Genomic DNA, 57,220 nt, shown 5'->3' with positions numbered 1-57,220 from the left:
CGTAGGCCTGCAGGCCGCTGTAGGCCACGCGCAGCAGCGGCGCGTCGACACCGAGGCGCGCGCCGGTGGCGATCATGTCGCCGACGATGGCGTCGGCCTCGATGCGGCGCGCCTGGGTGGCGATATCGCGCATCATCGAGGCCGCCCAGCCCGAGCCCGGTGCCAGCAACTGCGCGCGCATGGCGGCCAGCGCCTCGGGACGCGGCACATGACCGGCGGCGGTGGCGATGGCCACGCATTCGTCGAGCAGGCGGCCTGCCGCCTCGGCGCCATGGTCGGTGCCCATGATCTCGCCGATGGTGGCGCGCAGCAGGGTGGTCACCGCCGCGCCGGCGCAGATCATCACCCATTTCTCCCAGATATCCTGGTCGATCTGCGCGGACAGCAGGCGTGTGCCGGGCGCTTGCGCGGCCAGTGCGTGGAAGCTGGCCGCGGCGGCAGCCTGGGCGTCCGCGCGGGCCCCGACCAGCAGCCGGTCGCCGGGGCTCAGGTGGCGGATGGTGCCGTCGGCGGCGAGCGTGGTGGCGATGTAGGCGACGCCGCCCAGCACGCGCGCCTTGCCGAAGGCCGCGTCGAGGCGCGGGTAGACGGCGCCGCCGTTCAGCAGCGGCAGTACCACCGTGGCCGGGCCGAGTGCCGGGGCGATGGTGGCGATGGCATCGTCGAGATCGAAAGCCTTGCAGGTCAGCAGGACCAGGTCGAAGGCATGCCCGGATTGCGCTACCTGCCCGGCCGGCACGGTCTGCACCGGGCGCGCGATGTTGCCGAGCGGGCTGTGCACGGCCAGGCCGTCGCGGGCGAGCTGGGCGGCGCGGCCGGGACGCACGGCGAAGCGCACGTCGGCGCCGGCCTCCAGCAGGCGCGCGCCGTAGTAGCCGCCCAGTGCGCCGGCGCCGAGGACGAGGATTCTCATGGTGGATGTCTCCGTAGAGGCTGCGGTCGGGATCGGATCAGGCCAGGGCCCGGCGCCGCGTGGCCCGGGCCGGGGCGCGCGGCCTGTCCCAGCCGCCGCCGGCGATCGACCACAGGATGCAGCTGCCGTAGACCGTCATGGCGAGCGCGCCGAGGGCGAAGTAGACGGGCAGGCCGGCACCCCAGGCCAGGGCCAGCGAACCGGCGCCGGCGAACAGCAGGAAGCGCAGCACGCCGGCCGCCAGCGGCCATTCGAGGCGGCCCGCGCCCTGGCTGGCGAAGTACAGCGAGAAGCCCATGGCGAAGAAGCCGTAGAACGGCCCGACGATATGCAGGTAGGTCGAGCCGGTCGCCAGCAGCTGTGCATCGGCACCGAACAGGCGCAGCCAGGCCTGCGGCCATAACGATGCGGCCAGCCCGACCAGTTCGGCCAGCACGAAGGCCATGGCGCCGCCGGTGATGGCGATGCGCCGCGCGCGCGCCACCTGGCCGGCGCCGATATTGGCGCCGACCAGGGCGACCATGGGCGCGCCCAGGCCGAAGGCGATCGGGATCAGCAGGTACTCCAGCCGTGCCGCGGTGGCATAGCCGGCGAGGGCGGCGGTGCCGCCGTGGCGCCCGACCTGGGCCGTGGTGACGGCGATCAGCGCGTTGGTGAGGATGGGATTGAGGCAGGCCAGCGCGCCGATCGTCAGGATGCTGCGCATCGGCCGCCAGTGGAGCCGGCCGGCGGCGAGGCGCGCGGCGCAGCGCCCCGACAGGCAATACCAGCCGAGCACCGCCGTGCCCGCCGCATAGTAGGCCACCAGGGCCCAGGCGCCGCCCGCGACGCCGAGCCGCGGCAGCGGGCCGAGGCCGAAGATCAGGCACGGCGAGAGCGGGATCAGCAGCGCGGCGCCGCAGCAGATCACCAGGCCCGGCACCGTCATGTTGCCGGTGCCGCGCACCACGCTGGCCAGCGCGTTCATGGCCCACATCAGCGGCAGCCCGGCGAACAGCACGCGGCCATAGGCGCTGGCGGCGTCGAGCGCGGCGCCATGCGCGCCGAGCAGGGCGAACAGCGGACGCGCGCCCAGCCACAGCAGCAGCGAGAACAGCACGCCGATCAGCAGATTGATGGCCAGCGCATGGCGCGCCAGCTGCGCGACCAGGCCGCTGTCGCCGGCGCCGAGCGCGCGCGCCACCGCCGAGGAGATGCCGCCGCCCATGGCGCCCTGCGACATGTTCTGCATCAGCATCAGCACCGGCACCACCACCGCCACGCCGGCCAGCACGTCGGTGCCGAGCCTGGCCAGGAACCAGGTCTCGATCAGCCCGGTCGACGACTGGGCCAGCATCATCAGCATATTGGGCCAGCTCATGCGGGCCAGGGTCGGGGCGATCGGGGCTTCCAGCATGGCGCGCACGCGCGCGTCCGGCGCGCGCGGCGTGGCCGTGCCGCCAGTGCCGTTGGAATGGCTGCTCATGTTCTGTTCTCCCGCGGCGAGGGCGGCCGCGTCGTTGTCATCCGGGGCATGAAGATATTTGCATATGCACGTATGTGCCGATCCAATTTACTTGCATATGCCCGTATTGGTCAAGGTGGATTAGAATGCAGACCATGCCGCCGCGCGATCCGCGCGGCCCATCCGCCACCGGAGCGCCGCATGCGGCGCGCGGGAGGCGGGTCTGGCGCAGGGCGCCATCAGGCATCGACCCCATGCCACCAGTGCCACCAGCACATGCCATCCGCAGGGAAGAAGGAAACCGACCATGCCGTCATCGACCATCAAGGACCCGCTGGTCTGCAACGGCGCCGCGCTGCGCAAGGCGACGCGGCGCATCAGCCAGCTCTACGACGCCGCGCTGGCGCCATGTGGCCTGAGCGTGTCGCAGCGCTCCGTGCTGCTGCACATCGCACGCGGCGGCAGTCCCACCATGACCGAACTGGCGCACGCCATGGTGCTGGACCGCTCGGCGCTGGCGCGCAATATCCAGCCGCTGGAGCGCGACGGCTACCTGGTGCAGCGGCGTGACGAAGAAGACGGGCGCAGCCGGCGCGTGGAACTGACCGCGGCCGGCCGCGCCAAGCTGGCCGAGTCGAACCGGTTGTGGCGGGGCGCCCAGGACCGTTTCGAGACTGTCTACGGCAGCGAGCGGGCGGCGGCGCTGCGCGTGGCGCTGGCCGAGATCTACTCGGACGAGTTTGCGCAGGCGTTCGAGCAGGGCACGCCGTTGCCGGCGGGGCGTGGCGCGGAGGCCGCCTAGGCGGCCGCTTCGGTCAGGGGCCGCCGCGGCGGCCCCGGTCGACACCTTGGCGAGGCAAGACCCTGGTTGCGCTTCGCTCGTCGTGTCCTAATCACAAATTCGTGGACTCCGTCAGCCCTGAGTCCGTCCATAAGCCGCGCGATGCGTCGTCACCAATGCGCGCAAGGCTCCAGCCTTGCTGCGCTTTGCTCCTGGCCTCGCACGTCTTCGTTTTCCCGACAGACTGAGTTCTTCCCCGAATTCAAGGCGCCGGACCCTGGCCGGGCACCCACCAGCGCTGCAGCCGCCGCGCGGCGCCGTCGAGCGCGAAGCCGAGCGCGCCGATGACCAGGACCGTGGCGAGCAGCTCCGAGTAGGCGAGGCGGTCGCGGGTATCGAGGATGAAGTAGCCCAGGCCGGCATCGATGCCCAGCATCTCCGCCGGTACGAGGACGATCCACACCACGCCGATGGAGAGGCGCAGCCCTGTCAGCACATGGCTGAGCACGCCCGGCAAGATCACGCGGCACAGCAGTTCGGCGCGCGTGGCGGCCAGGCTGCGTGCCAGCAGCAGCCAGCGCGGATCGAGCTGGCGCACGCCGGCGGCGGTATTGAGCAGGATCGGCCAGACGCCGGCGAAGGCCAGCAGGAACAACACCGAGCGGTCGCCCACGCCGAGCACCATGACCACGATCGGCATCCACGACAGCGGCGAGACCATGCGCAGGAACTGGAAGGCCGGTGACAGCGCCGCATCGACCCGCTGCAACCCGCCTACCAGCAGACCGGCCGGCACGCCGGCCAGAAGGGCGATGGCCAGCGCGGCGAGTACGCGGCGCAGGCTGGCCCAGGCGTGCTGAAAGAAGTCGGGCTGTTGCAGCAGCCCGGCCAGGCTGGACAGGGTGGCGCCGGGGCTGAAGCGTGCCGCCAGCACGCTCGTGCCGTGCGCGCCGGCGGTCGCCCACCACCAGGCCAGGGCCAGGGTGCCCAGCCCGCCCAGGCCCAGGCGCAGCCCGGCGCTGCGTCGCCACAGCGCGGCGGCCGTCATACCGCGATTTCCTCCCGGCGCGCAAAGTCCTCGGCCATGCCGAAGGCACTGGGGCCGCCAGCGGCTGCGAGCGCCTGGCGCACGAAGCGGTCATCGACCAGTTCGCGCGCGGCCTGGCGCGGGTCCAGGCCCGCCAGGAAGGCGCTGTTGCCCTCGATCAGGGTTCCTTGCAGCCGCCGCACCAGTTCCTCGGTGTAGCTCGGGTAGGGATAGGGCTGGAAGTCGATGCGCTTGTCGTTCCAGCCGGCGTGCCGGATTGCTCCGCTGGCCAGGTAGCGGCCGCGCTCGGCAGGGTCGGGGTCCAGCACCTTGCGCAGCACCGGGAGCGCGTGCGGCGTGTAGCGGTTCGGGCCGTCCTTGGACAGCAGGGCAGCCGCCTCCGCGCGATGGTCCCGCGTCCAGCGCTGTGCCTTGACGATGGCGTTGACCACCTTCTGCGACCAGGCCGGGCGGCCATCGAGGTCGTGCTGGTGCATCAATACGACGCAGCAGGCGTGGTTGCGCCAGACGTCGCCGGTAAAACGCAGGATCTTGCCGATACCCAGGGTCTCCGCGGCGGCATTGAACGGCTCGGCCACGATATAGCCTTCGATCTGCCGCGCGGCCAGTGCCGGCGGCATGTCCGAAGGGGGCATCACCACCAGCTTGACCTCGCCGGGGCCGGCCGCGCCGCCCTTGCGTGCCACCGGTGTCAAGCCTTCCTGCCTGAGCAGCGCCTGCAGTACCACGTTGTGGATGGAGTACCAGAACGGGATGGCGACGGTCTTGCCGCCCAGGTCGCGCAGCGAGGAGACCTGCGGCGCCACCGTCAGGCCGGAGCCGCCCACATGGTTCCAGGCCACCACCTTGGCGGGCACCCCGCTGCCGAAGCGCGCCCATACCGTCATCGGCGAGAGCAGGTGCACCACGTTGACCTGGCCGGCGATGAAGGCTTCCACCAGTTGCGCCCAACTGCGCAGCAGCACCGGCTTCTCGGCGCGGATGCCCTGCTGGTCGAAGTAGCCATTGTGATGGGCGACCAGCAGCGGCGTGGCGTCGGTGATCGGCAGGTAGCCGATGCGCACCGGCGCATCGGGCTCCGTGGCCGCGCGCGCCTGCAGGGATCGCAGCAGCGGCAGGGCGCCGCCGGCAGTGAACAGGGCGGAGAGCTTCAGCCACTCACGCCGCGAGATCGGTACCTGGCACATAGTGTTCCTCAAGCGGTTCGGTAAGGGGGGATGCGCTTGGCGCCCGGCGCGGCGGCATGGCTTGCCGCAGTGCCTTGACCAGCCCCACGCGCAGCTCGCCCAGGGCTTCGACGCTCGCTTCGCGCGGATGGGGCAGGGTCACCGTCCACTCCTGCACGATGCGCGCCGGCGTGCCGCCGAGCAGCACGATGCGGTCGGACAGCAATAGCGCTTCGTCCAGATCGTGCGTGATCAGCAGCACGGCCGGCCGCTGCGGCCCGGCGCCGGCGCCGACGAGTTGTCGTAGCAAGGCCTGCATGTGCGCACGCGTGACCTCGTCGAGCGCACCGAAGGGCTCGTCGAGCAGCAGGACGCGCGGCTGCCGCGCCAGGCAGCGCGCCAAGGCCACGCGTTGCGCCATGCCGCCCGAAAGCTGGGCCGGGAACAGGTGCAGCGCATGGCCAAGGCCCACGGCATCCAGCATCTGCGCGACACGCGCCTGCCGCTCGTGGCGGCTGCTGGGCGGCTGGTGGCGGAAATCGAGGCCGAAGCCGGCGTTCTGCCCGACCGTCAGCCACGGCAGCAGGCAGGGATCCTGGAAGGCCACGGCGACGCCCGGATGCGGTCCGCCGAGGAGCTCGCCATCGAGGCGAACGCTGCCGCGGGTAGCCGGCTGCAAGCCGGCCAGTACCCGCAGCAGGGTGGACTTGCCGGCGCCGCTCGGGCCGATCAGCGAGACGATCTCGCCGGGGCGCAGGGTCAGTCCGACCCCCGCGAACAGCGCCGGCGCGCGGTCCGTGCCGTAGTGCAGGGCCAGGCCCTCGGCCTGCAGCCGCACGGTGCTCATGCGGCCTGGCGCGCGCTGCCGCGCGCGAGTTCCGTCCGCAGCTGGACCAGGCTGGGCGTGACGATGGGCAGGAAGGCGGCCTCGCGCCAACGCCGCGCGAAGCCGCCGTGACGGCCGTGCAGGTAGCCGGCGCCGCCGCGCGCCTGCAGTTCGAGCTGGGCCGCCTGCTGGGCCAGCTCCGCCAGCTGGATGCGCAGCAAGAACAATGCGTGCGGGGCGTCGACGAAGGCGCCGGCATCGACGCCGGCGCTCAAGCGGGCCGCGGCCGCGTCGAGGTCGGCCGCGATCGCCCCGGCCGGCTCGGCCAGCAGCGCTCGGCCGCTATCCTCGCTGCCGCGTACCGACGCCAGGCAGCGCCGCGCCAGGCCGATCGACAGGCCGCATTGCATGCCGAGGAAGGCCGGCCGCACGCGCGGCAAGTAACTGCGCGCGTCTTCGTGCAGCAGGTGTTCCGGGCCGAGCGAGACCTGGCTCAATGCCAGGGCCGCGGTGGCGGTGCCGCGTAGCCCGACCAGGTCGAGGTCGGCGCTGCGCTGCACACCGGCCTGCGTGGCTGGCACGGCGAACACGGCCGGCGCGCCGCCGGCCACGTCGCTTGCCGCCACCGCCACGACGAAACGCTGGGCGAGCAGGTTGGTGGCCCAGGGCAGGCGGCCGTCGAGCTGCCAGCCGTCCGTTCGGCGCCTGGCCTCCACCTGCAGCGCTTCGATGCCGCCAAGGAATTTCATCGCGTTCGACAGGCCGCTGGCACCGGCCGTGGTGCCGGCGAGCAAGCCGGGCAGGTATGCCTCGGCCAGGGCGCGATTGGGGGACTGCAGCAGATATTCGATGAAGACCCGCTGTGCCCACAGCACGAATGCGGCCGCCTGGGAATGCCGGGCCAGTGCGGCCACGGCGCCGATCGCCGAGCTGCAGCTACCGCCGCTGCCTCCGGCGGCGATGGGCACGCCGGCACCGATCAGGCCGGCGGTGGCGAGGCGCGGCAGCAGTGCCGCGGCATCGGTGCTGCCGCAGTCGAGGCCGTCGGCGTGCGCGTCGAGCCAGGCGGCAAGTTCGGGGTCCAGCGTCATCGCTACCTCCATTGGGGGCTCAGGCAGTGGCCGGCGCCCAGCGGTAGGGCTCCAGTTCGGCGTTCAGCGGTGATTGGGCGAGGTTGTTGGCAAAGTTGCACAGCGTGGCCAGGCTCACGCCGAGCACCACGTCGAGTGCCTGGCCGGCCTCGAAGCCAGCGTGGAGGAAGTCCTGGAGAGCGGCGTCGGGCACGGCGCCGCGCGTGGCGATGATGGCCCGCGTGAAGGCCGCCAGGGCCTCGTGGCGCGCTTCGCGCAGCGGTGCCTGTGTGCGCAGCGCCTCGACCTGGTCCGTTTCCAGCCTGGCCTTCTTCAAGGCCACGGCGGTATGTCCGGCCACGCAGAAGGCGCAGCCGTGCACGGCCGCGGCGGTGATCTGCACCACCTCGCGCTCGGCCAGCGTCAGTCCGCTGCGGCCGTTGATCTCGCCCACTGTCAGGTAGGCCTCCAGGGCAGCGGGTGAGTGGGCCAGCGCGGCGATCAGGTTGGGCAGGAAGCCATTGTTGGCGATGGCACGCTCGACGAAGGGGCGGCTGGCCGTTGGCGCGTTGTCGGCGCTCAGCAGAGGGAGTCGGCTCATGGCAGTTGCGGCGGGGGGGTGAACGAGCGCCCAGTGTCGCGTGCGCAGGCCAGCGGCACCATGCGCGCGCGTCGCCAATTCCTGCGCGTTCGTCTACATCTGCGTGGCGGCGAGCGAGGCCGTGGCGGAGGCCTGTGCCCTTCGCCGCCAGGCTCCCGGTTGCAGCCCGGTGGCCCGGAGAAACGCCTTGGCGAAGGCGGATTCCGAGCGGTAGCCGACCCGTTCCGCCACCTGGGCGATGGCAGCCCCATCGTCCAGCAAGCGCGTGGCGATTTTCATGCGCAGCAACTGCAGGAAGGTCGCCGGCGGCTCGCCGCAGGCGGCGGCGAAGCGTTTGCAGAAGGTGGCGCGCGACATGTGCACGCGTGCCGCCATGGCCTCGATCGACCAGTCGCGTTCGGGATGGCGGATCAACTCCAGCACCAGCGCCGAAAACTCGGCGCTGCGCAGCATCGGCCACAGGCCGCGGGCCACTTCCTCGCGCGCGGACAGCGCGCGGATCACGTAGAAGAACAGCAGCTCGACCAGGCGCGCTACCAGCGGCGAGGCTTCCGCGCCGCTGTGGCGGGCTTCCTGCTCGATCAACTCGAACAGCGCGCGGATGCCGGGGGCGGCCGGAGCGTCCGCCGGCAGGACCAGATAGTCGGGGAAGGGGGCGAGCAGGGCCTCGGCCATGCCGGCGCGAAAGTCGAAGAACCCGCATGCCAGCCCGGTTCCACCCGCGAGCGGGACGCCCAGCGGCTGCATGACCGCCACCGGCAGGCAGGCCGCCGCGTCGTCGGAAGGGCCCAGGTGGTGGGGGATGTCACGCAGGAAGAAGACGGCGTCGCCGGCACTCAGCCGCAGCGGTGCCTGGCGGCCCGGCACGTGCAACCAGCATTGCCCGTGCAACACCAGGTGGTAGCCGGCACGAGCGCGGCCGGCCAGCGAAGCACGCCATTGCCCGCAGTACTGGCCGAGATGGAAGACCGAAGTTTCGAGAGCCAGGCTGCTCAGGACCCAGTGGATGATTCTGTCGACATGCTGCATGACATTGCTTGCGGGAGCACCGCGCCCGGGACGAGGGGCGCTACAGGCTAGCGGATGCCGGCGGTGCCGCGAAGGAAGGAGTTGTCATGTCGATATGCGGCGGGCCCCGGGGCGTATGCCGTGGATGCCGGCAGCGACGCGGCGGTACGGGTGCCTTTGCAGCCGTCAGGAAGCGTTCTGCATGCGTTGTGTGCCGCCGATGGGGGCGCCGCCGTCATCCAGCCAGCCGGGAGGTCGCTCGCATGCCTGTCGTCTGGTGATCGCGAGGGCGGAGCAAAAAGGGCGGGAAAATAATCTCCCGGATTTTCCGTGGACTGAGAAACGAGCGGCTGGAATTGTTGGTGGGACATTAATACAATGATGTTCAGTTGCGAAGGTATTAATGTATTGCATTGTTTATGGTTTTATGCGGCTGGGGCGCGCTGATCGGCATGTTTTCGGCTGAATAGTGTGGGTATTGATGAATTTTGACAGATATTTGCATGGGCGCTGGCTGCTGGTGCAGACATGGAGGCATGCTTTCCCATGAGACATTGGTTCTCTGTAATGTCATCTTTTTGGGTTTGAAACTGAAATACTAAAGAAGTCACGGAAACGTCATTTCTCAAAACTAGACTTCGCCGCCGAACTCAACGCCGTTTGCCGATTTTGGCAAATCTGGCATTTTCAGAAGCGATGTCCTCAAGGAGTGGGAAATGGAGTGGAGCCAAGCACGACAGTCGGCGGTATTGCTGACGTCGATCGCGAGCGCCTGCCTGCTGGCTGCATGCGGCGGCAATGGTGACGGCAGTTCCAGCAGCACCGGCGGTACCACCAGCGCCGCGACGACCTATGGCGGCGTGGTCCTGGCCACCGCCTACGTTCCCGGCAGCACCACGGGCAATCCGACCATCCAGCCCGGCTACTATGCCGGCGCCACCGTTTGCGTGGACGCCAACAGCAACGGCAAGTGCGACAGCGGCGAAGCCTCGGCCAAGACCGACGCCAACGGCCGCTTCAGCCTGCAGAGCAGCGCTTCCGGCCAACTGGTGGCGGATATCCCGACTTCGGCCACCAATACCGCCGCCGGCAAGGCGGTCTCCAGCCACCTGATCCTGCGCGCCTCGGCGGCGCAGGTGGCGGACCAGGGTGCCACCGGCGTCGTCATCAGCCCGATGTCGAGCGAGGTGCAGCGCCTGGTCGAGGCGAACAACACCAGCTATGCCACCGAGAAGGCCAACCTCGCCGCCCGCCTGAGCGGTCCGGCGCTGGGCACGGCATCGGTGACGGTCAGCGGCGCCGATGCGCTGGCCGACGCCAACAAGCTGTCGGGCGCGGCGCAGCAGGCGCTGCTGTTCGAGGACAACCAGCTCGTACAACGCTACACCTACGCGACGACCAAGTTCGACCGCGGCGACATGTACCCCGACAACCTCGCGGTGGCCGGTGGCGACCCCTCGCTGCCCGCCCTGGCCTCGGCCGGCAAGGTGAGCACGGCGACCGCGGTGACGCCGTCGACGGCACAGCAGACCATCACCTTCGCGCAGGCGCAGCAGGCTGCCTTCAACGTCGAGGGCGTGCCGCGCTACGACAATATCTTCATCATCATGATGGAGAACAAGAGCACGAACACCATCCTCGGCTCCGCTTCCGCGCCCAACATCAACAACCTCCTGAGCAGCGGCAACCAGTTCAGCACCTACTACGCCACCGGCAACCCGAGCGAGCCGAACTACACGGCGCTGGGCGGTGGCGATGACTGGGGCATCACCGACGACGCCTGGTGGGGCTGCGGCGCGGGCGCGCCGGGCAGCGCTACCAGCAACGCGCCGACCGATGCGGCGTTCGCCGGTGGTACCGCATCCGACGGCCAGCCGCTGCCTGCGCTGGCCGCCACGCCGCCGCTCGACTCGAACCACCTGTCGAACTATGGCTCGGTCGGCTGCAGCGTCGGTTCCACGGCGAACCACAACGTCTCGGCCCCGAGCCTGTTCACGCTGCTGTCGCAGGCCGGCATGACCTGGCGCACCTACAGCGAGTCGATGAACCCGGGCCAGGATCCGCGCGCCGACAGCATCGCGGACGCCGCGGTGACGGATACCTACACCGGCGCGGGCGGCCCCGGCACCGTCAACTACGCGGTGCCTAAAGGCCTCTACAAGACCAAGCACCACCCGGGCATGGCCTACCAGAGCACGCGCAACCTGCCGGAGTTCATGGCCAACAACCGCACCGTGGGCGGCTCGCAGTACTCCGCCACGGACTGGGCCAAGTCGACCGCCTACACCATCCCGACCGGCTACAACTACGACCAGCTCGGCACCGACCTGGCCAAGGGCGACGTGGGCAACCTGAACTTCGTCATGCCCGACCAGTGCGATGACATGCACGGCGTGGGCTCGGATGCGTCCTGCTCGGGTACCAACCTGATCCTGCGCGGCGATGCCTACGTGCAGCAGCTGGTCACCAAGATCCAGTCCTCGCCGCTGTGGAAGAACCCGCTGCGCCGCGTGGCGATCGTGGTGATGTTCGACGAAGGCGCCGGCAGCAGCACCTCCTGCTGCGGTTGGAATGCCACCGGCAGCAGCGGCGCCCCCCAGCCGATCCAGCAGGATTCGAGCGGCAAGTGGGCGGCGGTGGCCACCCCGGTGACCAACTACAACAAGGGCAATATCGGCCACGGCAACTCGATCTTCGGCGTGCTGACCAATCAGCCGAACGCGCCCAAGGGTATCGTCGACAGCGACGCGTACAGCCACTTCTCCTTCGTGCGCACGCTGCAGGACATGTTCCAGATCGCCGACCCGCAGACGCCGTCGACCTACCTGGCCCGCGCCAAGTACACCGAGTCGTTCATCGCGCAGAACATCCTGGTCCTGCCTGAGTTCGCCGGTAGCGCGGATACGCACTTCGACTCGGTCCGTCCGATGAACCACGCCTACGTGATTCCCAAGACGTACTCGCAGCGCCTGAACCCCGGCGATGTCACCGGCACCTCGCTGGCGACCGCCCAGGTCGGTCCGGACGCCACTCAGGCCAACGCCTGGGCGCTGTCGAGGTAAGCTGCGGCGACAAGATGCGCTAAGAAGCAAAAAGAAGCGCCAAGAAGCAAGAAGAAGTACGAAGAATGGCCTTGCCTCAGCGGGACTGCCCCCCGGGTAGTCCCGCGCCGGAGGCAGGTGCCATGCCGTTACGGCGGGCCGCATTGACCGGCGGCCCGTTATCACGATCGGTCTCGCATTGCATTTCTTCCGGCGTGCCGGCTCCGCGGCATGGAGCGCGTGCGCGGAAGTGCCATCAAGCAGAGGGAAATCCCCATGGAAATGCCACGTGCCGTCAGGCTGGGAGCGCTGGTCCTGCCGCTGTTGCTTGCTGCCTGCGGCGGCGACGGTGGAGATGGCGCCGCCTCCGGCAGCGCTTCCGCCTCCCCGGGGGGCGGATCTTCGTCCTCGCCGGGCGGTGGAACCTCGTCGACGGGCACCCCCTTGAGCCTGGCGGCCCAGGTCGGGCAGAAGGTGTTCTTCGACAAGACCCTGTCGGGCGGCCAGAACATGTCGTGCGCCAGCTGCCACGATCCGGCCTACGCCTACGGCCCGCCCAACAGCCTGGCCGTGCAGCTCGGCTCGGATCCCACCCGGTCCGGCCTGCGCGCCGTGCCGTCGCTGCGCTACAAGGAGGCCACGCCGGCCTATAGCGACAGCGCTTCCAACCCGGACGGCGTCACGCTGAGTGCGCCCGGCGGCGGTTTCATGTGGGACGGCCGCGCCGACTCCCTCGCCAGCCAGGCGGCGCTGCCGCTGCTGAACCCGGTCGAGATGAACAACACTTCCCAGGCCGCCGTGGTCGCCGCGGTACAGAAGGGCAGCTATGCCGCGCTGTTCACGCAGGCCTTCGGTGCGTCCGCCTTCAGCGACACCGCGGCCGCCTTCGCCAGCATCGGCCAGGCCCTGCAGGCCTTCCAGATGGAAGAGCCGAGTTTCCACCCGTACAGCAGCAAATTCGACCTCTACCTCGGCAACAAGATCGGCGGCACGCTGACCGCCGCGGAGCTGCGCGGGCTGGCGGTGTTCAACGACACCGGCAACTGCTTCGCCTGCCATTACTCCGGTGCCAATTTCAACGGCACGCGCGGCCTGATGACGGACTTCACCTACCAGGCGCTCGGCGTGCCGCGCAACGACAACTCGATCCCGGGCAATCCGTCGCCGATCCCGAAGAACAGCGACAGCAGCTACTTCGACCTGGGTTTGTGCGGTCCTGAGCGGACTGACCACACGCCCAGCCCGGCGGGCAGCGCGAGCGCCTTCTGCGGCTTGTTCAAGGTGCCCACGCTGCGCAACATCGCCTCGCGCACGGCGTTTTTCCACAATGGCGTGTTGCACTCGCTGCAACAGGTCGTGCATTTCTACAACACGCGCGACACGCATCCGGAGTACTGGTATCCGAGCACGGGCGGCAGCGGCTCGCCGACCGCCAATCCCGGCTATGCCTTGTTCACGCAGACGTTGCCGGGCGCCACGCCGCAGAAGTTCAACGACCTGCCCGCCACCTACCAGGGCAATGTCGACGAGGAGGTGCCGATGGGCACCGGCAAGGGCGGCAGCAATACGCTAGGCAGCGGCACGCAGCCGCGCCTGCCCGGCGATACCCCGGCCATGACCGAACAGGACATCTCGGACCTGATCTGCTTCCTCAACACCCTGAGCGACGGCTACCAGGCGCCCGCGACGCCGCCGACCAGCGGCACCTGCGTCAATTGAGATTGAGCGCGCGCCGCCGACCCATGCCGCTACCGACGATTTCACCCGATTCCGCAATCACGCCTACCATGACCCGACGCTTCCATGCCGCCCGCTACGCCTGCGGCGCCCTGTCCCTGATCGCCGCGGCCCTGCTGGCCGCCTGCCATGACAAGGCGGCAGTCAGCCAGGAGAATTTCACCAAGACCATCAATGACTACCTGGCCAGGCGCGGCAATCTCTGCGTCGGCAAGTTCGACTGGCCGATCTATGTCACGACCGATGACGAGGCCGCGCGTACCCGCGACGCGCAACAGATGCCGGTGCTGGAAAAGCTGGGCCTGGTGGCAGGCAAGAGCGTCACGGTCGAGCGCAAGGGCGAGGACGGTGAAAGGATCACGGCGCAGGCGCGCCAATATGACCTGACCGCCGAAGGGCAGAAATACTATCTGCACGTGCCGGTGGTGATCGCCACGGCCGCCAGGCAGGTCACCCATCCGGCGGACTTCTGCGTGGCCAAGCTGACGCTCGACAAGGTGGTCGGCTGGGAGCCGCCCCAGCAACGCGATGGCGAAACCAAGACCTCGGTGCTGTATACGTACAAGGTCGAGCCCGCGGCATGGACCCAGGACGCCGACGTGCGGCGGGTGTTTCCGATGGTCCAGCGCGTGATCGAAGGCGCTGGCACGATGCAGTTGCGCGCCGGCGTGAGGCTGACCCAGGATGGCTGGGTGGCCGAGGAGTTCTTCCAGCGCTGAGCAGCTGGGAACGGGCCGGCCCTTGCCGCTGGCAGGCCCGGATCCCGGACCGCACGACAAGGGTTGGCGGGCGGCCCGCCGCGCCTGTCAGTCCTGGGCGGCACCGCGCGGCACGAAGCGGCGCGAGCGGATCCACTTGGTGGCCACCCATTTCTCGCCGGCCGTGACCGGCGCAGCGGCGTGCAGCGACAGCGGGTCGCTTTGCCCGAATCGGTTGCCGTATTCGAAATAGAAGGACTGGCCTTGCTGCGGCACGACCGCATAGCCGATCTGGGGGAAGACCGTCTCCCCGCCGCCGGGCACGTCGTTCAGGTACATCAGCAAGGTGCCCACGCGCTGGCCGCTGCGCGCGATCGATTCCCGGTTCGCCTCGTTGCCGGGCTGCAGGTAATCGACATGCGGGGTGGACTCGGCGCCCGCACTGTAGTGCAGCATCTGCAAGCCCTCACCGTTTTCCGCCGGGATGCCGGTCAGCTTGGCGATGCGGTCTTCGAGGGCAGCGATCAGCGGGGTCTCGCGTGGCAGGAAGAACATGCCGTCGCTGCTGCGATGACCGGCCACGATATCGCGGCCGGTCACCGGGTCGACCACGGTCGAGCGGCGCAGGCGCGGGCGGGCCAGGGCAATCAGCGCCTCGCATTCGGCGGTGCTCAACAGGTCCGACATCAGTACGCCCGCTGGGCGCTGCAGCCGTGCCAATACGCGGACCTCGCGCTCGCCCAGGCGAAAGCGGGCGCCTTCCGGCACGCGCAGGGGCTCGAGGCGGTAGGGCGCGTCGTCTGCGTCGATCTCCAGCGTGTCGCCCGGCATCGGGCCGCCATGCGCCAGCGCGGACGCGACGGCGCCGACCATCGCCTGTGCCAGTTCGGGCTTGGCGTTGCGGTTGACCAGTTCCTGGATAAGAGCCTGCGGTTCGACGCCGCGCCTGAGGTTGTGGGCGATCCAGTCCCTGACCTCGGGCGCGAAATTGACGGTGATGGACATCGCGGGCAGCCGGCGAGCGTAGCGGCAGGCCGGGCAAAATACCGATTGTGGCGCTGTCCCGGGTCAGATGTATGACAGGGCGAAGGTGACGCGCCCCGCCATGGGGACGGCTGCGGTCGCGGTGGCTCGGAACGTGGGCAGGGCTCTATCGGCTCTATCTAATAGTAATAGGCAGGGATCGGGCGTCAGCAATAAGTGATTAATCGGACGCTTCTGATCAGTTTAGGAAAGACCTTGCAAGTTTCGCTGCGAGGTATTAGTATTCGCCCCCTCGCAATACGAAGCGCAGCGGCAAAGCCAGCAGCGACGCAGGTTGCGGGGTTGGCAGGGTGGTGGGTGGTGCTGCGAAGCGCGACTGACCGGAGCGAAAAAGATGCTTCGAACCTGTTGACGAAACGCAGAAAGTTGTTCATAATTTCGTTTCTCTGCTGCTGACAACGCAGCGACGCGGTAAGCAAAGCAAAGCGAATCGCGTGAGTTCTTTAACAAACAAACAGCCGATAAGTGTGGGCGCTTGATGCGGGAAGCGGAAGACCTCGGTCTTCTAGCTTACAAGTTATCAGTGCTCGCACAGTAAACATGTTTGGTTTCGTCTTCGGACGGAGTCAGTCAGTTTTCTGAGAGTGAGCGACCGCTCGAAAGAGCGAGGTTTTCGCAGGCAACTGCGCGGAACCACACAGAGATTGAACTGAAGAGTTTGATCCTGGCTCAGATTGAACGCTGGCGGCATGCCTTACACATGCAAGTCGAACGGCAGCGCGGACTTCGGTCTGGCGGCGAGTGGCGAACGGGTGAGTAATACATCGGAACGTGCCCTGTTGTGGGGGATAACTAGTCGAAAGATTAGCTAATACCGCATACGACCTGAGGGTGAAAGCGGGGGACCGTAAGGCCTCGCGCAATAGGAGCGGCCGATGTCTGATTAGCTAGTTGGTGAGGTAAAGGCTCACCAAGGCGACGATCAGTAGCTGGTCTGAGAGGACGATCAGCCACACTGGGACTGAGACACGGCCCAGACTCCTACGGGAGGCAGCAGTGGGGAATTTTGGACAATGGGGGCAACCCTGATCCAGCAATGCCGCGTGTGTGAAGAAGGCCTTCGGGTTGTAAAGCACTTTTGTCCGGAAAGAAATCCTTTGGGCTAATACCCCGGAGGGATGACGGTACCGGAAGAATAAGCACCGGCTAACTACGTGCCAGCAGCCGCGGTAATACGTAGGGTGCGAGCGTTAATCGGAATTACTGGGCGTAAAGCGTGCGCAGGCGGTTTTGTAAGACAGGCGTGAAATCCCCGGGCTCAACCTGGGAATGGCGCTTGTGACTGCAAGGCTAGAGTGCGTCAGAGGGGGGTAGAATTCCACGTGTAGCAGTGAAATGCGTAGAGATGTGGAGGAATACCGATGGCGAAGGCAGCCCCCTGGGACGTGACTGACGCTCATGCACGAAAGCGTGGGGAGCAAACAGGATTAGATACCCTGGTAGTCCACGCCCTAAACGATGTCAACTAGTTGTTGGGGATTCATTTCTTCAGTAACGAAGCTAACGCGTGAAGTTGACCGCCTGGGGAGTACGGTCGCAAGATTAAAACTCAAAGGAATTGACGGGGACCCGCACAAGCGGTGGATGATGTGGATTAATTCGATGCAACGCGAAAAACCTTACCTACCCTTGACATGCCACTAACGAAGCAGAGATGCATTAGGTGCCCGAAAGGGAAAGTGGACACAGGTGCTGCATGGCTGTCGTCAGCTCGTGTCGTGAGATGTTGGGTTAAGTCCCGCAACGAGCGCAACCCTTGTCTCTAGTTGCTACGAAAGGGCACTCTAGAGAGACTGCCGGTGACAAACCGGAGGAAGGTGGGGATGACGTCAAGTCCTCATGGCCCTTATGGGTAGGGCTTCACACGTCATACAATGGTGCGTACAGAGGGTTGCCAACCCGCGAGGGGGAGCTAATCCCAGAAAACGCATCGTAGTCCGGATCGTAGTCTGCAACTCGACTACGTGAAGCTGGAATCGCTAGTAATCGCGGATCAGCATGCCGCGGTGAATACGTTCCCGGGTCTTGTACACACCGCCCGTCACACCATGGGAGTGGGTTTTGCCAGAAGTAGTTAGCCTAACCGCAAGGAGGGCGATTACCACGGCAGGGTTCATGACTGGGGTGAAGTCGTAACAAGGTAGCCGTACCGGAAGGTGCGGCTGGATCACCTCCTTTCCAGAGCGTGCTTCCCATGTGAAGCGTTCACACTTATCGGTCTGTTTGCTGTTACAGCCAAGGGTCTGTAGCTCAGGTGGTTAGAGCACCGTCTTGATAAGGCGGGGGTCGTAGGTTCAAGTCCTACCAGACCCACCAAGTTATCCGAGGGGGATTAGCTCAGCTGGGAGAGCACCTGCTTTGCAAGCAGGGGGTCGTCGGTTCGATCCCGTCATCCTCCACCATCGACCTTGGGTTGGACAAGCCAAATGCAAGCGCTTAGCGTTGAGCGCTTGCATTTGGCGTTGGCCAAGCGATGCGAAAGCATCGGCTGTTCTTTAACAATATGGGATGTAGTAAAGGTGTCGTGAAGCCTTGATGAGAGGCTGAAGTAACCAACACGATACCGGGTTGTGATTGTATCAACCAAAGTATTTAAGTGATCGAAAGATGACTTGGAATACGGCACAAATGCGAGAACTCAACCTGTAATGAGCGTTTCAAGCGCGAGCTTGAGACACACTCGTTATAGGGTCAAGCGAACAAGTGCATGTGGTGGATGCCTTGGCGATCACAGGCGATGAAGGACGCGGTAGCCTGCGAAAAGCTTCGGGGAGCTGGCAAACGAGCTTTGATCCGGAGATGTCCGAATGGGGAAACCCGGCCCGTATGGGTCATCCCTTGCTGAATACATAGGCAAGGGAAGCGAACGCGGCGAACTGAAACATCTAAGTAGCTGCAGGAACAGAAATCAACCGAGATTCCCAGAGTAGTGGCGAACGAAATGGGAACAGCCTTGTACTCTTTAGCAGCATTGTTAGCAGAACGGGATGGAAAGCCCGGCCATAGCAGGTGATAGCCCTGTATGCGAAAACAGCGTTGTGGAACTAGGTGTACGACAAGTAGGGCGGGACACGTGAAATCCTGTCTGAAGATGGGGGGACCATCCTCCAAGGCTAAATACTCGTGATCGACCGATAGTGAACCAGTACCGTGAGGGAAAGGCGAAAAGAACCCCGGGAGGGGAGTGAAATAGATCCTGAAACCGCATGCATACAAACAGTCGGAGCCTGGAAACGGGTGACGGCGTACCTTTTGTATAATGGGTCAGCGACTTACATTCAGTGGCAAGCTTAACCGATTAGGGCAGGCGTAGCGAAAGCGAGTCCGAACAGGGCGTTCAGTCGCTGGGTGTAGACCCGAAACCAGATGATCTATCCATGGCCAGGTTGAAGGTGCGGTAACACGTACTGGAGGACCGAACCCACTAGTGTTGAAAAACTAGGGGATGAGCTGTGGATAGGGGTGAAAGGCTAAACAAATCTGGAAATAGCTGGTTCTCTCCGAAAACTATTTAGGTAGTGCCTCGTGTCTCACCTTCGGGGGTAGAGCACTGTCATGGTTGGGGGGTCTATTGCTGATTACCCCGCCATAGCAAACTCCGAATACCGAAGAGTGCAATCACGGGAGACAGACATCGGGTGCTAACGTCCGGTGTCAAGAGGGAAACAACCCAGACCGCCAGCTAAGGTCCCAAAGATTGGCTAAGTGGGAAACGAAGTGGGAAGGCTAAAACAGTCAGGAGGTTGGCTTAGAAGCAGCCACCCTTTAAAGAAAGCGTAATAGCTCACTGATCGAGTCGTCCTGCGCGGAAGATGTAACGGGGCTAAGCCAGTCACCGAAGCTGCGGACGCGCGTAAGCGCGTGGTAGGAGAGCGTTCTGTAAGCCTGTGAAGGTGTCTTGTAAAGGATGCTGGAGGTATCAGAAGTGCGAATGCTGACATGAGTAGCGATAAAGGGGGTGAAAGGCCCCCTCGCCGTAAGCCCAAGGTTTCCTACGCAACGTTCATCGGCGTAGGGTGAGTCGGCCCCTAAGGCGAGGCAGAGATGCGTAGCTGATGGGAAGCAGGTTAATATTCCTGCACCGTCGTATGATGCGATGGGGGGACGGATCGCGGAAGGTTGTCCGGGTGTTGGAAGTCCCGGTCCCTGCAGTGGAGAAGGCGCTTAGGCAAATCCGGGCGCGGGATTCAAGGCTGTGGGGCGAGCGACCATGTGTCGCGAAGCAATCGGAAGTGGTTCCAAGAAAAGCCTCTAAGCTTCAGTCATACGAGACCGTACCGCAAACCGACACAGGTGGGCGAGATGAGTATTCTAAGGCGCTTGAGAGAACTCGGGAGAAGGAACTCGGCAAATTGGTACCGTAACTTCGGGATAAGGTACGCCCTGGTAGCTTGACTGGCCTGCGCCAGAAGGGTGAAGGGGTTGCAATAAACTGGTGGCTGCGACTGTTTAATAAAAACACAGCACTCTGCAAACACGAAAGTGGACGTATAGGGTGTGACGCCTGCCCGGTGCCGGAAGATTAAATGATGGGGTGCAAGCTCTTGATTGAAGTCCCGGTAAACGGCGGCCGTAACTATAACGGTCCTAAGGTAGCGAAATTCCTTGTCGGGTAAGTTCCGACCTGCACGAATGGCGTAACGATGGCCACACTGTCTCCTCCCGAGACTCAGCGAAGTTGAAGTGTTTGTGATGATGCAATCTCCCCGCGGCTAGACGGAAAGACCCCATGAACCTTTACTGTAGCTTTGCATTGGACTTTGAACCGATCTGTGTAGGATAGGTGGGAGGCTTTGAAACCGGGACGCTAGTTCCGGTGGAGCCGTCCTTGAAATACCACCCTGGTTTGTTTGAGGTTCTAACCTTGGCCCGTGAATCCGGGTCGGGGACAGTGCATGGTAGGCAGTTTGACTGGGGCGGTCTCCTCCCAAAGTGTAACGGAGGAGTTCGAAGGTACGCTTGGTACGGTCGGACATCGTACCTAAAGTGCAATGGCAAAAGCGTGCTTAACTGCGAGACCGACAAGTCGAGCAGGTGCGAAAGCAGGACATAGTGATCCGGTGGTTCTGTATGGAAGGGCCATCGCTCAACGGATAAAAGGTACTCTGGGGATAACAGGCTGATACCGCCCAAGAGTTCATATCGACGGCGGTGTTTGGCACCTCGATGTCGGCTCATCTCATCCTGGGGCTGTAGCCGGTCCCAAGGGTATGGCTGTTCGCCATTTAAAGAGGTACGTGAGCTGGGTTTAAAACGTCGTGAGACAGTTTGGTCCCTATCTGCCGTGGGCGTTGGAATCTTGACGGGGGCTGCTCCTAGTACGAGAGGACCGGAGTGGACGTACCGCTGGTGTACCTGTTGTCTCGCCAGAGGCATCGCAGGGTAGCTATGTACGGAAGAGATAACCGCTGAAAGCATCTAAGCGGGAAACTCGCCTGAAGATGAGGATTCCCTGGAGGCTTGACCTCCTTGAAGGGTCGTTCGAGACCAGGACGTTGATAGGCTGGGTGTGGAAGCGCAGTAATGCGTTAAGCTAACCAGTACTAATTGCCCGTAAGGCTTGATCCTATAACCAGTGTGTTTCACTGGCTGACGTATCGCGTGTGCCCAGGACGGTGCCGATACCTCACAACCAAGACTACATCCCTATTCGCTGCGACGGCTCAACCCCGGCGCAGCAACCCCTTATGCCTGGTGACCATAGCGAGTCGGAACCACCCCTTCCCATCCCGAACAGGACCGTGAAACGACTTTGCGCCGATGATAGTGCGGACTACCCGTGTGAAAGTAGGTCATCGCCAGGCTCTCCCTCCCGCAAAACCCCTCGACAGCAAACGCTGCGAGGGGTTTTGTCTTTGCTGCGGCCGGAATGCCAGCGTGCGGCGCGCCGGAGTGATCGCTCCCGGTGGAGCGTTCGAGCAGGTCATGGAAAAGTCCTGCGGACTGAAACCCGCCGAGCGGAAACCTGCCGCGGATTCGCCGCGGAAACGAGGAAGAGCGGGATGAGACCTGGAGAAGAACCTGGCAACCAGGTGCAAGCAAGGGCTGATCAGGGTGCATCAAGGGGGGAAGCAGGGACAGCAACGCCTGGCCGGCGGGCGTTGCGCACAGGACCCCCTGCGCAACGCCCGGGGTTCAGCGGGCGATCAGCTTCAGTCCGGCGGGCAGGGCCTCGCCGAATACCCGCCCTTCGTCCGCGACGTCGAGATCCACTGCCTCGTGGACCATGGCAATCCAGCTTTGCGGCGCACTGGCGGCCGCCAGCCTTTGCACCACGGTAGCGCGGATCTCTTCGGGCAGGTCGCGGCTGCGGTCGCCGCTCATGCGTGCGATCTGCGCGGCGGCGAAGGCGGCGGGTTCCACCTTCTTCCAGTCGAGTGCCAGGATGGCTTCGACCCAGGTGACGGCAATCTCGGCCGGTACCACGTGGTGCGCGCTGCCATAGAACGGCCGGCGGGCGCCGAGACGACCCACCGCCCACCAGCTCTGGATGTTCTCCGACGGCTTGCGCAGCCGCGCCAGCAGCCATCCAGCCACTTCGATCTTGCGTTCGGCGGGGACCTGCTCGAGCGAGCCGGCCAGCCGCACCATGTCGGCATAGCCCATTCTCGCCGGACCGGCGGGCCGCTTGTACAGGCCGCTACCCGACGGTTGCAGGTAGAAGGCCAGCTCGTCCAGCACGCGCAGCTGGGCGTTCTCGTCCAGGCCACCGGCCGCGCGGCGCCATAGCGTCCACCATTCCGACCAGTTCTGGCTTTCGTTGACGTACTGGATGCCCTGTTCGTAGAGCGTCCACAGCTGTTCCACACGCCATTCGTCGAGCGGGTAGCCGAATCCCGGGCGCACGCAGTAGCCGATCAGGTTCAGCCACAGTCGCTCGTGGTCGGCACTGCGCCGCCGTCGCTTGGCGCGCTCCCAGAAGGCGCCGAACAGTTCGCGCAGCAAGGCGCTGTCCCATTGCACGCGCGTGCCGAGCAGGTGCTCGAGCTGGCCGCGCAGGCCCTTGACCTCCTTGGGGCCGACGTCCTGGGCGCGCGCGCCGAAAGTGCGGTCGATGGCCTCGATCGCCTGCGGCAAGGCGGGGTGTGCCGCCTCCGCGACCGACGTGGGCGAAGGGGTTTCGTTGCCACGCAGCTGGAATTCGAGACGCCAGCGTCGCGTGGCATCCGCCACCTCGCTGCAATGGACTTCCAGCGTGCCGACTTCGGTGAGCGAGGTGCTGAGCTGCACCTGGGTTTCCCGCGCGCTGCTCGCGCCACGGGCTTGCACCACGGTGGCGATCGGCGGCAGGCGCACGAAGTCGCCGCTGGCGAGGTCGGTCAGTTCTCCCGGCTGGTAGACCGTGTCGGCGACCGAGGAGGCCAGGTGGAATTGCACCGGATGGCCGAGCCGCAAGGCGAAGATCCGTTCCGACAGATGGACTTCCTGGCCTTCTTCGGTCCCCTTCGGCAGCAGGCAGATCCCCTGCTGGCCGCTGCCCGGGTCATCGAGCACGAGAAAATAGCTGCGCGGAGAACCGCCGCCGATACGTGGTGCCTGGCCGCTGCGCGCGCGCGCATAGGCCACCGCGCCACGCGCGACGGCGAGATCGGTGCTGTCGTTGTGCAGGACATTGAGCGCCGCGCCGCGCCAATTGCCCAGGACCTCGGCGAGGCGTCCCGCCAGCGCCTCGGAGCGGAATACGCCGCCGTTGAGGAGCAAGGTATCGGGCATCGGCAGGCCGGTGCCCTGCGCGGGCATGTCCAGCGCCGCGCGCGACTGCGCTGCGTGCTGGCCCAGGAAGGCCGCGACGTGCCGCGTAACGGCGGGGTCGGCTGCATAGGGCAGGCCGAATTCGACGATGGCCCCCCGAGCGCGTGCCGGACGTTCCTCCGGCCCGGAGCGGGGAAAGAAGCCGTCGACGACGAGCTGCTCGATCTCCTGCCGCGATACTTCGACGGAGCGTGCGCCGCCGATCAGCCGCGATCCCGCACCCAGCAGCGTCACCGCCACCGAGGCGGGCGGCTGCGCGCCGAGCAATTCTTCCTTGGCGACGCGGCAGCGCGCGACGAGTTGGGACAGGCCGCTGGCTGACAGCCGCGCCGGCGCGGGCCCGAGCCGCTGCTCGACCAGGTGCGCCAGGGCGAGGTCCATATTGTCCCCGCCGAGCATCAGGTGGTTGCCCACGCCGATGCGGGTCAGTTGCGGCTGGCCATCGGCCATCTCGACGCGGATCAGCGTGAGGTCAGTGGTACCGCCGCCGACGTCACAGATCAGCACCAGGCGCGTTTGCGCCAGGTCCTTGTCGAGCGTCAGGCGGTGCCGGAACAGCCAGTCGTAAAGCGCGGCCTGCGGCTCTTCGAGCAGGCGCACGGAGGGCAGGCCGGCCAGGCGCGCTGCCTCCAGCGTCAGGGCGCGGGCGCCTTCGTCGAAGGACGCGGGCACCGTCAGCACCACGTCCTGGTCTTCGAGCCTGGCTTCGGGAAAACGATGGTTCCAGGCCGCGCACACATGGCCGAGGTAGCTGGCGCTGGCCGCCACCGGCGAGATCTTGCCGACTTCCTCGTCGGCGCCCCAGGGCAGGATGGGCGCGGTACGGTCGACCGAGGCGTGCGACAGCCAGCTCTTGGCGCTGGCCACCAGCCGGCCGGGTACCTGTGCCCCCAGCGAAGCCGCGAGGCGGCCGACCACGGTGCGCCGTGCGGCCGCGCTGGCGGCGCTCTGCCAGGGCAGTTGCAGGTCGTCGCCGCTCAGTTCGCCGGGTGCGGCGTGGTAGCGCACGGATGGCAGCAGCGGTGGGGCCGCCACTTCGCCGAGGCCGACCAGCTGGTCGATGCCCAGCACGTGGATCTCGTCGGAGTCCGCGCTGGCATAGGCGACCACCGTGTTGCTGGTGCCGAGGTCGATGCCGACGATGTACTGCGCCATCGCTAGCGGGCCCGGTGCCGGGTCAGGCTTCGGCATGCGCGTTGCCGCGCACGTCGAACTCGACCTTCCAGCGTTCACCGCCGCCGCGGGGTACGGCTTCCAGTTCGAGCGTGCCGGTTTCGGTCACGCGCGCATGCAGCCTGACCGGAACCACGTCGCCGGGCGTGCGCCCGTCGGCAGGCAGCGTCGCCTGGATCTCCTCGAGTTCCTGCAGTTCCTCCGGTCCCCAGAAATCGAACAGGGTACCGACCTGGTCCTGGCGGCGCACCGAGGAACCGAAGAAGCGGAAGTGCACGGGCTCGCCTACCACCAGGCCGAACTCCTGCGCCGGCAAGGCCGCTTCGCTGCCTTCCTCCATGCCGAACGGGGCCACGCAGAGTGCCTGCAGCGGCGGCTCGAAGCCGGGTACGGCGGGCATCGACGATTCGATGGCGATGTAATAGGAGCGGGCGGTGCCGCCACGGATGCGCACGCCCTTGCCGCCGCGCACGTAACCGTAGTAAGCCGCGCCGCGCGCGACGGCGAGATCCAGTTCCGCGCCGTCGAGCAGGCGGGCCGGGGCCGCGCCTTCCGCGGCCAGCCAGCCGTTGAGCGTCTGCATGACGCGTTCGGCCAGCAGGCCGGACTTGAACACGCCGCCGTTGAACAGCACGGCGGTCGGGTGCAGGAAGGTCGCGCCGGCAGGCTGCGCGGCCGCCACGCCGTCGAGCTCGCCGAGCGCCGCCACCTGGCGGCCGAGGAAGGCGGCCAGGTGGCGCGTGACGGCGGCATCCTGCGCGTAGGGCAGGCCGAGCTGGGTGAGGCCGGCGCGCGCGCGGTTGAGCGGGCGCGCCGAGGCATCCACCTGTGGGAAGAAGCCTTCCAGGATGATCTGCGTCAGCTCGGTGCGGGTCAGTTCAGTGCGGATCGAGCCGCCGATCAGCTTGGCGCCCCGGCTGGGCACGACCAGCGGCACGGCGTCGACGTCCGGCTGCGTGAGCAGCGTTTCCTTGGCAGCGCGGCAGGCATAGGTGAGCGCGCGCAACTGCCACGGATCGGCCTGGGTGCCCTGCGCCGCCAGTTTGCGCGCGACCACGTGGGCGAGCGCCAGGTCCATGTTGTCGCCGCCGAGCAGGATGTGCTCGCCCACGGCCACACGGTGCAGTTCGAGGTTGCCGTCGCGCTCGACCACGGCGATCAGGGACAGGTCTGTGGTGCCGCCGCCGACGTCCACCACCAGGATGATGTCGCCGACCTTGACCTGCTTGCGCCAGTGTCCGCCGCTCTTCTGGATCCAGCTGTAGAGCGCCGCCTGGGGCTCCTCGAGCAGGGTCAGGCGGGCGAAGCCTGCTGCCGCGGCCGCCGCCGCGGTCAACTCGCGCGCGGCCGGGTCGAAGGAGGCGGGGATGGTCACGGTGACGTCCTGCTCGGCGAGCGGCGCCTCGGGGTGGGCGTGGTCCCAGGCTTCGCGCAGGTGCGTGAGATAGCGCACCGAGGCTTCGAGCGGCGAGACGCGCTGCACCTCGGGCGGGGCATCGCTGGGCAGGATCGGCGCGCGGCGGTCCACGCCCGGGTGGCACAGCCAGCTCTTCGCGCTCGACACCAGCCGGATCGGCGTGGCCGCGCCGCGGCTGCGTGCCATCTCGCCCACGGCGAAGTCGCGCCCGGTGTTCCACGGCAGCGCCAGGTCACCCGGCGCGAGTTCGCTGGCATGCGGCAGGTAGAGGAAGGAGGGCAGCAGGTCACGCTCTTCGATGGCGCCCGGCGCGGTCAGCTGCGTGACCGGCAGCACGCCGAGGCGGGTCGTCTCGCCATCGCTGGCGCTGCGGTCGACGTAGGAAACGGCGCTGTGGGTCGTCCCCAGGTCGATACCGATGGCATAGCGCGGCTCGCTCATAGCTCGACCTCGGCGGGGGCGATCACGCTGGCGTCATGGCGCTCGGCCAGGCGCGGCAGGCGCACCTCTTCGACCATCCAGCCGCGGTGGCTGAGGCTGCCGTGGAAGGGCGCGCTGCCCACCACGTTGCCGGTCAGGCGTACGGCGGTGGCGTCGAAGCCTTCGGGCAATGTCACGCGGCTGCCTTCGGCCTCCGCGCGTACCGGCCGGATGGTGAAATGCTCGCGCAGCACCGCGCGGCATCCTTCGTGCACGACGCGGGCGGCGGCGCCGATCTCGGCATCGGAGTAGCCGGCGATGTCCTCTTCGACGAAGTCGACCAGGCGCGCGTCGCGTTGCAGCAGGCCCAGCAGTTGCAGGGCGGCGGCGGGACTCGCTTCCTTCAGCACAGGAGTCGGGGCCGGGGCAGGCGCCGGAGCGGGGGCCGGAGCCGGAGTTGCTGCCGCGGCTGCGGGCGCCGCCGGCACGCCGTCACGGATTCGCACCACGCCGCGCGCGAACTCGCGGTCGCCGAGGATGCGGAAGAAGGTCCCTACGGCCAGCGAGATCCTGCCGAGGAAGGATGGGTTCGAATCAGTCATCGAATACTCCTGTGTGCTCTGTCATGGGGCCCGCCGCCAGGGCGGCACGAACCAGGCGCGAGGGCCTGGCGGTCCCGCGGGCCGCGGCGCCATGCCGGCGCGCCCGCCTTCGGTCGATGCAATTCCGCTCGGGATTGTGCCTGAACGCAGGCGGGCAAGGAGCCCGGCTCCGGTTCCGCTTGCCGGGAGCGCTTGCCGGAGGGCGGGCCTGGCGGCCGCGGCCGGTCCGCTCACACCGGAGCCCGGTCCTGGTGCCGGGCGGGTGGCGGCCTGGAGGGCTGGCCGGCACGGTGGCCGGCGCTTGGCGGGTGCCTGTGGCGCCTCAATTTTCCCGCAGATAGGTGATCAGCTGGTCTGCGCGGCTGGGGTGGCGCAGCTTCTTCATCGCCTTGCTTTCGATCTGCCGGATGCGCTCGCGGGTGACGTCGAACTGCTTGCCGACTTCTTCCAGCGTGTAGTCGGTCGCCATGTCGATGCCGAAGCGCATGCGCAGCACCTTGGCCTCGCGCGGCGAGAGCTCATCGAGCAGTTCCCGCACCACTTCGCGCAGGCTGGCCTGCATGGCGGCATCAGCCGGCGTGGCCGTGTCCGAGTCGGCGATCATGTCGCCGAGGTTGGTGTCGCCATCCTCGCCGACCGGCGTCTCCATCGAGATCGGTTCCTTGGCGATGCGCAGGATCGAGCGGACCTTCTCCTCGGTCATTTCCATGCGCTCGGCCAGTTCCGCCGGATCGGCTTCCTTGCCGGTGCGCTGCATGATCTCCCGCGCGAAGCGGTTGAGCTTGTTGATCTGCTCGATCATGTGCACCGGCACGCGGATCGAGCGGGCCTGGTCGGCGATGGCGCGCGTGACGGCCTGCCGCACCCACCAGGTCGCGTAGGTGGAGAATTTCCAGCCGCGGCGGTACTCGAACTTGTCCACCGCCTTCATCAGGCCGATATTGCCTTCCTGGATCAGGTCGAGGAACTGCAGGCCGCGGTTGGTGTACTTCTTGGCGATCGAGATCACCAGGCGCAGGTTGGCCTGGGTCATCTCGTGCTTGGCCTGGCGCATCTGCCGCTCGGCGGCCAGCATCCTGCGGTTGACGGCCTTCAGCTCGGGCAGCGGCAGGGCGGCGCGGGACTGGATGTCGATCAGCTTCTGCTGGTACGACTCCAGGTCAGGCAGCGCGCGCGCCACGGCGTTGCTGTACGGGCGCGCGTCGGCGACCAGCGACTTGCCCCAGGCAAGATTGGTCTCATTGCCGGGGAAGCGGGCGATGACATCTTCGCGCGGCATGCCGCAGCGCTCGACCAGCAACTGGAGCACCTGGCGCTCGACCACGCGCACGTCGTCGACCATGCCCTGGATGTCGGCGCACAGCCGCTCGATGGTGCGTGCGGTGAAGCGGATCGCCCGCAGTTCTTCGCGCACGGCATCGCGGGCCGAGGCGGCTGCGCTGGCGCCGGCGTCCTCGCGCATGCGCGCGAAGTGCTCGGCAACACGGCCGAAGCGCGTCAGGCACTCGTCGCGCAGCTGGCGCAGGTCGGACTCCGCGCTCTGGCCGGAGCTGTCGTCGTCGTCGCTGTCGTCGGCGTCCCCGTCCTCATCGTCGGCGCGTTCCTCGCTGTCGGCCGTGTCGGCGCTGTCGACGGCGGCACCCACGGCGGCCTCGGCCACGCTTTCGTCGCTCAGGCCATCCACCAGGTCATCGATGCCCATTTCCTCGGCGGACACCTTGGCCGACAGGTCGAGGATGGTAGCGATGGTCGAGGGACACGCCGAGATCGCATGGATCATGTCGGCCAGGCCGTCTTCGATGCGCTTGGCGATCTCGACTTCCTGCTTGCGCGTCAGCAGCGTCGCCGAGCTCATCTCGCGCATGTACATGCGCACCGGGTCGGTCGTACGGCCGAACTCGGAGTCCACCGTCGAGAGCGCGACCTCGGCTTCTTCGTCGGCCTGGTCATCGGCCACGACCACCGCGTTGTCGCTGAGCAGGAGCGTCTCGGCGTCGGGGGTCTGCTCGTAGATCTTGACGCCCATTTCGGCGAAGGTGGCTACGATGCCCTCCATCGCCGCGGTGTCGGCGAAGTTTTCCTGGAGGTGGTCGCTGATATCGGCGTGGGTGAGGTAGCCTCGCTGCTTGCCCAACTGGATCAGCGCGCGCAACTGCAGGCTGCGTTCAGCGGCATCCAGCGTGGGATCGGGCCGTGCCGTGCCCCCCGCGCCGGTTCCATCGAGGCCCTTGCTGGCCCCAGCCTGTCCTGTTCTGGCCGCCGTTCGTTGTGCGCCGCTCGTCATTTACCGTCTTTTTCCTTGCTCAGTCGCTTGTCCTGGCGGCAGCGCGCACTGACAGGTGCGCGGTCTGGGCTGCCGCCGGGATTCGTTGTAATGGGGATCCGCGTAGGGAATCGCTGTGCCCGCGCCCCGCACTCGGGGCGAGTGGGATTTTCGGCCGGGGCCCGTATTCTACAGCCCCCGCTGCGTCGCAGCACGTCCCGTCGCAGGAAGTACACACGACAAGGATCGCCCTGAGCCTTCATCTGGGGGCAGCAGGGCGCACTTTCAATGCCAGTTGCGCATTGCCCGGTCCTTGGCGCAACGCCGGGCCGCCGCGCGAATGCCGGTACTACCGACACTATATAGCGAGCACGGGCGGGTATCCCTATATAGTAGTGGCAGGCCAGCCCCGGGGGGGAAGTCAGCCATGAAGACGAAGGAAGCGAACGACCATCCGTCTGCATCCGAGCAGATCGACGCGAGGATACAGCAATTGGGCGACTGGCGGGGCGAGATGCTCGCCCACCTGCGCCGCCTGGTCAAGGAGGCCGATCCCGGCGTGGTGGAAGAGTGGAAGTGGCGAGGCGTGCCCGTGTGGTCGCACCACGGCATCCTCTGTACCGGCGAGACCTACCAGCGCGTGGTCAAGATGACCTTTGCCAAGGGCGCGTCGCTGGCCGATCCGGCCGGTCTTTTCAACGCCAGTCTCGAAGGCAATACACGGCGTGCGATCGATTTCCACGAGGGCGGGCCGATCGACGAGGCGGCCCTCAGGGATTTGATCCGGGCAGCCGTGGCGCTGAACCGGTCCAAGGCATGAGGCAGCGGCTGTCGACGGCTTCCTGAACCGGCGGGCCGGCGTGGAATCAGTCCAGCCGCAGCGCCGCCCGCCACAGGTCCAGGAAATGCGCCTTCTTCAAGGGATCCTGGTAGACCAGCAGGCCGACGCCCAGGCCGACCGGCCGCGCGCGCGGCACCGGGGCCGCACCGCTGCGCACGGGCCGCATGCCCGACTCGCTGGCGATCACCGCCTGGCCTTCCCTTGACAGCAGGTAGTCCAGGAAGCGCGCGGCCAGGTCGGGGCGCCTGGCCTGGCGGGGGATCAGGGCCGCGTGGGACAGCACCAGCGTGTAGTCGTCCGGGTAGACGATGCGCAGCGGGGTGCCGCGGTCGATACGCTTCTGCGCATAGGAATCGAGCACGTTGTAGGCCATTGCCGCCTTGCCTTGGGCCAGCAGGTCCAGCATGTCGTCGGACGAGTCGCTGACGATGACGTTGCTGCGTCCGAAGGCGGCCAGCAGGGCACCGGCCATGCTGTCCAGGCGTGCGTCCTGGGTCGCGGCAAGATAGCCGATGCCGCTGCGCCGCACGTCGTAGGTGGCCAGGCGGCCCGCCAGCGGCTGCGCCGGGTTCTGCAGCCGCGACAACAGTTCGCGGCGGCTGCGCGGCACCTGGCCTGGGCCCAGCTGGCGCGGATCGTAGACCATGACCAGCGCCTCGACCGCGATGCTGAAGACCTCGTCGCGCCAGTTGGCCCAGGCCGGCAGGTCGCGTGTCTGCGCCGAGATGTGCGGCAGGGCGCGGCCGTCGTTGACCAGCTTGGTCTGCAGATCCATGCTGCTGCTGACGACGAGATCGGCGCGCGGCATATCGGCGGGGCCAGGCCGGCCGCCGGGAGCGGCCTGGCGCGCATACAGTTCCTGCGTGGGCAGTTCGGTATAGACCAGGCGCAAAGCGGGGTTGCGCCGCCCGAAGTCTTCCAGCACGCCACGGAATACGCGCAGGCTGGTGGAGCCCTGCACCACCAGCACGTCGGCGGCATCGCGCGGTCCCAGCACCGCGGTCTCGAAATCCGCCGCGCCGCAGCCGGCGCTCCAGAACAGCGCCGCGATGACCGCCAGGGCATGCCGGCGCCGCGGCCGCCCGGCAGGAAGAGGGAAGGGACGGGCGTTCATGATGGCAGGGCCGGCAGGGTCAGGATGGCATCCAGCCCGCCCTGCGGGCGGTTGCGCAGGGTCAGGCGGCCCTGGTGGCTGTCCGCCACCCGCTTGGCGATCGACAGGCCCAGGCCGGCGCCGGCCGTGCGCGGGCCGGGCCCGCGCACGAAGCGCTCGAACACCGAATCTCCCAGCTGCGGCGGAAGGCCCGGCCCCTGGTCGGAGATCGTGACCTGCCAGTCGCTGCCGGCGCGCGCCAGCCGCACGTCGAGCCTGCCGCGCGCGGCGGCGCCGTGGCGCAGGGCGTTGTCGAGCAGGTTCTTCAGCGCTTCGCGCAGCATCAGGCTGTCGCCCAGTACCCATGCCTGCCCGGCCCCGGCCCCGTTCTGCGGGAGGTACAGGCGTACGTCGGGCCGTGGCTCGGCCTGGGGCACGCTGTCGTGCAGGGCTTGCGGCAGGATCTCGGCCAGGTCGATGCGCGCGAAGTCGTGGGCATTGCTGCGGTGGAGAACACTGGCGTCGCTCAGCAGCTGGTTGACCAGGCGCGACAGCCGCTCGGCATTGCGCAGCACGGCCTGCAGGCTGTGCCGCTGTTCGTCGCTGTCGTCTTCCTCCAGCGCCAGCTGCAGTTGGGCGCGCAGTGCGGCCAGCGGCGTGCGCAACTGGTGCGCGGTCTCGGCGATGAACAGGTGCAAGGTATCCAGGTTCTCCTCCAGCCGCGCCATGAAGCCGTCCAGCGCGTGCACGAGATTACCCAGTTCCTCGGGCACCGGCGCCGCGATGGGGTGCAGGTCGGACACCGTGCGCGCCGACAGTTCGTCCTCGATGCGCCGGATCGGCGCCAGCGAGCGGTGCAGTCCCCAGTAGGCCAGCCCGAGCGCGGCGGCGGCGAAGGCGACCAGCGCCAGCGTGCCGTGCCACAGGATGCGCCGGGCCAGCGCATCGTGCGCCTCGCGCGTCTGCCCGACCTGGACCCGCGCCACGGCGGCGCTTTCGGGGCCGGCCACGTGCCGCTCCATCCAGGCGAAGCGCACCGGCTGCCCCTGGTAGACCGCGTCGAACAGCTGCGGCGTGCGCGCCGCCTCGGATGTCGGCGCGCGCGGCGGCGCGGGCAGGTCCGCATAGCCGGTGACCAGGCTGCCGTCGCGCGCGCTGACGCGGTAGAACACACGGTCGCGCGGCGCCTGTTCGAGCAGGGCGAGGGCGGCGTAGGGCATGTCCAGCTGCCAGCCATGCTGCCCGTACTGCAGGCTGTCGGTGATCGACAGCACCGAGGCCGTCAGCAACTGGTCATAGGTGATGCTCGCGGTCTGGTAGGCATAGCCGCGCACCATGGTGTAGAGCGCGCCGAGCCCCAGTGCGAACAGGGCCAGCAGCATGGCCAGCAGGCGGCGCCGCACCGACAGCCCGGTCCGCCGCGGCACCGGCGGCGCCGCGCCGGCGGCAGGCATCACGCGGGCTCCTGGCTGCCGCCGGCATCTTCCTCGCGCACGCTGAGGAGGTAGCCGACACCGCGCTGGGTCTCGATGCGCAGGGGCGAGCCTTCGAGCTTGCGGCGCAGGCGGGCGATGTACACCTCGATCGCATTGGGCGCGGCGTCGTCGTCGAAGGCGAACAGCTTGAAGGCGATCTCCTGCTTGCTGACGGTGCCGTTGAGGCGCGCCAGCAGGATCTCCAGCAGGCTGTACTCGCGCTTGGGCAGGTCCAGGCGCTGCCCCGCCAGCCGCACCTGGCGCGCCGTGCTGTCGATGACCAGCTCGCCGAAGCGCTGCACGCCGGAGGCCTGCGCGCCAGGCCGGCGCAGCAGGGCGCGGCAGCGTGCCTCGAGTTCGCGGAAATCGAAGGGTTTGGCGAGGTAGTCGTCGGCGCCGGTGTCGAGCGCGTGCACGCGGTCCTCGATATCCACCCGCGCCGTCAGCGCCAGCACCGGGGTCTTGCTACCGCGCTCGCGCAGCCGTTGCAGGACCTCGAAGCCGGACAGGCGCGGCAGGCCGATATCCAGGATCACCAGGTCGAAGGCCTCGTAGGCCAGCACGCCGTCGGCGCTGAGGCCGTCGTGCTGCCAGTCGACCGCATGGCCGATGCGGCGCAGCCGCCGCACGATGGCGTCGGCCAGGTCCTCGTCGTCTTCGATCACCAGAATTCGCATCGCGCGATTTTCGCACAGGGTGCCAGCTGGCGGCCCGGAAAGCCGGCCGCTGCGCGGCGATGACAGGTTGATGACAGGTTTTCTGTCCTAACCTCGCGCCTCCGCCGCCCGCCACCCGGCCGGGCAGACAATACCAATGTGCACCAGGAGACAGTTCCCATCATGCTTCTGACCTTGCTCGGCTTCGGCATGGTGATCACGTTCATGACGCTGATCATGGCCAAGCGGCTGTCGCCGCTCGTCGCGCTGATACTCGTTCCCATCCTCTTCGCGCTGGCTGGCGGCTTCGGCACCGGCATCGACAAGATGATGCTCGACGGCATCCGCAAGATCGCGCCAACCGGCGTCATGCTGATGTTCGCCATTCTCTATTTCGGCGTGATGATCGATGCCGGCCTGTTCGACCCCATCGTCGGCCGCATCCTGCGCGCGGTGAAGGGCGATCCGCTGAAGATCGTGGTCGGCACCACGGTGCTGGCGCTGGTGATCTCGCTGGACGGCGACGGCTCCACCACCTACATGATCGTGGTCGCCTCGATGCTGCCGCTATACCGCCGCCTCGACATGAACCCGCTCTCGATGACCTGCCTGGCCATGCTCGCCAGCGGCGTGATGAACCTGACGCCCTGGGGCGGGCCGACCGCGCGCGCGGCCAGCGCGCTGCACGTCGACGCGGGCGAGATCTTCGTGCCGCTGCTGCCCGTGATGGGCCTCGCCGTCGCCGCCATCCTGCTGCTGGCCGTCAAGCTCGGCCTGCGCGAGCGCCGGCGTCTCGGCGTGCTGGCCTTGCCCGACGGCGCCGCGCTGCACGCGGGCTACGACGAGGACTGCGCGGTCTCCGGTCCCGCCGCCGCGGCCGAGGAAGACGCGGACCTGCGCCGTCCCCGCCTGCTGTGGGTGAATGCCGCGCTGACGCTGGCGCTGATGGTCAGCCTGATCCTGGGCGTGCTGCCGCTGCCGGTGCTGTTCATGATCGGCTTCGCGGTCGCGCTGATCATCAACTATCCCGATCTCGCCGAGCAGCGCCGGCGCGTGGCGCACCATGCGGGCAACGCCTTGTCCGTGGTCTCGCTGATCTTCGCCGCCGGCATCTTCACCGGCATCCTGTCCGGCACCGGCATGGTGGAGGCGATGTCGCGCAGCCTGCTGGCGGTCATTCCCGACGTGCTGGGGCCGTACATGGCGGTGCTGACCGCGCTGCTGAGCCTGCCCTTCACCTTCTTCATGTCGAACGATGCCTTCTACTTCGGCGTGCTGCCCATCCTCGCCGAGGCGGCCCAGGGCTACGGCATCTCGCCGGCGGAGATGGCACGGGCATCCCTGATCGGCCAGCCGGTGCACCTGCTCAGCCCGCTGGTGCCGTCCACCTACCTGCTGGTGGGCCTGGCCGGTGTCGAGTTCGGCGACCACCAGCGCTACGCGCTCAAATGGGCCGCCATGGTGTGCCTGGTCATGCTGGTGGCGGCGCTCGGGTTTGCGCTCTTTCCCCTGGTGGGGCGGGCAGGCTGACCATCGCCGTGCGCCGCGGCGAGATCCGCGCGGACGTCGTTCCGGCGGCGGAATCGGAAGTCATCAAGCTGGTCAAGACTCCGCAGATGGCAGCCTTGCATGGTGGCGCCTGTTTTTGCCTCGCGGGCGTGGTGCAGGGATGGAACGGGAAACGACGCCGCAGGCGAATGGCCTGGAGATCCCTTGCACCATGATCTGGGGCGCCTACGCCGTCCGCTTCGCCCTGAGCGGGGCTCTGTTTCCGCGACAGGGCCGACGCCGTCCCGCGGGCGCGGCATGCCGACGGGAAGTTGGAGGGCCGATCCGATCATGACGGCCGTGCTAGAGTCGAACCTCCCTCTCGACCGCGCATCCCTATGCCGCCATCCGTCGAACATGAGCCCGTCCATTCCGCAGGCGATCAAGCCGGCATGGAAAGTGCCGCGGCTAGGCAGGTTCCGGCAATCGTTCCCACGCAGACCGCCCTGGTGGTGATGCACTACCAGACCGACATCCTGCAGCTGTTTCCATCGGTCGCGCCCGTCTTGCTCTCCAACACTCGCAAGCTGTGCGATGCCGCGCGCGCCAAGGGTGTCAGCGTCTATTTCGCCAAGATCCACTTCGGCCCGGGCTATCCGGAAGTCAGCCCGCTGAACAGGAACGGGCAGGGAATCAAGCAGCTTGGACTTTTCGTCGACGACCAGGTCTCGCCGGAACTCGGCCGGCAAGCCGCGGAGCCGCTCATCATCGCGCACCGTGCCAGCGTGTTCTTCGGGACCGACCTGCAGGTGCGGCTTTCCGCGCAAGGTATCAATACCCTGATCATGGCGGGCATTGCGTCGACCGGTGTGGTGCTGTCGTCGGTCGCGTATGCGAGCGATGCGGACTTCCGCCTGTTCACCGTCAAGGATTGCTGCTACGACCCGGATCCGGTCGTGCACGATCATCTGTTTGCCACGGCGTTCGATTCGCGCACGACGGTGCTCTCGCTCGCTGATGCCTTGCGGCTGCTGGCGTAGGCCAGCAGGGCGGGCAGGCCGGCCGGGATGGCCGCCATCTCGATCCTCTTGCTTCCGCACGATGAAGCACCTATGCCGAGAGCAGAAATCGGCAGCATTCGCCGGACTTCGCGTAGACTGCGCCAGATCCCCGCTCGCCGATGGATGGTTCCGCTCGTGGCGACGGTCGAAGCTCCCCCTATGCAAGGAGGCGTCACGCATGCATGCAGTGCCGTTGCCGGATACCAGTGCCATCGACCCGCCCGCCAGCGCGCCCGTGCGCGACCTGCGCCGTGTCCCCATCCATCCCGATCATTGGTATCCACTGGCCTGGTCCAGCGAGGTCAAGCGGGGCAAGGCCCTCGGCGTGCACTTTGCCGGCGAGCCGATCGTACTGGTCCGTACCGAGTCCGGCGCCATCTTCGCACTGGAAGACCGTTGTGCGCACCGGCAGGTGCCGCTCCATGCGGGCGTGGTCGAAGGCGAGTCCCTGCGCTGCGGCTATCACGGCTGGACCTATGACGGCACCGGCCGCTGCGTCGACGTGCCTTACCTCGGGCGGGAACGCCTCCCCAACGGCGTGCGAGCCTATCCCTGCCGCGAGGCGCACGGCCTGATCTTTGTCTTTCCCGGCGCGGCGGCGCTCGCCGGCGAGCGGCCGCTGCCGGACCTGCCATCGGTGGCTGACACGGCGTACAAGACGCGCCGCTTCGGTCGCGAGGTCAAGTGTCACTACTCGTTCATGCACGAGAACCTGATGGACATGAACCACCAGTTCCTGCACCGGCGGCAGATGGGGCAGATGCGCGCGCGTTCCCTGGGCCGGCGTCGCGGCGAGGACTGGGTGGAGGTCGATTACACGTTCTCGCGCCTGGAGGGCAAGCAGCCGGTGGGCGAGGCGCTGGTGTTCGGGGCCAGCAAGAACAGCGCCGACCAGAACGACAAGGACGTGATGACGGTGCGTACCGGCTATCCGTACCAGACCCTGAAGATCCGTTCGGGCGACGGCACCCTGGTGATGGACCTGTGGATCGTCTACGTGCCGCTGGATGCGGCGCAGCGCACCAACCGGACCTTCGGGCTGCTTTCCATCCGCAAGCCTGGCATTCCGTTCGCCCTGGACCTGGCCTGGCCGCTGCTGGTCTGGTTCACGGAGCGCATCTTCAAGGAAGACCGCTGGATCGTCGAGCGCGAACAAGAGGCCCACGACAGGCAGGGAGCCGACTGGAACCAGGAGGTGTTCCCGGTCATCAATGAACTGCGCGACCTGTTGCGCCACTGCGGCGGCCGCACCGTGATCCCCATTCGCGAGGTGAGCGGAGCGGCATGAACCGAGCCAAGGCAGCCGCGGTTTGCGCCGGTTCCGGGGCCGGCGCAGCCTGGGCAGGGTTTGCCGGCTGGAGTTTCAGGTGTGGCGCGGCCGCCTCTTCGGCCAGTAGCGCCGGCCCAGCGGCTCGATGAGAAGGTGGTGCTCCTTCACCTCGACCACGCGATAATCACCGACCCTGTGCTGGTGTCCAGCCAACAGCTTGACTGGCCACATGCGGTTCTGATATTCCACCAGCGTTTCGTCATAGTGGTTCCAGTGGGCGATATGCACGCGCGCGCCATCATCGGAAACGATGTTATGGCCGGTTTCCTCATAGCGCAGCAAGGCATCATCCGCGCCGAGCTTGTTGCCGATCCAGCGGGCCAGGACGAATGACGCCAGCGCGATGCCGATGGATACGACCGAGTCCGCCCCGAGCAGCGTGGATACCGCGCCGGATATCGCGGCAAGTGTCACGCAGAGGAACAGGCCGGACATCGTGACCACGTCCATGACAAGGGCCAGAAGGCCGATGGCTCCCCACAGTTCAAGACTCATTTCTGCCTCCCACGCTTGTCGGGTGCCGCTTTCCCCCATATTGAGGGGAATGCCATGGACGCGGATTGATGCAAGGCAAGGATTTCGGTCGCGGCCGTAGCCGCCCCGGTGCCGACCACTGCCGCCGGCGCGCGCCCTGCCAAGGTGCCTTGGCGCTTGCCGGCCGGTCAGCAGGGGAAGGCAAAGCTGTCGCGCGGCTGGCAATCCGAGGCGGCTGTTCCGCATAGGCGGCGCGAGGGCTGGGCGCGCCCTCAATCCATGCCTTTACTCCTATCGGAGACGGCACCTGTTTCGTCATAGGCCACGATGCATAGCGCCTCGGATGGATGCGGCGGTACGAAGTAACTGGTGATCCGCTCGAACTCCGCGTCCGACGCCTGGAAAGGATGGTCCCCCCGCGCATTCCGCGCGCGCAGGCGCGCCTTGCAGACCGCATCGCTCACATCGAGATAGTGAAGCCGGTGTCCGCAGCCGGCGGCCTGCGCAATGGCGAGGCCCCAGGCGCGAGCGGCCACTGTGTTGAACGGAACATCGAGCACCACGGACACGCCGGCGCCAAGCAGGGAACGGATGTGGTCAGCCAGGACGTCCTTGATGCACCTGGCGCGGTGGACGTAGGCATCGATCGACAGGACCTCGCCCGGATAGAGGCGAGACAACCAGACATCTTCGCTGATCAGTACCGTGCGCGCATTGCGCGCGAGCAGCGCGGTGAGCGTCGATTTTCCGGCCGCGATCTTCCCGCACACCATATGCAGCAATACCGCATCATCATGGGTAAGCGCCTCACCATCCTTGCTCGCAGTCTGCATTTCCAGGCTCTCCATCAGGTCTCTCCATCAGGTGCCCAGAAAGCAGAAACCCGCCTCCTGGGCGGGTTGTCGTGACATAGTTGCAGTCGAAAGCTATCCCGCCGGGTCAATGTCGGCGCGAATAATCGAGTGGGTAGGCGATCGGTGCATCGGCATAGGTTAAGCAATCCCGGTCCCAAGTGCAAGCGGTCCGCAGCGCGTCAAGCGCCTGCGTGGCGGCCGCTCAGGCCGGCTTGATCATGTCTCGCGCAAAGGCGAGGCCTGTGCCATACCCGCCGCCATGCTCGACCACGATGGCGCGGGCCTTTTCATAGGTGTCGTGGCGGGTCCAGTCTCTCTGGAATTCGAGAAGCAGTTGGAGCCAGGAAGTCATCACGGCGCCAGCAGAAGCCATCCGCCGCAAGGCCAGGTCATGGCTTGTCGGCGTCAGTCCGCCGCAAGCATCGGCAACGACGACGACCTGATAGCCCTCGGACAGCGCCGACAGAACCGGAAAACTGACGCAGGCCTCCGTCAGCAGGCCCGCAATGATCAGCGTGCGCTTTCCGGTCGCCGTGATCGCGCTGCGCACCGCGTCGTCTTCCCATAGGTTCATATTGCGGCGCTCGATGGGCGTGATGTTCGGCAGCACTTCGCGGAAAGCCGGCATCAGCGGGCCGCTGTATACCTTCGAGGCTGAAGTGGAAACCACCACCGGCAGGTCAAAGGCGACGGCCGTCTTTGCGACCGCAAGCCCGTTGCTGCGCAGGATCTGGGGGTCTTGAGAGCCTGCGGCGAAGGCAAGGCCAGCTTGTTCATCGACGAGGATCAACGCGCAATCGGCGGGTTCGAGCAACGGTAGCTTGGACATGGGAGTTCTCCTGTTTATCTGGGAATGCGATCGAGCTTCAGGCCGCGGCCTGCGACCAATCCGCCCACCGCCAGCGTGCCGGCGAGGATGCCGAGAGAGGATGAGGTATGAGCATGCCTCAGGAATCCGCTGGCAAACGCAAACGCAGTGAGTTCCCAGCTGCTGGCAATCTTCTTGATGCTCTTCATCATCAGTCCGGAAGGAAGTGGATGGTCGGTCAGGCCTTTGCATTGGGATGACCGGGCGCGCTATGGAGCGGAGCGCCCGGTCGGTGCATGCAGGATCAGCGTTCGATCACCTGCGCATGGACGGGCGCCAGCGACTCGTGCCTGGTGGCGGTGCGCTGCTCTGCCTTGTGGACCATCGTGTAAGCGTAGTCCACGCCCATGCCGTAGGCACCCGAGTGTTCCTTGACCACCTGCATGACCGCGTCGTACGTATCGCGGTTCTTCCAGTCGCGCTGCCATTCGAGCAGCACCTGCTGCCAGGTCACCGGCACCACGCCGGCCTGCACCATGCGCTGCATCGCGTAGTCGTGCGCTTCCTTGGTGGTGCCGCCCGAAGCGTCGGCCACCATATAGATCTCGTAGTCGCCTTCGAGCATCGCGCAGAGCGCGAACGTGGTGTTGCAGACCTCGGTCCAGAGGCCGGCGACGATCACCTTCTTGCGGCCGTTGGCGGCCAGCGCGTCGCGCACCTTCTGATCGTCCCACGAGTTCATCGAGGTGCGTTCGAGCGTCTGCTTGCCCGGGAACACATCGAGCAGTTCGGGGTAGGTATAGCCCGAGAACGAGTCAGACTCGACCGTGGTGATGGTGGTCGGGATGTCGAAGATCTTGGCCGCCTTGGCCAGGCCGACCACGTTGTTCTTCATGGTCTGGCGGTCCATCGACTGCACGCCGAAGGCCATCTGCGGCTGGTGGTCGATGAAGATGAGCTGGCTGTTGTGCGGAGTCAGGACTTCGAGCTTGGCGTTGGTCATGGGGTTCTCCCTGTGCGGTCTGATTCAATGGAATTGAAGTTTTCTGCCGGCGTCGCTTTCTTTTATGCGCTGCCATGGGGAGAACTATAGTGGCGATAGCTTTACTCAAAGCGATCGTTTGACGGATATTTTATTCAAATAGTTTGAATTTGCAGGGAACGGCTTCTGGAGCAATGGTGAGGGGGCAGCGATTCGGTGCGAAAGCGCCCCGGGTCGATGGGATCGGTCGTGCCGCGTGGTGTGGGGCAGGGCGGTGCTGCCGGCATGCCACCCTGCCACGATGATGCTCCCCGGGGCAGGCCACCACAAAGTCGCGCCCGATCTTTCCGCCATATCCATGGCAAGCCGTTGATTGACATGAAAATCACGCGATTCGCCTGGCCGGGCGGACGGCCGGAGAGGGGGGCGGTTACCGGGGAATTTGCTCCCACTCGATGCCGAAACGCGCAAGATACTTCCTCAGGCGGTCGGCATCGTTCGCTTGCTTCTTGCTCTGGCGAGACACGGCGAACAGCACGCGCCCAGCTTCGGACAGGCTGGCAGATGACCGGCATACCTCCAGCACTTGCTCCAATTGCACGCGATCGAACAGGTCCAGTTCACCGGCCTGCGCACCAAGAACGGTGTCGACCAGGCCCTGCTCGCCGTCCATGCTCCACGTTCCCTGAAGCCGCTGCACTTCCTCGCTGGCCACCGCCTCGGTGATGCGGCCGGCATCCGCCAGCGTAGCCATGCGCGTTACCGATGCGGATAGCTCACGGAAGTTGCCAGCCCAGGCTGCCTGGGTTGATGTGGCAAACGCCAGGTAGCGGCGCTTTGCCTCCACGTTGAAACGTACCAGTTCGCCTTGTTCCCGGCCGATACGGTCCAGCTCGAAGTCCAGGTTCGGTTCAATATCCTCGCGCCGCTCGGCGAGTCCCGGCAGCGCATAGGTCCAGAGATTGATTCGCGCGTACAGATCCTCCCGGAACGAGCCGGCAGCGACCATGCGCCGTAGATCACGGTGCGTGCCGGCGATCAACTGGAAATCGCTCTCGATTTCCTTGTCGGCGCCGACCGGCAGGAAGCGCTTTTCCTCGATGGCCTTGAGCAGCATGGCCTGCTCGTCGAGCCCGAGTTCGCCGATCTCGTCGAGGAACAGCAGGCCTGCATCCGCTGCCCGCAGCAGGCCGGCCCGCGCACTCTGTGCTCCCGTGAAGGCGCCCTTGACATGGCCGAAGAGCGTGGACATTGCCGCATCGCCGCGCAAGGTGGCGCAGTTGATCTCGATGAAGGGGCCTGATATCTGGTGGCGCCCGCGTTTCAACTCGTAGACACGCTTGGCCAGGAATGACTTGCCGGCCCCGGTCGGGCCGACCAGCAGCATCGGTGCGCGCGAGCGGGCGGCGACCCGCTCCAGTTGCTCGATCAAGGCATTGAAGCGTGGGTTCCGTGTGGCGATGCCGGCCTTGAGGAACGACACCGTTTCGTCCCGTTCGCGGCGAAAGCGTTGGGCGATGCGGTTGTATCGCGAGAGATCGAGGTCGATCACGGAGACGCTGCCCGGCCCGCCCGGCCCCTCGTCGGTAGGCGGAGGTGGAGACGTCTGCACCAGTCGGGCGGGAAGGTATCGCGCCTCCGCCAGCAGGAACCAGCAGATCTGCGCGACGTGTGTGCCCGTGGTGATGTGCAGCAGGTAATCCTCTTGCTCCAGGTCGAAGGGGTAGTCGCGTGCGAAGTCATGCAGCGTGGCGTAGACCTGCTCGAAATCCCAGGGATCGTGGATCGAGATCGGCGCGAGCCTGACTTCGGTGCGCGGCGAGCAAGTGGAGATGTCGTCGGCGATGCGCTGCGCCAGCCTGGCGTGACTGGGCGGGTGCAACAGTTCCAGCCGGTCGATGGGCAGGTCGGGCTGGCTGCAGAGGCTGATCGTTGGCCGCCATTTCCGCCAACGCTTGTCCCGACCACCGAGGTCGAGCACGGTGCCAAGGAAGCCGATGGCGACGGTCTTGCGCATAACGTATCTCAGAAGATAAGTAACGCGAAGATATTATCAAAGATTGCGATATGAGCTAGCCTGCCAACTGTTGCTGGATGGGGCTAAAATGCTTTTGAATCAATGGCTTAAGAATATCATCCGTTCAGTCCCTGGCTGTTGGCACACTCCTCGCTAAATCTGGTTCAGCCGGATGTCCCGCTGGCCCGCGAGCGAGGGTTCTCAACCGGCCTGCTGGTGCGCCATCGCCGAACCTGGGTTTGTTGCGACGGCGTATGCCGCCATGCGCGGAGGAAGGCGATCGGGGGCGCTTGGCGCTTCGCCTGGGCTCGATTCCCTGGGCATCCCGCACTGTTCGGAAGCTCATCGGGTAGAGCAGTCGGCTTCGGCCTGCAGGTGGCGGGTTCGAATCCCGCCCGAACACTGTCCTGAACGGGCAGTCCTGTTATTGGTGTATCTCGGAATTCAGAATTCAGGATTCAAGATGAGTGCAATCGACTATCAACTGATGGAACTGGCGCACGGTAAGCCAGTGAAGATGTGGACGAACGGCGTGGCCGTCGAAGACGACGCCCGCCGCCAACTGCGCAATACCGCCAGCATGCCGTTCGTGTTCCGCCATCTGGCGGTGATGCCGGACGTTCACCTGGGCAAGGGCTCGACGATCGGTTCTGTGATTCCCACGCAGGGGGCCATTATTCCGGCCGCGGTCGGCGTCGATATCGGCTGCGGCATGATGGCCGTGCGCACGACGCTGAAGGCAGCCGATCTGCCCGATTCGCTGGCGGCGCTGCGCCGCGCGATCGAGCGCGCCGTACCGCACGGCCGCGCACCGGGTCGACGCGATCCCGGCGCGTGGGGAGAGCGTGCGCCGCACCACGTGGACGAGGTGTGGAAGACGTTGGCTCCGGGCTTCGACCAGATTCGCCAGAAGTATCCGAAGCTGGAGAAGACCAACAACTACGTCCACCTGGGTACGCTCGGTACCGGCAATCATTTCATCGAGGTCTGCCTGGACGAAGCCGGCAGTGTCTGGTTCATGTTGCATAGCGGCTCGCGAGGCGTGGGCAATGCCATTGGTTCACTGTTCATCGAGCTGGCGCAGCAGGACATGCGCCAGCACATCGCGAACCTGCCCGACCGCGATCTGGCCTACTTCGAGGAGGGAAGCCGGCACTTCGATGACTATGTCGAGGCGGTCGGCTGGGCGCAGGAGTACGCCCGCCGCAATCGCGAGGTGATGATGGCGGCCGTGATCGCCGCTGCGCGCGGGGTGATCGGCAAGCCGTTCAGCGTCGACGAGCACGCGGTGAACTGCCATCACAACTACGTGCAAAGGGAGCGCCACTTCGACACCGATGTGTACGTGACCCGCAAGGGCGCCGTATCGGCGCAAAAGGGACAACTCGGAATCATTCCGGGGTCGATGGGAGCGAAGAGCTTCATCGTGCGCGGCCTGGGTAATCCGGAGAGCTTTTGCTCATGCAGCCACGGCGCGGGACGCACGATGAGCCGCACCGAAGCCAAGCGCCGCTTTACGGTGGCGGATCAGGTGAAAGCCACCGCGCATGTGGAGTGCCGCAAGGACGAAGCCGTGATCGACGAGATCCCGATGGCATACAAGGACATCGATGCGGTCATGGCAGCGCAACGCAGCCTGGTCGAAATCGTCCACACGCTACGCCAGGTGGTGTGCGTGAAGGGGTAGGGCAAGAAGGGGGAGGGCGCAGTCCGTCCCCCGTCGACAGAGAGAGGAGCCATGCAGTTTGCCGAACCACAAACTGTGCGCAGCGCCCATCCGGTGGCGCCGGAGGTGCGCGCGCGCATCATGGCGGAACTGGAGAACGTCGAGCGCCATCACGGAGTGAAGATTCCTCGACGATGTTGTTCAGGTATTTGATCTGGCGGATAACGATAGGAGCTTCACGTTCGGTCGATCTTACATGTGGCTGGACTGCTGAATCGGCATCCACCGATTCAATGAGGGACGAGCTTTTTCTTGGCGAGTTCTAGCGAGTCAAGAAAGGCCCGCCTTGTCGACTGCCCGGTACAGATATTTCCACTGGGCGCGTATCAGGATGTAGGTTTCATCCATGCGCCAACTCTTTCCCGCCGGGCGTTTGTGCCGGCGAAAGAGCTTGTTAAGCACCGGCAGCATCTTGAGCGCCCAACGATGTACGGTCGAGTGATCGACCGAGACGCCGCGCTCGTCCATCATCTCCTCGAGATGCCGCAGGCTCAGCGGATAGGCGACGTACCAGCGCACGCAAGTCAGCATTACCTCCAGCGGATAGTGCAGACGCCTCAAGACCTTCGCCATTTCCAGATTCATGTCTGCCAATGCGCACTGTGTTCAACATCGGCACAGTCTACCGGATGCTTATTGCGACAGAACCCTGCGGCGCATCGAGTTGCAGTTCAGCACGCCTACGCGGACCGAGACCTCGGTCGCCTGGGAGCCGATCTCGCGTGCCCGGAATTCAGTTGGCAACTGGTGGTTCGAAATCATGCTACTAGCCGATGAGGTAGATTATAAATGCCATCGAACGGTAGAATCTGCCCCAACTTGCGCAGTATGGAAGGTGAGATAGACTATAGAGCCATTCAAATGGCTATCAGTACGAAACCTGGTAATAATCCCGCAAGAGTTCCGAAATGCGATGAGACACCAATTCGCATTCGGTGCGCGTCAACGGTATGAATTTCGCTGCCCAGGCTCCCTTATGGACGTAGTCCGGAAACCTTGGTGACTCACCCCACCGCCAGTCGGGGTGATGTGCTTGGCGACTTCGACCCAATACGTGAAGATGTACACGACGGTGATCCTGAACATTTTTAGGGCCAACTGGCGGTGCAGCGTCATTGAGAGTCCAGTTTCCCGCTTCCCAATAGTTCAGGCATCCATCTCGCAGTTGAGGAAGGGTCTCGAGCATAGCTCGTCCCGTCGCAGCTACCAAGTACGACCATTGCGCGAGCTCTTCTGGCGTAAGTTCGCTTCGTTCCCATACAGGTCGCGGCGGATGAACGAGGAGGTGGCCGCCATCGGCTCGATCACAAAGGACGGTGTTGGGGAGGGCGACATTGCCACCAGAGAAAGAGAAGAGATTTGAATCCATATGCAGAAGCTTGATCCCGTGAGTAACGATATTCGCTGCCGGAGGGTACGGCAGCAGACACAGCAAGAGGTTGATCTGACCTATCGAAGGAACCTGGATTCGATGCTGCGCATGTGTTCATCACCTTGGAGGGCAATGATCTCCTTCACAGACGGTAGATATGAGTCGACCTGGCGAATCCCTCTATCTCTCCGAATCGTTGCAAAGACATCCTTCATGGCGCCAACGGCCGCGCGGATCGCGTGGTTTCCGTAGATCACGATGCCAACCTTCCGAAGAGCCTCAATGTCCGGCTCGGTCAGTTGGGGATAGGCAGTAGGGACCAAAACCAAAGGAATCCTTCCAGGCCAGGCACGGATGAAGTCGAGCACCTCGTCAGGCGTCTTCTGTTTGGAGTGAATCAGAATCGCGTCTGCGCCAGCTTCCTCGTACGCCAAGCCGCGTTCGATAGCTTCTGCCTGGCCTCGGCCGGCAATCAACGCCTCGGTACGTGCTACGACGACAAGATCGGCATCCCGACGTGCATCTACTGCTGAGGCGACTTTCCCCTGAAACTCTTCAATCCTCACAAGATCCTGGCGGCCGGCCTCGCGCAAGCTCGTGTCCTTGGGGAACGTCTTGTCCTCCATGACAATTGCGGATGCTCCGGCCTCTTCATATTGCCGAACGATGTAGTTGACATTTACTGCGTTCCCAAAGCCGGTATCGATATCTGCAATGAGAGGGATGGACACCACGGAGGCAATTGCCCGCATCATCTCCAGATGGAGTCCCATCGAGAGGATGTTGGCATCGGGCACGGCGTAGCTGGCAGAAAGCTCAAAGCCGCTGCCCCAAATTCCGCCAAAGCCGGCTTCCTCCGCCAGTTTTGCGCTAAGAGGATTGTGCGCCGCCATGGCAGTGAAGAGCTTGCCGTCTTCGAGGGCCCTTCGAAGAGTCTGGTTTTTTGTCATCTGCAAAGTTCTGTGTTTGGTGAGGGTCTCAAGAATCGAGCTCATAGTTCCCGGCGCAATTGAGCGCATGCAGTAGCGATCCGATTCATCGCCTCTTCGAGCTCACTGTCGGACGCGGCATAAGAAATGCGGAAGTGTCCGGGCAACCCGAACGCAATACCGGGCACCACTGCTACCCCAGCCGTCTTCAGAATGAACATCGCCAGATCGCTGTCGGAAGAAATCAGGTTGTTGGCTGCATCGCGTCGGCCAAGCAGATCGTGGCATCCGGGGAATGCATAGAAGGCACCTGGCGGGACGTCGCATGTGATGCCGTCAATGGCACGAAGACGCGCAACAATGCTATCCCGGCGCTGGCGAAACGTCTCAACGAAGCCGGGCAGGAAGTCCATCGGACCATCCAGTGCGGCGATTGAGGCGGCCTGGCTAATTGAGCTGGTGTGTGACGTCGACTGCGACTGAACCAGGTTCATGGCCTGGATGAGTTCCAACGGGCCAGCTCCAAATCCCACCCGCCAGCCTGTCATGGCGTAGGCTTTGGAGACCCCGTTAATGGTCAGGGTACGTGCAGCAAGTTCCGGCGTGACCGCTGCGGGCGTGGCGAATGGCGTATCGTCATAGCGAATCAACTCATAGATGTCGTCGGCCAAGATCCACACGTGCGGATGCCGGAGCAGTACTTCCGCTAATGCGGCGAGTTCGCTGTGGCTGTAGACCGCACCCGACGGATTGGATGGAGAGTTGAGCATCAGCCATTTGGTCCGTGGTGAGAGCGCTTCTTTGAGCTGATCCGGTGTCAACTTGAAGCCAGAGGCTGCACTACAGCGGACGATGACTGGCTGGCCCCCTGCAAGCTGGACCATCTCCGGATAAGAAACCCACGCTGGGGTGGGGATCACCACTTCGTCGCCCGGATTGACGGTTGCCTGCAGCGCGTTATATAGCAGTTGCTTAGCCCCGCATCCGACCTGAATTTGCTGTGGGCTGAAGGTCAGACCATTGTCAAGCTGGAACTTGCGGACGACGGCTTCGCGCAGTGCAAGCGTGCCGGCAACATCCGTGTATCGCGACTCATTGCGGTCGATGGCAGCTTTAGCCGCCTCACGAATATGCTCGGGCGTCGGAAAATCCGGTTCCCCCTGGCTGAGCGTAATGACATCGTGGCCTTCTCGCTTGAGCTGCGCAGAAAGGCGAGTCATCTCTTTCGTGGCCGATGGCTTGGCCCCAAGGACACGATGTGCCAGGAAATTCCTGTGGAAGTTGTCGGTGGCTGTCATTCAATCGCTCCTATTTTGAGGTGGAGTGCCCAGCGATCAAGCGCCAGCGGGATGAAGATTGTCAGGAGAAGCAGCAAACTATATGTTGCCGTGACAGTCACCACGAGTGTCGGCAGCAGCGATAGCCCGACCACGGCGAGTACGCAAGTAGTAGCGAGCTTGGCTCGCCAGCCGGAAATGGTCAGCGGTGCTGACTCCATCTGGAACTGTCTACGTTCAACAATACCCTTCTGAATCAGCAGCATTCCGATGCCAAGGAACACAAGCAGGGAAGCCACGGTCGGGTTGCCACCCATCTCGCTGACGAACTCGTTATAGGCTTTCACCGCAAGCACTGGCGTGCGAGCACCAAGGATCGCTGGTACTCCGAAGCCACCGATTACATGTGCGAAGACAATCAATGCACCGGAGAACACGGAGGACAAGACCAGCGGTGTTGTGACGCCAGACAGGACCTTCCCGAGTGGGCGCGCCAAGCTAAGGGCTGCTTCCTCCAGGTTCCTACCGGCACGTACTACTAACACCTTGATGCCGGGATTCTCTTTGGTGAACTGCTCGACGACACGGTTGACCGTCTCGACGTCGTTAGATGAGTACAGGACAACTTCCGCGGCAACTGAACTTCGAATGCCAAGACTCTCCAGTATGAGCATTCCGCATGGCATTGATGCACGCTTGAACTTCACCTTCGTCTCCTTGTGGGTTTTGGCGGCGAAGGAATCGTAGGCGTTTGTTCAAGGCTATACTATGCTCTCTCCCGCTGCCCATCAGGCTTTCATTGGGAAACAATGAGTTTTACTCATGCTGAAAAACGCAGATGTACCCCTGATAGCAATCCGCGTGTTCGTTACTGTTGGTAGACACGGGAACTTCACGCGGGCAGGTGAGGCCTTGGGCATCACCCAAAGCGCGGTGAGCAGGCACATTGCCACCCTGGAGGCTCTGGCGGATCGCCCATTGTTTGAGCGAAAAGGCTCAAACATTGCAATGACACCGGCAGGTACCCAGTTCTATGACGCGGTAAAGGACGCTGTCTCGACGATTGAATTGGCCACGCAGCAGATGGCGCAAGCACGGTATACGCCGGACCGATTGACGGTGCGTACCTCGATGCCGAGCTTCGCGATGACGGTCATCGTGCCTGTGCTGGGAGCCTTCACAGCTCGGAATCCCGTACAAGTCGACCTGATAACGTCGCTATCTGCTCCTCAGGCGCAGGAACTCTTTGATGTGCTAATCACCCGTGACCAGAGCCTGCCAGGTACGGAGAGTTGGGAACTGATTCGCGAGGAATTGGTGTGCGTGGGTTCGCCTTCTGTCGCTACAACACATCGCGCGGTTGCGCCGTCCCGGTGGCCACTAATCGCAGCCAGGTCAAGGCCGGATGCAATTCCAGTGTGGGCTGTAGCGAAGGATATTTCGCCTGAACGCCTTCATGTCAGCGCAGTCTACGACCATCTGTTCTTGGCCGTGGCCGCCGCAATTGGTGGTGCTGGCCTGCTGATTGTCCCGAGTATTCTTGTGCGGGATCAGCTGCGTGACGGTACGCTTGTGCTGGCGGATGACCAGCGCGTTGCTTCGGGCGCGAGCTATACAGCGTATGTTCACCCGCAGGGTAAGAACGTTCGGGTGGCTCAGGAGTTCTGTCGTTGGTTCAAAGGTGCCCTCCGAAGGCGCCTGCAGGACGAATAGTGTGTTGACACATTTACGGTCGCAACGGTGACAGATTTAATACGGTTTACGGCCTTCGGCGGCCAGCACATCGGCACATGCAAAGCCCAGCCCTTTGCTCGCGCCGCATACCTGGCATGTTTGCCTTGCAGTCCGAAGTCCATTGTTGCGCTTCTTTGGAGGACCGCCGCAGCTTTGCTAGAACCGGACATTACCGCGTTGCTCATGCAGTTTGTGTCTAGGCGGTTCTCAGGTGTCGCGTGGCTGGCTGTCGGCACGAGCGTGCTTTTGGCCCAAGTACGACACTACTATTTGGCCGTAACAGTTAGTGTCCAGGCTAAGTTGAAATGTCCGGTCGCTGGCTAAGTTAAAATGTCCGAAATCCAAGCCGGCAGAATGAGCAATGACGGTAGAGCGCAGTGAAATCATTGATGCAATTGGCATAGATGCAGTGACAGGTGCGGTTCATCTAAGCATCATCGACCCGCTCCCCTGGGACTTGAAACACCTGCAACTACTTCAAGAGAAAATCAATACATATCTCGGCTTTATCGAGTCTGGTGAGATTTATGCATCCTATCCTGAGGCAAAGCGTCGCCAGCTTATCGTGGACGTCATCTCAAGGTTCCGACCAGATGAAAGCGCGATGCAATTCTTGGTGCGAGCCAACGAGATCGTAGAGACCTATGGAGCTTCACTCCTCCTGCGTCACTCAGGCAAAGGATACGATGGCGATATGTCTTAGGCTTCAGCGGTGGTGGTTCTCTTGGTCTAGTCGTCAGTACCGTTTAACGGCCATGGCTGTTGCTGCAAACGCGTCAGCGCCTCTAGCATGTCGTTCTGATCCAGCGATCGCTGCGACTTCTTGCCGGGCGGTCGCCCACGCTTGCGCGGAACCCCGTCCGTGCTTGGCACAGATTGCGACCGCGTGTTGTCGCGCTTCTCCTGAACGTATTGCGCCAACTGCAACACGTGCCCCAGCCGCTTGTTATCCACGATCGCCCCCTGATCGACTTCCGACAGCTTGTCGTAGGTGGTGTAGGGCAGGGCAGTGCCATTGGCCCGAGGTTCGATCTTCCCGTCCGGGTAGTGGTAGACATCGATGTAGCGACCGGCCAGCTTCCGATGTTCCGGGGTGTCAGTCAGCAGGTAGAGCATCTTGTCGTACTGAATCGTCAGACTCTTCGACACGCAGCGTGGCTCGCGCCAGGTGAAGATCAGGTCCAGGTCCTCGTCGGGTCGCAGCGGACGATGAGCGTTATGGCTGTTCCGGGGCACCTTGGCGAAGCGTGTGTTGTAGTCGGCGATGAACTCCGGCATGAAGGCATTGGCGGCCTCCATCGAACTGATCCCGCGCAGACGCAGTTCCTTGACCAGGCGGTCCTGCAGCGTTAGGTGGGTCCGCTCGACGCGGCCCTTGGCTTGGCTGCTGTTGGCGCAGATGCTCTCGATGTTCAGCTCGAACAAGGCCCGGGCAAACTGGGTATGACCGTCGCCACCGGTCGCGTTCGGCTTGTTGTTACGGAAGACGCTGGCCTTGTCGCTATAAAAGGCCACCGGCTTTCCATGCCGATCCAGATAGGCTCGGGTCGCTGCAAAGTACGTGAACGTGGCCTCAGAGTGGGTGAAGCGCAGTTCCATGATCTGGCTAGTTGCATCGTCCACGTAGACCAGCAGTGTGCAAGCTGGTGCCCGGTCTTCGAACCAGCGGTGGTCACAGCCATCGATTTGGATCAGCTCGCCCAGGCACGCCCGGCGGTTGCGCGGCTGGTGGACCTTGGGCGGCCGCTGCTTGCGGGGCACCCAGAGGCCAGCGCCAACCATCAATCTCCGAACTGTCTCCTTGGCCAGGAACAAACCATGAACTTCGCACAGTTTCTCCGCGGCCAACGTCGGCCCGAAGTCGATGTAGTGCTCCCGAATGAGGTCGAGCGCCGCAGCCTCGCGCTCCGCCGGCAATCGATTATTGCTGGGCCGCCCGCGTCGGCGAGAAACCAATCCCGAGGCGCCTTCCTGCCGGTAGCGATCCAGCAATCGCCGGAATTGCCGACCTGTGATCTCCAACCGCTCGGCGGCCACACTGGGCCGCAATTCGCCGTCTACGACCGCCTGGACGGTCTTGAGCCTGTCTAACTCGCGCATGCTTACCGTAATGACCTCAGATCTAGCCATCGCCTGGCGTCTCCATCGCATCTAACCGGGCAGGCTGGATACCATGAACGACAGGCTAGGCGGACATTTCTACTTAGCCAGATCCGGACATTACAACTTAGCCGCTACATAACATGTCTAGGCGGTTCTCAGTTGTCGCGTGGCTGGCTACATTCAAATGTCGGCACGGGCGTGCTTTTTGTGCGAGCTTGGAGGCTTTGGCGAGTTTTCGGTGGGGCGGTGGGGCTGGCCTGACGCGACGGAGTCCCGCGCCGGGTGGGGCGCTGGCGGCGCGGTGGGCCAAGTTCAACTGACCGCGTGCTTGCGGGGGGCTGCGGGGCCGCGCGCTCAGCCGGGGCGGTCGCGCGGACGCGCTCCGCAAGGTGTCGCGCCTCGGCCAGACCGGTCAGGGACGCTTGGCTCCGATCGGTGGCGACCAGGCGGCTGCCGACCGGGTTCGGCCAGAAGCCGGCACTCGACATGAGGGCCCTGATTGCACACAATCCTGAGAAGCGTTCGCCGCAGCCGCCCCTTCCGGGCGGCATACCAACATTACTGAACTGATTGCCGCAGTGATGTCCATGGACCTTCAGGCTTTCATTAGGCGCTCGAGGCGAACAGTCTAATGAAGGCAGAATGTAGCCAATATCGGAATTACATCTATCCTCGGAGTTTGACAATGAGATGCCAGATTTGCGGGCGTGAACTGAATCGAGGCGACGATCCATTGTCCGTGGACTGCGGTGGCGATTGTTGGGGATGCATCGGAGAAATTGAAGCGGAGATGGGTGACAAGGCATCGCTGGAGAAGGTGCGCGACGAGCATTCGCGCGGACTTCGACCAAGTTGGACGGCCCCTTTAGATGGCGACTGACGGCCAATCGGGGACAGTCACCGCTGGACAATCGCTATACTCCTCCGCTGATATGCGACGCATTAGCGACGCAGGAACCGAAGGACGCTTATGTCGGAAAACGATTTTGATATCAAACTGGATGAGTTGGTGGATCGCTCTGTCGGCAAGCTTCTCACGGCCGACAGTTTCGATCCCTCAGCATTTGATGCCCTCAAGGAATATCTATGGCAGAAGGGTGAGGGACTTCAGCATGAATACTGCGTGTCAAAGCAGATTCTGCGCACCCTCCGGTCGACCGTAAGTGCCATAACAAGTCGAGCGGAGTATCTGCCTTCCGTGCGCCAACACCTTAAATTGGCCCGAGAGTTCGACGGAATGCTCGACAGCCTGATCGCGGGAGAGACCCGCGCAACTCGAACTCCTGGGGTTCCTCGGGTGATTTAATCCGACGCATGGAATGTCTGCTTCCAGCAAGGACGACTGACCGCTAAGGGTTCGGTGGCGGTCACCACTACCAGGTTGCCCAATGAATGCTTAGGGTCGGTAGCCGCCCTTCAGCATCGGGCGGGCCCGGCGTCCGCTATCGGGCAGCAAGCGGCCAACTAGGGCCGGGGCGTACCCTTGATCGCCCGCTCCAGGTCGATCCGATTGATCAGCCGCTGACGCTTTACGTGCCCCGGCGGGTGCTGCGGCCGTGGTGGCTCGCCCTGCAGCGTCCGCGACGGGCCGGCCTGATGCCGGTCGTCGCGCAGCGCTTGTACCTGGGCGGCGATATCCAGCACGTGCCCCAGCCGCTTGTTTTCCACGATGGCGCCCTGGTCGATCTCCGAGAGCCGGTGGTAGGTGGTGTAGGGCAGGGCAGCGCCATCGGCCCACAGTTCCACGTGCCCGTCCGGATAGTCGGCCACTTCGATGTAGCGATGGATCAGGCGGCGGTGCTCGGGCCGGTCCTCCAGCAGGTACATCACCTTGTCGTATTGCAGCGTGAGGCTGGCCGACACCTTGCGCCACTCGCGCCAGCTGAAGATTCGTTCCAGATCCTCGTCGCCACGCAGCGGCCGGTGCGCGTTGAAATCGCTCTTTGGCACCTTGGCAAAGCGCGCGTTGAAGTCCGCGATAAACGTCGGCGCATAGGCGTTGGCGGCGTCCATCGAGCTGATGCCGCGCAACCGCAGCTCCTTGACCAGGCGGTCCTGCAGCGTGCCGTTCATCCGTTCGACGCGGCCCTTGGCCTGGCTGGAATTGGCGCACAGGATGTCGATATTCAGCTCGAACAACGCCCGTCCGAACTGCGTATAGCCTCGGCCTTCGGCGTTGGCCTTAGCGCTGACCCGGAACACGCTGAACTTGTCCGAATAGAACGCCTGCGGCTTGCCGTGCCGCTCGAGATAGGCCCGGGTGGCGGTGAAATAGGCGGGGGTCGACTCGGTCGGCACGAACAGCAGCTGCATCAGCCGGCCGGTGGCGTCGTCGACATAGACCAGCAGCGTGCACGCCGGCGCGCGGTCTTCGAACCAGTGGTGGTCGCTGCCGTCGATCTGGACCAGCTCGCCCAGGCAGGCCCGCCGATTGCGCGGCTGGTGGACCTTGGGCGGGCGCTGCCTGCGCGGCACCCAGAAGCCCGCGTCGACCATGATCCGGCGCACCGTTTCCTTGGCCAGGTCGATGCCATGACGCTCCCGCAGTTTCTCGGCGGCCAGCGTTGGGCCGAAGTCGGCGTAGCTGTCACGGATCAGTCCGCACACGCGAGACTCCAGGCCAGGCGGCAACTGGCGGTTGCCGGGGCGGCCGCGCTTGCGCGAAGCGAGGCCGCTCGGCCCATCCGCCCGGTACCGCTGCGCCAAGCGCTCCACCTGCCGGCGCGACAAGCCCAGCTTCTCGGCGGCGCGCCAGACCGCCAGGCCGTGCTCCACCACGGCCTGTATCACCTTGAGTCGGTCCAGTTCGCGCATCGTCACGGTCAGAATCTCGGGCTTGCCCATGGCGGCCTCCAGTCTCGGACGGACGGAAAGCCGCCAGCTTGCCAGGACTGGCAAGCACTGCGACAGTTCTAATTGGCCCAAGTACGACAATACTATTTGGCCGTAACATAACAGTTACGCATAATTAACCTTATGTTAAATATAAGACGAATCCGACCGAGACGATAGAAGCCGCCAAGCGCAATCCACGCGCGCCTTGCCCCATCACCAGGCTAGCCGGCGGCCGCCTGCAGCTCGAGTACCTCTCTCCTGAAACGCCCGCCACGCTCCTGCGCCGTTCCTGGCTGCGGCATGCTTCATGATGCACATTCGTGTAACGTAGAATACGCCGCAAAACGCTAAGAAAACCAATGCGCAGCCTATTCCTGCTAGCGATCCTCGCGGCCGCCTTCAATGTCCACGGCGCGAGCAAGTGCCGCAATGGCGGCCGCATCCTTTATCTCGACGACGTTTGTCCGCCTGGTTACACCGATATCACAAGCGGCCAAGGCGGAAGCGTGTCGGTCATCGGTAAAAGCGCCGAGGTAAAGCAGCAGGAGCAGGCCTTTCTGCAGGAGCGCAGGGTCTCGGAGTTGCAATACCAGGCCCAACTGGCCCAGGAACAACGGCAGCTCGTTGCTGCAGAGAACAATCGACGAGGCCTTTGCAGTGCGATCGATGGCCAGGTTCGGGCGGTCGAGATCCAGATGCGCCAGATCAACGGTTGGCAGTTCATGGACCAGCTCAAACGGACCCACCGGCAGCTGCGCGACCAGCAGTTTCAGCTGGGCTGCGGGAGGTAATCGGCTCGGCAAGGCCAGGCCCTGGCGCAAGCTGCCGGCTGGCCCCAACGACGGAAAAGCAATGCCGACTGGCCAGCGTGCGGCACCGCCGGATTTCCGCAGAGGTCGCAGCAAGGCCTCGGCTTGTCCGTTTCTCACCGCCTGGCACGCTTCCTGATCTCCGCGGTCTCCTGCCGGATCTGCTCGCCGATTTCGCGGAGCTGGGCCCGCAGGCTGGCGAGATGCGCTTGATCCGCCGGCTTCGGTTGACGATTGCCCGAGTCGTTCGCAGCGTCGAGGGACATGGCTTCGATCATCAACTCGGTCCCGCGCGTGATGTCGGCCACCAGTGGCTGCCGGGGGTCTCCGGGGCGGAGCTTGACGCCGCTGAGTTCGGTGTCGATCTGTCTGAGCGCGGGGATGTATTGGTTGCGTTCGCGTTCCGCGATCGCCTTGGTCGACAGGGTCCCGGCGCGCAGGGCTTGTTCGTCCGCCTGAACAGACTTGAGTGCGGACGAATTCAAGCAGTCCGTGCTTCATGTGGTCTTCGCTGGCGAGGGCCGCGCGCTGGTCCAGCGCCGCCTTGGGCGCAAGCATCGCCAGTGCGGCAATGGAAAGCGTTCCGAGGGCCAGTCCGGCCAGCAGGCTGACCGCCGCCGTGCGCTGGTAGCGGCTCATGTCCAGGCGCGCGGGCAACAGCCAGGCTAGCGCGCTGCCACCGATCAGGCCGCCGATATGCGCGGCATTGTCGATGCCTTGGCGCGAGAAGCCTTGCAGCAGCGCGTAGGCGATGAAGACTGCGAGTTGCACGATCAGGCGCTTGCTGAGGGTCTCGGGAATCTGCTCGCGGTTCTTTCCCACGGCGACCAGCATGGCACCGGTCACGCCGAAAACCGCGCCCGATGCGCCGACCGAGACCACGTGCTGAGCGGCGAAGTGCAGGCTCAAGGCGCTGCCGAGCAGTCCGGAGGCCAGGTAGATCAACAGGTAGGCGCGCGCGCCGTAGATCCGCTCGACCGTGACACCGGCGGTGTACAGGCCAAGCATGTTCATCGTCACGTGCATCAGGCTGGCGTGCAGGAAGATGGCGCTCAACAGCCGCCACCATTCGCCCTGCTGCACTGCCGATGCGGCATTTCCCCCCAATGCGAACAGGGTGCTCGCCGGTGTCTGCGCGATGCCCCCGCCCGAGCGCAGCGACAGCAGCCAGATGACAACGTTGGCGGCGATCAAGGCGTGGGTCATCCAGGGACGCGGGCTCAGCGCATGGAGTTTCTCGGCAAATTGCCGTTCGGCGGCGAACTGGTTGGTCCGTATCCTGGCGACGGCCGGCATCTGGCCGGTGGCATCCAGGCGGCAGTGGATGGCGTCGAGCAAGCGCTCGCGGTCGGCATTGTCGAACGCCGCCAGGGGCAGCGCCACCCTGCCCGCGCATGGCTGGCTCCAGGGCAGGATGCCGCTGCCGGCGGTGCCCGCATCCGGCTTGAGCTGCAGTTCCAGGAACGCCCCGCCTCGCCGCATGCGCACCGTCACCTGGTCGATCTCGCCCCAGTCGACGCGCTGGCTCTTGCCCTGGAACCGCGGCGACGCGATCGACTCGCTATCGAGCGTGACCAATGGCTTGCCCTTGCCGAGCTGGCGGCGCATGGCCAGCTCGGCGTACAGCAGGATAGACAGGATCACACCGGCCAGCGGGGCGAGAAGCTGGGGATGGCCGCGTAGCTTGAGCACAAGCAGTAGCAAGAGCGCGGTAAACGTCAGGCGCAGCGTTAGGCGGTTGGTCCGCAGCGGGCTCTTGGGGGAGGCAGAGAAACGTTCCTCCGCGACCTCGGCGTGCATCAGTTGCTGGCGCATGCCTTGCATCTGGCTCGACGGTTCCATGGTCCTCCGCCCTCCCCTGGTTTCCGCGTCGGCTCCCAACGCCTGACGCGGCAAGGTGTTGAGTGTGTTGAGTGTGACTGGATGAGCGTGACTGAGACAGCCCTCCGCGATCGGGCGAACCGCGTGCCGCTCCTGCACGCAGGGTGCGGACTTGCGCCGCTGCACTTTTCAGGGACGCGGCCTGCATGCCGCGCTCGCGCCGGATACCGGCAAGGCGCGCCGTTTCGGCGAAGCGGGCGCCATCGCGCGAGAGAGCAGTGTGGCGGGCCGGCGGTGGCTTGTCGGTCTGCCGCCGCACGCTGCAGGGAGTCCGGCGCGCGTATGCTGTATACACAACAGACCGGCGCCGGTGCGCGCTGTGTTGCCGGCGGACCTGGCACAGGACTGCGCGCGGCGGCGCCGTGCCCTCTCCTGCCCTGCCTAGATCACTGTCCCGCCGTTCGGGCTGATGACCTGGCCGACCAGGTAGTGCCGGTCGCCGGCCAGGTGGACCACGGTCGACGCATACTC

The 57,220-nt window shown here is 65.1% G+C and carries 42 protein-coding genes, 3 tRNA genes, 3 rRNA genes and 2 pseudogenes (2 of these 50 running past the window's edge); 19 read left to right on the top strand and 31 right to left on the bottom strand.

The features are described from left to right. Both BKK81_RS29430 and BKK81_RS29425 read right to left on the bottom strand, forming a co-directional pair. Positions 1 to 913: the 5' portion of a 2-dehydropantoate 2-reductase gene (locus BKK81_RS29430; RefSeq protein ID WP_071020276.1), read on the bottom strand. 32 nt of this gene lie to the left of the window's left edge; 913 of the gene's 945 nt are visible here — the first part of the coding sequence; the start codon lies at positions 911 to 913; the stop codon falls past the left edge of the window. A gap of 37 nt (positions 914 to 950) precedes the next feature. Continuing rightward, positions 951 to 2,309: an MATE family efflux transporter gene (locus tag BKK81_RS29425; RefSeq protein ID WP_071022590.1), complete on the bottom strand. Its 1,359-nt coding sequence runs from the start codon at positions 2,307 to 2,309 to the stop codon at positions 951 to 953. Between the two features lie 355 nt (positions 2,310 to 2,664). On the opposite strand from BKK81_RS29425, the gene BKK81_RS29420 reads away from it, so the two are divergent. Next, positions 2,665 to 3,159, top strand: coding sequence for a MarR family winged helix-turn-helix transcriptional regulator (locus BKK81_RS29420; RefSeq protein WP_071020272.1), 495 nt, complete (start codon positions 2,665 to 2,667; stop codon positions 3,157 to 3,159). Between the two features lie 241 nt (positions 3,160 to 3,400). Here the strand turns inward: BKK81_RS29420 and BKK81_RS29415 are convergent, their stop codons facing one another. From BKK81_RS29415 to BKK81_RS29390, 6 genes are all read right to left on the bottom strand, one after another. Next, on the bottom strand, positions 3,401 to 4,186 hold the full coding sequence (locus BKK81_RS29415; protein WP_083384528.1) for an ABC transporter permease: 786 nt from the start codon (positions 4,184 to 4,186) through the stop codon (positions 3,401 to 3,403). Beyond that, the gene (locus tag BKK81_RS29410) at positions 4,183 to 5,373 is read right to left on the bottom strand and encodes an ABC transporter substrate-binding protein (protein ID WP_071020270.1); all 1,191 of its coding nucleotides are present in this window, start codon (positions 5,371 to 5,373) and stop codon (positions 4,183 to 4,185) included. The genes BKK81_RS29415 and BKK81_RS29410 overlap by 4 nt, the downstream gene beginning before the upstream one ends. Continuing rightward, complete coding sequence (locus tag BKK81_RS29405; protein ID WP_071020267.1) at positions 5,345 to 6,199, bottom strand: ABC transporter ATP-binding protein; 855 nt, start codon at positions 6,197 to 6,199, stop codon at positions 5,345 to 5,347. Before BKK81_RS29405 ends, BKK81_RS29410 begins: the two co-directional genes overlap by 29 nt. Then, positions 6,196 to 7,269 (bottom strand): acyl-CoA dehydrogenase family protein, encoded by a 1,074-nt coding sequence (locus BKK81_RS29400; RefSeq protein WP_071020265.1) that lies wholly within the window; start codon positions 7,267 to 7,269, stop codon positions 6,196 to 6,198. The genes BKK81_RS29405 and BKK81_RS29400 overlap by 4 nt, the downstream gene beginning before the upstream one ends. Before the next feature lie 19 nt (positions 7,270 to 7,288). Beyond that, entirely contained in the window at positions 7,289 to 7,849 is a 561-nt protein-coding gene (locus BKK81_RS29395) for a carboxymuconolactone decarboxylase family protein (protein ID WP_071020263.1), read from the bottom strand. A 93-nt stretch (positions 7,850 to 7,942) separates the two neighbouring features. Beyond that, on the bottom strand, positions 7,943 to 8,878 hold the full coding sequence (locus BKK81_RS29390) for an AraC family transcriptional regulator (protein ID WP_071020259.1): 936 nt from the start codon (positions 8,876 to 8,878) through the stop codon (positions 7,943 to 7,945). A 695-nt stretch (positions 8,879 to 9,573) separates the two neighbouring features. Between BKK81_RS29390 and BKK81_RS29385 the strand changes: the two genes are divergently transcribed. The 3 genes from BKK81_RS29385 to BKK81_RS29375 all read left to right on the top strand — a co-directional run bounded on the left by BKK81_RS29385 (position 9,574) and on the right by BKK81_RS29375 (position 14,354). After that, positions 9,574 to 11,919: an alkaline phosphatase family protein gene (locus BKK81_RS29385; protein WP_071020256.1), complete on the top strand. Its 2,346-nt coding sequence runs from the start codon at positions 9,574 to 9,576 to the stop codon at positions 11,917 to 11,919. Positions 11,920 to 12,174: 255 nt separating this feature from the next. Beyond that, positions 12,175 to 13,617, top strand: a complete 1,443-nt coding sequence (locus BKK81_RS29380; protein WP_231908132.1) for a cytochrome-c peroxidase — start codon at positions 12,175 to 12,177, stop codon at positions 13,615 to 13,617. A gap of 68 nt (positions 13,618 to 13,685) precedes the next feature. Continuing rightward, entirely contained in the window at positions 13,686 to 14,354 is a 669-nt protein-coding gene (locus tag BKK81_RS29375) for a hypothetical protein (protein ID WP_071020253.1), read from the top strand. Between the two features lie 87 nt (positions 14,355 to 14,441). Here the strand turns inward: BKK81_RS29375 and BKK81_RS29370 are convergent, their stop codons facing one another. Then, positions 14,442 to 15,338 (bottom strand): 2OG-Fe(II) oxygenase, encoded by an 897-nt coding sequence (locus BKK81_RS29370; RefSeq protein ID WP_071020251.1) that lies wholly within the window; start codon positions 15,336 to 15,338, stop codon positions 14,442 to 14,444. A 685-nt stretch (positions 15,339 to 16,023) separates the two neighbouring features. Here BKK81_RS29370 and BKK81_RS29365 point away from each other — a divergent pair. The 5 genes from BKK81_RS29365 to rrf all read left to right on the top strand — a co-directional run bounded on the left by BKK81_RS29365 (position 16,024) and on the right by rrf (position 21,181). Beyond that, positions 16,024 to 17,555: ribosomal RNA gene (locus BKK81_RS29365) — 16S ribosomal RNA — on the top strand. A gap of 61 nt (positions 17,556 to 17,616) precedes the next feature. Next, positions 17,617 to 17,693, top strand: a tRNA-Ile gene (locus BKK81_RS29360). Positions 17,694 to 17,703: 10 nt separating this feature from the next. Next, a tRNA-Ala gene (locus BKK81_RS29355) sits at positions 17,704 to 17,779 on the top strand. Positions 17,780 to 18,066: 287 nt separating this feature from the next. Next, positions 18,067 to 20,945, top strand: a 23S ribosomal RNA gene (locus BKK81_RS29350). A 122-nt stretch (positions 20,946 to 21,067) separates the two neighbouring features. Further along, positions 21,068 to 21,181, top strand: a 5S ribosomal RNA gene (rrf, locus tag BKK81_RS29345). Together the 16S, 23S and 5S rRNA genes with 2 tRNA genes alongside form the textbook arrangement of a ribosomal RNA operon. A 331-nt stretch (positions 21,182 to 21,512) precedes the next feature. On the opposite strand, the gene BKK81_RS29340 is transcribed toward rrf, so the two are convergent. The 4 genes from BKK81_RS29340 to rpoD all read right to left on the bottom strand — a co-directional run bounded on the left by BKK81_RS29340 (position 21,513) and on the right by rpoD (position 29,025). Further along, entirely contained in the window at positions 21,513 to 24,284 is a 2,772-nt protein-coding gene (locus tag BKK81_RS29340; RefSeq protein ID WP_071020248.1) for an Hsp70 family protein, read from the bottom strand. Positions 24,285 to 24,306: 22 nt separating this feature from the next. Then, positions 24,307 to 26,160 carry an Hsp70 family protein gene (locus BKK81_RS29335; protein ID WP_071020247.1) on the bottom strand — a complete coding sequence of 618 codons (1,854 nt, stop codon included), beginning with the start codon at positions 26,158 to 26,160 and terminating at the stop codon, positions 24,307 to 24,309. Then, the gene (locus BKK81_RS29330) at positions 26,157 to 26,741 is read right to left on the bottom strand and encodes a DUF2760 domain-containing protein (protein WP_071020244.1); all 585 of its coding nucleotides are present in this window, start codon (positions 26,739 to 26,741) and stop codon (positions 26,157 to 26,159) included. The genes BKK81_RS29335 and BKK81_RS29330 overlap by 4 nt, the downstream gene beginning before the upstream one ends. 322 nt (positions 26,742 to 27,063) lie before the next feature. After that, complete coding sequence (gene rpoD / locus BKK81_RS29325; protein WP_071020241.1) at positions 27,064 to 29,025, bottom strand: RNA polymerase sigma factor RpoD; 1,962 nt, start codon at positions 29,023 to 29,025, stop codon at positions 27,064 to 27,066. 406 nt (positions 29,026 to 29,431) lie between these two features. Between rpoD and BKK81_RS29320 the strand changes: the two genes are divergently transcribed. Next, entirely contained in the window at positions 29,432 to 29,824 is a 393-nt protein-coding gene (locus BKK81_RS29320; RefSeq protein ID WP_071020239.1) for a DUF1801 domain-containing protein, read from the top strand. Positions 29,825 to 29,870: 46 nt separating this feature from the next. On the opposite strand, the gene BKK81_RS29315 is transcribed toward BKK81_RS29320, so the two are convergent. The 3 genes from BKK81_RS29315 to BKK81_RS29305 are packed head-to-tail and all read right to left on the bottom strand — an operon-like array spanning position 29,871 to position 33,090. Beyond that, on the bottom strand, positions 29,871 to 30,959 hold the full coding sequence (locus BKK81_RS29315) for an ABC transporter substrate-binding protein (protein ID WP_071020236.1): 1,089 nt from the start codon (positions 30,957 to 30,959) through the stop codon (positions 29,871 to 29,873). After that, positions 30,956 to 32,392 carry a sensor histidine kinase gene (locus tag BKK81_RS29310; RefSeq protein ID WP_071020233.1) on the bottom strand — a complete coding sequence of 479 codons (1,437 nt, stop codon included), beginning with the start codon at positions 32,390 to 32,392 and terminating at the stop codon, positions 30,956 to 30,958. Before BKK81_RS29310 ends, BKK81_RS29315 begins: the two co-directional genes overlap by 4 nt. Then, entirely contained in the window at positions 32,392 to 33,090 is a 699-nt protein-coding gene (locus BKK81_RS29305; RefSeq protein ID WP_071020232.1) for a response regulator transcription factor, read from the bottom strand. Before BKK81_RS29305 ends, BKK81_RS29310 begins: the two co-directional genes overlap by 1 nt. Positions 33,091 to 33,252: 162 nt before the next feature. Here BKK81_RS29305 and BKK81_RS29300 point away from each other — a divergent pair, with 162 nt between their 5' ends. From BKK81_RS29300 to BKK81_RS29290, 3 genes are all read left to right on the top strand, one after another. Beyond that, positions 33,253 to 34,599 carry a CitMHS family transporter gene (locus BKK81_RS29300; RefSeq protein WP_071020229.1) on the top strand — a complete coding sequence of 449 codons (1,347 nt, stop codon included), beginning with the start codon at positions 33,253 to 33,255 and terminating at the stop codon, positions 34,597 to 34,599. A 410-nt stretch (positions 34,600 to 35,009) separates the two neighbouring features. Beyond that, a complete protein-coding gene (locus BKK81_RS29295; protein ID WP_071020226.1) occupies positions 35,010 to 35,597 on the top strand; it encodes an isochorismatase family cysteine hydrolase in 588 nt (195 codons plus the stop codon). 199 nt (positions 35,598 to 35,796) lie between these two features. Continuing rightward, complete coding sequence (locus BKK81_RS29290; protein WP_071020224.1) at positions 35,797 to 36,906, top strand: aromatic ring-hydroxylating oxygenase subunit alpha; 1,110 nt, start codon at positions 35,797 to 35,799, stop codon at positions 36,904 to 36,906. Between the two features lie 75 nt (positions 36,907 to 36,981). Here the strand turns inward: BKK81_RS29290 and BKK81_RS29285 are convergent, their stop codons facing one another. The 6 genes from BKK81_RS29285 to rtcR all read right to left on the bottom strand — a co-directional run bounded on the left by BKK81_RS29285 (position 36,982) and on the right by rtcR (position 42,083). After that, the gene (locus BKK81_RS29285) at positions 36,982 to 37,443 is read right to left on the bottom strand and encodes a hypothetical protein (RefSeq protein WP_156811486.1); all 462 of its coding nucleotides are present in this window, start codon (positions 37,441 to 37,443) and stop codon (positions 36,982 to 36,984) included. A gap of 251 nt (positions 37,444 to 37,694) precedes the next feature. Then, complete coding sequence (locus BKK81_RS29280; RefSeq protein ID WP_231908131.1) at positions 37,695 to 38,270, bottom strand: AAA family ATPase; 576 nt, start codon at positions 38,268 to 38,270, stop codon at positions 37,695 to 37,697. Between the two features lie 208 nt (positions 38,271 to 38,478). Continuing rightward, positions 38,479 to 39,105 (bottom strand): hydrolase, encoded by a 627-nt coding sequence (locus BKK81_RS29275; protein WP_071020219.1) that lies wholly within the window; start codon positions 39,103 to 39,105, stop codon positions 38,479 to 38,481. 14 nt (positions 39,106 to 39,119) lie between these two features. After that, entirely contained in the window at positions 39,120 to 39,296 is a 177-nt protein-coding gene (locus BKK81_RS35755; protein ID WP_156811485.1) for a hypothetical protein, read from the bottom strand. A 92-nt stretch (positions 39,297 to 39,388) separates the two neighbouring features. Beyond that, the gene (locus BKK81_RS29270) at positions 39,389 to 40,087 is read right to left on the bottom strand and encodes a hydrolase (protein WP_071020217.1); all 699 of its coding nucleotides are present in this window, start codon (positions 40,085 to 40,087) and stop codon (positions 39,389 to 39,391) included. Between the two features lie 409 nt (positions 40,088 to 40,496). Continuing rightward, entirely contained in the window at positions 40,497 to 42,083 is a 1,587-nt protein-coding gene (gene rtcR, locus BKK81_RS29265; RefSeq protein ID WP_071020214.1) for an RNA repair transcriptional activator RtcR, read from the bottom strand. Positions 42,084 to 42,414: 331 nt separating this feature from the next. On the opposite strand from rtcR, the gene BKK81_RS29260 reads away from it, so the two are divergent. From BKK81_RS29260 to BKK81_RS35750, 3 genes are all read left to right on the top strand, one after another. Further along, positions 42,415 to 42,486 (top strand) — tRNA-OTHER (locus BKK81_RS29260). Positions 42,487 to 42,546: 60 nt separating this feature from the next. Further along, the gene (locus BKK81_RS29255; RefSeq protein ID WP_071020211.1) at positions 42,547 to 43,770 is read left to right on the top strand and encodes an RtcB family protein; all 1,224 of its coding nucleotides are present in this window, start codon (positions 42,547 to 42,549) and stop codon (positions 43,768 to 43,770) included. Positions 43,771 to 43,821: 51 nt separating this feature from the next. Beyond that, the gene (locus tag BKK81_RS35750) at positions 43,822 to 43,962 is read left to right on the top strand and encodes a hypothetical protein (protein WP_156811484.1); all 141 of its coding nucleotides are present in this window, start codon (positions 43,822 to 43,824) and stop codon (positions 43,960 to 43,962) included. Between the two features lie 126 nt (positions 43,963 to 44,088). Here BKK81_RS35750 and BKK81_RS29250 read toward each other — a convergent pair. The 4 genes and pseudogenes from BKK81_RS29250 to BKK81_RS36630 form a co-directional block, all read right to left on the bottom strand. Next, positions 44,089 to 44,394 (bottom strand): annotated as a pseudogene (locus tag BKK81_RS29250) (IS6 family transposase); the annotation flags it as partial. Between the two features lie 864 nt (positions 44,395 to 45,258). Beyond that, positions 45,259 to 46,131, bottom strand: coding sequence for a phosphonopyruvate hydrolase (locus BKK81_RS29240; RefSeq protein WP_071022580.1), 873 nt, complete (start codon positions 46,129 to 46,131; stop codon positions 45,259 to 45,261). A 41-nt stretch (positions 46,132 to 46,172) separates the two neighbouring features. After that, positions 46,173 to 47,408, bottom strand: coding sequence for a pyridoxal phosphate-dependent aminotransferase (locus BKK81_RS29235; RefSeq protein ID WP_071020206.1), 1,236 nt, complete (start codon positions 47,406 to 47,408; stop codon positions 46,173 to 46,175). Continuing rightward, a complete protein-coding gene (locus tag BKK81_RS36630) occupies positions 47,405 to 48,094 on the bottom strand; it encodes a hypothetical protein (RefSeq protein WP_231908130.1) in 690 nt (229 codons plus the stop codon). The genes BKK81_RS29235 and BKK81_RS36630 overlap by 4 nt, the downstream gene beginning before the upstream one ends. Positions 48,095 to 48,209: 115 nt before the next feature. On the opposite strand from BKK81_RS36630, the gene BKK81_RS34730 reads away from it, so the two are divergent. Next, a complete protein-coding gene (locus tag BKK81_RS34730) occupies positions 48,210 to 49,100 on the top strand; it encodes a LysR family transcriptional regulator (RefSeq protein WP_231908129.1) in 891 nt (296 codons plus the stop codon). A 51-nt stretch (positions 49,101 to 49,151) separates the two neighbouring features. Here the strand turns inward: BKK81_RS34730 and BKK81_RS35740 are convergent. Continuing rightward, positions 49,152 to 49,243: pseudogene (locus BKK81_RS35740) on the bottom strand (SDR family oxidoreductase); the annotation flags it as partial. 239 nt (positions 49,244 to 49,482) lie between these two features. Between BKK81_RS35740 and BKK81_RS35735 the strand changes: the two are divergent. Further along, positions 49,483 to 49,824, top strand: a complete 342-nt coding sequence (locus tag BKK81_RS35735) for a DUF6572 domain-containing protein (protein ID WP_156811483.1) — start codon at positions 49,483 to 49,485, stop codon at positions 49,822 to 49,824. Positions 49,825 to 49,850: 26 nt separating this feature from the next. On the opposite strand, the gene BKK81_RS29225 is transcribed toward BKK81_RS35735, so the two are convergent. Continuing rightward, entirely contained in the window at positions 49,851 to 51,251 is a 1,401-nt protein-coding gene (locus BKK81_RS29225) for an ISNCY family transposase (protein ID WP_071020199.1), read from the bottom strand. A 943-nt stretch (positions 51,252 to 52,194) separates the two neighbouring features. Between BKK81_RS29225 and BKK81_RS35730 the strand changes: the two genes are divergently transcribed. After that, positions 52,195 to 52,530: a hypothetical protein gene (locus BKK81_RS35730; RefSeq protein ID WP_071073779.1), complete on the top strand. Its 336-nt coding sequence runs from the start codon at positions 52,195 to 52,197 to the stop codon at positions 52,528 to 52,530. 158 nt (positions 52,531 to 52,688) lie between these two features. Here BKK81_RS35730 and BKK81_RS29220 read toward each other — a convergent pair whose 3' ends face one another. The 3 genes from BKK81_RS29220 to BKK81_RS29210 form a co-directional block, all read right to left on the bottom strand. Further along, positions 52,689 to 54,068 carry an ISNCY family transposase gene (locus tag BKK81_RS29220; RefSeq protein WP_083384526.1) on the bottom strand — a complete coding sequence of 460 codons (1,380 nt, stop codon included), beginning with the start codon at positions 54,066 to 54,068 and terminating at the stop codon, positions 52,689 to 52,691. Positions 54,069 to 54,436: 368 nt separating this feature from the next. Then, positions 54,437 to 56,710 (bottom strand): rhomboid family intramembrane serine protease, encoded by a 2,274-nt coding sequence (locus BKK81_RS29215; protein WP_071020196.1) that lies wholly within the window; start codon positions 56,708 to 56,710, stop codon positions 54,437 to 54,439. A gap of 420 nt (positions 56,711 to 57,130) precedes the next feature. Next, positions 57,131 to 57,220 carry the final stretch of an SDR family NAD(P)-dependent oxidoreductase gene (locus BKK81_RS29210; RefSeq protein WP_071020193.1) on the bottom strand. 750 nt of this gene lie beyond the right edge of the window, so the window shows 90 of its 840 coding nt (coding positions 751-840); its start codon lies beyond the right edge, outside the window; the stop codon is at positions 57,131 to 57,133.

Origin of the sequence: Cupriavidus sp. USMAHM13, assembly GCF_001854285.1 — a bacterium.
Classification (GTDB): domain Bacteria; phylum Pseudomonadota; class Gammaproteobacteria; order Burkholderiales; family Burkholderiaceae; genus Cupriavidus; species Cupriavidus malaysiensis.
The sequence above is the reverse complement of the archived record's forward strand: the minus strand, read 5'-3'. Positions and strand labels throughout refer to the sequence as shown.

Excerpts from the sequence above, each read along its gene's own strand:
- BKK81_RS29425 (WP_071022590.1), bottom strand. The coding sequence starts at position 2,309 with ATGCTGGAAGCCCCGATCGCCCCGACCCTGGCCCGCATGAGCTGGCCC.
- BKK81_RS29420 (WP_071020272.1), top strand. The coding sequence starts at position 2,665 with ATGCCGTCATCGACCATCAAGGACCCGCTGGTCTGCAACGGCGCCGCG.
- BKK81_RS29415 (WP_083384528.1), bottom strand. The coding sequence starts at position 4,186 with ATGACGGCCGCCGCGCTGTGGCGACGCAGCGCCGGGCTGCGCCTGGGC.
- BKK81_RS29410 (WP_071020270.1), bottom strand. The coding sequence starts at position 5,373 with ATGTGCCAGGTACCGATCTCGCGGCGTGAGTGGCTGAAGCTCTCCGCC.
- BKK81_RS29405 (WP_071020267.1), bottom strand. The coding sequence starts at position 6,199 with ATGAGCACCGTGCGGCTGCAGGCCGAGGGCCTGGCCCTGCACTACGGC.
- BKK81_RS29400 (WP_071020265.1), bottom strand. The coding sequence starts at position 7,269 with ATGACGCTGGACCCCGAACTTGCCGCCTGGCTCGACGCGCACGCCGAC.
- BKK81_RS29395 (WP_071020263.1), bottom strand. The coding sequence starts at position 7,849 with ATGAGCCGACTCCCTCTGCTGAGCGCCGACAACGCGCCAACGGCCAGC.
- BKK81_RS29390 (WP_071020259.1), bottom strand. The coding sequence starts at position 8,878 with ATGCAGCATGTCGACAGAATCATCCACTGGGTCCTGAGCAGCCTGGCT.
- BKK81_RS29385 (WP_071020256.1), top strand. The coding sequence starts at position 9,574 with ATGGAGTGGAGCCAAGCACGACAGTCGGCGGTATTGCTGACGTCGATC.
- BKK81_RS29380 (WP_231908132.1), top strand. The coding sequence starts at position 12,175 with ATGGAAATGCCACGTGCCGTCAGGCTGGGAGCGCTGGTCCTGCCGCTG.
- BKK81_RS29375 (WP_071020253.1), top strand. The coding sequence starts at position 13,686 with ATGACCCGACGCTTCCATGCCGCCCGCTACGCCTGCGGCGCCCTGTCC.
- BKK81_RS29370 (WP_071020251.1), bottom strand. The coding sequence starts at position 15,338 with ATGTCCATCACCGTCAATTTCGCGCCCGAGGTCAGGGACTGGATCGCC.
- BKK81_RS29340 (WP_071020248.1), bottom strand. The coding sequence starts at position 24,284 with ATGGCGCAGTACATCGTCGGCATCGACCTCGGCACCAGCAACACGGTG.
- BKK81_RS29335 (WP_071020247.1), bottom strand. The coding sequence starts at position 26,160 with ATGAGCGAGCCGCGCTATGCCATCGGTATCGACCTGGGGACGACCCAC.
- BKK81_RS29330 (WP_071020244.1), bottom strand. The coding sequence starts at position 26,741 with ATGACTGATTCGAACCCATCCTTCCTCGGCAGGATCTCGCTGGCCGTA.
- rpoD (WP_071020241.1), bottom strand. The coding sequence starts at position 29,025 with ATGACGAGCGGCGCACAACGAACGGCGGCCAGAACAGGACAGGCTGGG.
- BKK81_RS29320 (WP_071020239.1), top strand. The coding sequence starts at position 29,432 with ATGAAGACGAAGGAAGCGAACGACCATCCGTCTGCATCCGAGCAGATC.
- BKK81_RS29315 (WP_071020236.1), bottom strand. The coding sequence starts at position 30,959 with ATGAACGCCCGTCCCTTCCCTCTTCCTGCCGGGCGGCCGCGGCGCCGG.
- BKK81_RS29310 (WP_071020233.1), bottom strand. The coding sequence starts at position 32,392 with ATGCCTGCCGCCGGCGCGGCGCCGCCGGTGCCGCGGCGGACCGGGCTG.
- BKK81_RS29305 (WP_071020232.1), bottom strand. The coding sequence starts at position 33,090 with ATGCGAATTCTGGTGATCGAAGACGACGAGGACCTGGCCGACGCCATC.
- BKK81_RS29300 (WP_071020229.1), top strand. The coding sequence starts at position 33,253 with ATGCTTCTGACCTTGCTCGGCTTCGGCATGGTGATCACGTTCATGACG.
- BKK81_RS29295 (WP_071020226.1), top strand. The coding sequence starts at position 35,010 with ATGGAAAGTGCCGCGGCTAGGCAGGTTCCGGCAATCGTTCCCACGCAG.
- BKK81_RS29290 (WP_071020224.1), top strand. The coding sequence starts at position 35,797 with ATGCATGCAGTGCCGTTGCCGGATACCAGTGCCATCGACCCGCCCGCC.
- BKK81_RS29285 (WP_156811486.1), bottom strand. The coding sequence starts at position 37,443 with ATGAGTCTTGAACTGTGGGGAGCCATCGGCCTTCTGGCCCTTGTCATG.
- BKK81_RS29280 (WP_231908131.1), bottom strand. The coding sequence starts at position 38,270 with ATGGAGAGCCTGGAAATGCAGACTGCGAGCAAGGATGGTGAGGCGCTT.
- BKK81_RS29275 (WP_071020219.1), bottom strand. The coding sequence starts at position 39,105 with ATGTCCAAGCTACCGTTGCTCGAACCCGCCGATTGCGCGTTGATCCTC.
- BKK81_RS35755 (WP_156811485.1), bottom strand. The coding sequence starts at position 39,296 with ATGATGAAGAGCATCAAGAAGATTGCCAGCAGCTGGGAACTCACTGCG.
- BKK81_RS29270 (WP_071020217.1), bottom strand. The coding sequence starts at position 40,087 with ATGACCAACGCCAAGCTCGAAGTCCTGACTCCGCACAACAGCCAGCTC.
- rtcR (WP_071020214.1), bottom strand. The coding sequence starts at position 42,083 with ATGCGCAAGACCGTCGCCATCGGCTTCCTTGGCACCGTGCTCGACCTC.
- BKK81_RS29255 (WP_071020211.1), top strand. The coding sequence starts at position 42,547 with ATGAGTGCAATCGACTATCAACTGATGGAACTGGCGCACGGTAAGCCA.
- BKK81_RS35750 (WP_156811484.1), top strand. The coding sequence starts at position 43,822 with ATGCAGTTTGCCGAACCACAAACTGTGCGCAGCGCCCATCCGGTGGCG.
- BKK81_RS29240 (WP_071022580.1), bottom strand. The coding sequence starts at position 46,131 with ATGACAAAAAACCAGACTCTTCGAAGGGCCCTCGAAGACGGCAAGCTC.
- BKK81_RS29235 (WP_071020206.1), bottom strand. The coding sequence starts at position 47,408 with ATGACAGCCACCGACAACTTCCACAGGAATTTCCTGGCACATCGTGTC.
- BKK81_RS34730 (WP_231908129.1), top strand. The coding sequence starts at position 48,210 with ATGCTGAAAAACGCAGATGTACCCCTGATAGCAATCCGCGTGTTCGTT.
- BKK81_RS35735 (WP_156811483.1), top strand. The coding sequence starts at position 49,483 with ATGACGGTAGAGCGCAGTGAAATCATTGATGCAATTGGCATAGATGCA.
- BKK81_RS29225 (WP_071020199.1), bottom strand. The coding sequence starts at position 51,251 with ATGGCTAGATCTGAGGTCATTACGGTAAGCATGCGCGAGTTAGACAGG.
- BKK81_RS35730 (WP_071073779.1), top strand. The coding sequence starts at position 52,195 with ATGTCGGAAAACGATTTTGATATCAAACTGGATGAGTTGGTGGATCGC.
- BKK81_RS29220 (WP_083384526.1), bottom strand. The coding sequence starts at position 54,068 with ATGGGCAAGCCCGAGATTCTGACCGTGACGATGCGCGAACTGGACCGA.
- BKK81_RS29215 (WP_071020196.1), bottom strand. The coding sequence starts at position 56,710 with ATGGAACCGTCGAGCCAGATGCAAGGCATGCGCCAGCAACTGATGCAC.